The 57671-nt window shown below is 55.6% G+C and carries 46 protein-coding genes and 1 tRNA gene (2 of these 47 only partly in view); 27 read left to right on the top strand and 20 right to left on the bottom strand.

The features are described from left to right. Both AC5S16_RS17660 and AC5S16_RS17655 read right to left on the bottom strand, forming a co-directional pair. On the bottom strand, positions 1 to 693 hold the start of the coding sequence (locus AC5S16_RS17660) for a TonB-dependent receptor (protein ID WP_493931423.1). 2496 nt of this gene lie to the left of the window's left edge; the window shows 693 of its 3189 coding nt (coding positions 1-693); the start codon lies at positions 691 to 693; its stop codon lies off the left edge, out of view. A gap of 519 nt (positions 694 to 1212) precedes the next feature. Beyond that, positions 1213 to 2037, bottom strand: a complete 825-nt coding sequence (locus AC5S16_RS17655; protein WP_493931422.1) for a sugar phosphate isomerase/epimerase family protein — start codon at positions 2035 to 2037, stop codon at positions 1213 to 1215. Positions 2038 to 2262: 225 nt separating this feature from the next. On the opposite strand from AC5S16_RS17655, the gene AC5S16_RS17650 reads away from it, so the two are divergent. Continuing rightward, positions 2263 to 2553: a YXWGXW repeat-containing protein gene (locus AC5S16_RS17650; RefSeq protein WP_493931421.1), complete on the top strand. Its 291-nt coding sequence runs from the start codon at positions 2263 to 2265 to the stop codon at positions 2551 to 2553. Between the two features lie 50 nt (positions 2554 to 2603). Here the strand turns inward: AC5S16_RS17650 and AC5S16_RS17645 are convergent, their stop codons facing one another. Next, entirely contained in the window at positions 2604 to 3566 is a 963-nt protein-coding gene (locus tag AC5S16_RS17645; protein WP_493931420.1) for an NAD(P)H-dependent oxidoreductase, read from the bottom strand. 155 nt (positions 3567 to 3721) lie between these two features. Between AC5S16_RS17645 and AC5S16_RS17640 the strand changes: the two genes are divergently transcribed. From AC5S16_RS17640 to AC5S16_RS17615, 6 genes are all read left to right on the top strand, one after another. Next, positions 3722 to 4069, top strand: coding sequence for an ArsR/SmtB family transcription factor (locus AC5S16_RS17640; RefSeq protein ID WP_493931419.1), 348 nt, complete (start codon positions 3722 to 3724; stop codon positions 4067 to 4069). Positions 4070 to 4098: 29 nt separating this feature from the next. Then, entirely contained in the window at positions 4099 to 5184 is a 1086-nt protein-coding gene (gene mutY / locus AC5S16_RS17635) for an A/G-specific adenine glycosylase (protein ID WP_493931418.1), read from the top strand. A 55-nt stretch (positions 5185 to 5239) separates the two neighbouring features. Beyond that, positions 5240 to 6910 (top strand): M28 family peptidase, encoded by a 1671-nt coding sequence (locus AC5S16_RS17630; RefSeq protein ID WP_493931417.1) that lies wholly within the window; start codon positions 5240 to 5242, stop codon positions 6908 to 6910. After that, entirely contained in the window at positions 6907 to 7431 is a 525-nt protein-coding gene (locus AC5S16_RS17625) for a hypothetical protein (protein WP_493931416.1), read from the top strand. Before AC5S16_RS17630 ends, AC5S16_RS17625 begins: the two co-directional genes overlap by 4 nt. A gap of 485 nt (positions 7432 to 7916) precedes the next feature. Beyond that, positions 7917 to 8513: a PadR family transcriptional regulator gene (locus tag AC5S16_RS17620; protein WP_493931415.1), complete on the top strand. Its 597-nt coding sequence runs from the start codon at positions 7917 to 7919 to the stop codon at positions 8511 to 8513. Then, positions 8500 to 8652 (top strand): hypothetical protein, encoded by a 153-nt coding sequence (locus AC5S16_RS17615; RefSeq protein WP_493931414.1) that lies wholly within the window; start codon positions 8500 to 8502, stop codon positions 8650 to 8652. The genes AC5S16_RS17620 and AC5S16_RS17615 overlap by 14 nt, the downstream gene beginning before the upstream one ends. Before the next feature lie 161 nt (positions 8653 to 8813). Here AC5S16_RS17615 and AC5S16_RS17610 read toward each other — a convergent pair whose 3' ends face one another. Further along, entirely contained in the window at positions 8814 to 9965 is a 1152-nt protein-coding gene (locus AC5S16_RS17610) for a tetratricopeptide repeat protein (RefSeq protein WP_493931413.1), read from the bottom strand. Between the two features lie 38 nt (positions 9966 to 10003). Beyond that, entirely contained in the window at positions 10004 to 13627 is a 3624-nt protein-coding gene (locus AC5S16_RS17605; protein ID WP_493931412.1) for a carboxypeptidase-like regulatory domain-containing protein, read from the bottom strand. A gap of 292 nt (positions 13628 to 13919) precedes the next feature. Between AC5S16_RS17605 and AC5S16_RS17600 the strand changes: the two genes are divergently transcribed. Beyond that, a complete protein-coding gene (locus tag AC5S16_RS17600; RefSeq protein WP_493931411.1) occupies positions 13920 to 15302 on the top strand; it encodes an AGE family epimerase/isomerase in 1383 nt (460 codons plus the stop codon). Here AC5S16_RS17600 and AC5S16_RS17595 read toward each other — a convergent pair. Next, positions 15295 to 16671 carry a mandelate racemase/muconate lactonizing enzyme family protein gene (locus AC5S16_RS17595; RefSeq protein WP_493931410.1) on the bottom strand — a complete coding sequence of 459 codons (1377 nt, stop codon included), beginning with the start codon at positions 16669 to 16671 and terminating at the stop codon, positions 15295 to 15297. The two genes, AC5S16_RS17600 and AC5S16_RS17595, sit on opposite strands and share 8 nt — an antisense overlap. Before the next feature lie 91 nt (positions 16672 to 16762). Between AC5S16_RS17595 and AC5S16_RS17590 the strand changes: the two genes are divergently transcribed. Together AC5S16_RS17590 and AC5S16_RS17585 are read left to right on the top strand one after the other, a co-directional pair. Next, entirely contained in the window at positions 16763 to 18769 is a 2007-nt protein-coding gene (locus AC5S16_RS17590; protein ID WP_493931409.1) for a beta-L-arabinofuranosidase domain-containing protein, read from the top strand. A 319-nt stretch (positions 18770 to 19088) separates the two neighbouring features. Continuing rightward, positions 19089 to 19517, top strand: coding sequence for an OsmC family protein (locus AC5S16_RS17585; RefSeq protein ID WP_493931408.1), 429 nt, complete (start codon positions 19089 to 19091; stop codon positions 19515 to 19517). Positions 19518 to 19550: 33 nt separating this feature from the next. Here AC5S16_RS17585 and AC5S16_RS17580 read toward each other — a convergent pair whose 3' ends face one another. Next, the gene (locus AC5S16_RS17580; protein ID WP_493931407.1) at positions 19551 to 19799 is read right to left on the bottom strand and encodes a hypothetical protein; all 249 of its coding nucleotides are present in this window, start codon (positions 19797 to 19799) and stop codon (positions 19551 to 19553) included. 142 nt (positions 19800 to 19941) lie between these two features. On the opposite strand from AC5S16_RS17580, the gene AC5S16_RS17575 reads away from it, so the two are divergent. After that, positions 19942 to 20028 (top strand) — tRNA-Leu (locus AC5S16_RS17575). Positions 20029 to 20298: 270 nt separating this feature from the next. Here the strand turns inward: AC5S16_RS17575 and AC5S16_RS17570 are convergent. From AC5S16_RS17570 to AC5S16_RS17555, 4 genes are all read right to left on the bottom strand, one after another. Next, positions 20299 to 21897 (bottom strand): outer membrane protein assembly factor BamB family protein, encoded by a 1599-nt coding sequence (locus AC5S16_RS17570; protein WP_493931406.1) that lies wholly within the window; start codon positions 21895 to 21897, stop codon positions 20299 to 20301. A 497-nt stretch (positions 21898 to 22394) separates the two neighbouring features. Beyond that, on the bottom strand, positions 22395 to 25118 hold the full coding sequence (locus AC5S16_RS17565) for a bifunctional YncE family protein/alkaline phosphatase family protein (protein WP_493931405.1): 2724 nt from the start codon (positions 25116 to 25118) through the stop codon (positions 22395 to 22397). Between the two features lie 127 nt (positions 25119 to 25245). Next, the gene (locus AC5S16_RS17560) at positions 25246 to 27267 is read right to left on the bottom strand and encodes a right-handed parallel beta-helix repeat-containing protein (protein WP_493931404.1); all 2022 of its coding nucleotides are present in this window, start codon (positions 27265 to 27267) and stop codon (positions 25246 to 25248) included. Between the two features lie 60 nt (positions 27268 to 27327). Beyond that, a complete protein-coding gene (locus AC5S16_RS17555) occupies positions 27328 to 30804 on the bottom strand; it encodes a TonB-dependent receptor (protein WP_493931403.1) in 3477 nt (1158 codons plus the stop codon). Positions 30805 to 31432: 628 nt separating this feature from the next. Between AC5S16_RS17555 and AC5S16_RS17550 the strand changes: the two genes are divergently transcribed. The 10 genes from AC5S16_RS17550 to AC5S16_RS17505 all read left to right on the top strand — a co-directional run bounded on the left by AC5S16_RS17550 (position 31433) and on the right by AC5S16_RS17505 (position 45127). Beyond that, on the top strand, positions 31433 to 35161 hold the full coding sequence (locus AC5S16_RS17550) for a TonB-dependent receptor (protein ID WP_493931402.1): 3729 nt from the start codon (positions 31433 to 31435) through the stop codon (positions 35159 to 35161). 330 nt (positions 35162 to 35491) lie between these two features. After that, a complete protein-coding gene (locus AC5S16_RS17545) occupies positions 35492 to 35785 on the top strand; it encodes a hypothetical protein (RefSeq protein WP_493931401.1) in 294 nt (97 codons plus the stop codon). Positions 35786 to 35967: 182 nt separating this feature from the next. Beyond that, positions 35968 to 37098 (top strand): hydrogenase small subunit, encoded by a 1131-nt coding sequence (locus AC5S16_RS17540; RefSeq protein WP_493931400.1) that lies wholly within the window; start codon positions 35968 to 35970, stop codon positions 37096 to 37098. Next, positions 37099 to 38814 (top strand): nickel-dependent hydrogenase large subunit, encoded by a 1716-nt coding sequence (locus AC5S16_RS17535; RefSeq protein ID WP_493931399.1) that lies wholly within the window; start codon positions 37099 to 37101, stop codon positions 38812 to 38814. A 12-nt stretch (positions 38815 to 38826) separates the two neighbouring features. Beyond that, positions 38827 to 39570, top strand: a complete 744-nt coding sequence (cybH, locus tag AC5S16_RS17530) for a Ni/Fe-hydrogenase, b-type cytochrome subunit (protein WP_493931398.1) — start codon at positions 38827 to 38829, stop codon at positions 39568 to 39570. Next, a complete protein-coding gene (locus AC5S16_RS17525) occupies positions 39567 to 40067 on the top strand; it encodes a HyaD/HybD family hydrogenase maturation endopeptidase (RefSeq protein ID WP_493931397.1) in 501 nt (166 codons plus the stop codon). Before cybH ends, AC5S16_RS17525 begins: the two co-directional genes overlap by 4 nt. Positions 40068 to 40177: 110 nt before the next feature. Next, a complete protein-coding gene (locus AC5S16_RS17520; RefSeq protein WP_493931396.1) occupies positions 40178 to 41119 on the top strand; it encodes a DmsE family decaheme c-type cytochrome in 942 nt (313 codons plus the stop codon). Between the two features lie 13 nt (positions 41120 to 41132). Beyond that, complete coding sequence (locus AC5S16_RS17515) at positions 41133 to 43346, top strand: hypothetical protein (RefSeq protein WP_493931395.1); 2214 nt, start codon at positions 41133 to 41135, stop codon at positions 43344 to 43346. 20 nt (positions 43347 to 43366) lie between these two features. Next, a complete protein-coding gene (locus AC5S16_RS17510; RefSeq protein WP_493931394.1) occupies positions 43367 to 43690 on the top strand; it encodes a c-type cytochrome in 324 nt (107 codons plus the stop codon). Between the two features lie 3 nt (positions 43691 to 43693). Further along, the gene (locus tag AC5S16_RS17505; RefSeq protein WP_493931393.1) at positions 43694 to 45127 is read left to right on the top strand and encodes a NapC/NirT family cytochrome c; all 1434 of its coding nucleotides are present in this window, start codon (positions 43694 to 43696) and stop codon (positions 45125 to 45127) included. Here the strand turns inward: AC5S16_RS17505 and AC5S16_RS17500 are convergent. The 6 genes from AC5S16_RS17500 to AC5S16_RS17475 form a co-directional block, all read right to left on the bottom strand. Further along, positions 45121 to 46020, bottom strand: coding sequence for a BtaA family protein (locus AC5S16_RS17500; RefSeq protein ID WP_493931392.1), 900 nt, complete (start codon positions 46018 to 46020; stop codon positions 45121 to 45123). The two genes, AC5S16_RS17505 and AC5S16_RS17500, sit on opposite strands and share 7 nt — an antisense overlap. Then, complete coding sequence (locus tag AC5S16_RS17495; RefSeq protein WP_493931391.1) at positions 46017 to 46412, bottom strand: DoxX-like family protein; 396 nt, start codon at positions 46410 to 46412, stop codon at positions 46017 to 46019. Before AC5S16_RS17495 ends, AC5S16_RS17500 begins: the two co-directional genes overlap by 4 nt. Continuing rightward, positions 46409 to 46930, bottom strand: a complete 522-nt coding sequence (locus AC5S16_RS17490) for a hypothetical protein (RefSeq protein WP_493931390.1) — start codon at positions 46928 to 46930, stop codon at positions 46409 to 46411. Before AC5S16_RS17490 ends, AC5S16_RS17495 begins: the two co-directional genes overlap by 4 nt. 238 nt (positions 46931 to 47168) lie before the next feature. Further along, positions 47169 to 48068: an Fpg/Nei family DNA glycosylase gene (locus AC5S16_RS17485; RefSeq protein ID WP_493931389.1), complete on the bottom strand. Its 900-nt coding sequence runs from the start codon at positions 48066 to 48068 to the stop codon at positions 47169 to 47171. 49 nt (positions 48069 to 48117) lie between these two features. Then, on the bottom strand, positions 48118 to 49617 hold the full coding sequence (locus AC5S16_RS17480) for a multicopper oxidase family protein (RefSeq protein WP_493931388.1): 1500 nt from the start codon (positions 49615 to 49617) through the stop codon (positions 48118 to 48120). A 2-nt stretch (positions 49618 to 49619) separates the two neighbouring features. Further along, positions 49620 to 50948: a Gfo/Idh/MocA family protein gene (locus AC5S16_RS17475; protein ID WP_493931387.1), complete on the bottom strand. Its 1329-nt coding sequence runs from the start codon at positions 50946 to 50948 to the stop codon at positions 49620 to 49622. Positions 50949 to 51239: 291 nt separating this feature from the next. Between AC5S16_RS17475 and AC5S16_RS17470 the strand changes: the two genes are divergently transcribed. Genes AC5S16_RS17470 through AC5S16_RS17460 form a run of 3 tightly spaced genes read left to right on the top strand, consistent with a single transcriptional unit; the run spans position 51240 to position 51985 of the window. Continuing rightward, positions 51240 to 51563, top strand: coding sequence for a type II toxin-antitoxin system prevent-host-death family antitoxin (locus AC5S16_RS17470; protein WP_493931386.1), 324 nt, complete (start codon positions 51240 to 51242; stop codon positions 51561 to 51563). Then, positions 51560 to 51715, top strand: coding sequence for a hypothetical protein (locus tag AC5S16_RS17465; protein ID WP_493931385.1), 156 nt, complete (start codon positions 51560 to 51562; stop codon positions 51713 to 51715). Before AC5S16_RS17470 ends, AC5S16_RS17465 begins: the two co-directional genes overlap by 4 nt. Before the next feature lie 24 nt (positions 51716 to 51739). Then, on the top strand, positions 51740 to 51985 hold the full coding sequence (locus tag AC5S16_RS17460) for a PIN domain-containing protein (protein ID WP_493931483.1): 246 nt from the start codon (positions 51740 to 51742) through the stop codon (positions 51983 to 51985). A 4-nt stretch (positions 51986 to 51989) separates the two neighbouring features. Here AC5S16_RS17460 and AC5S16_RS17455 read toward each other — a convergent pair whose 3' ends face one another. Both AC5S16_RS17455 and AC5S16_RS17450 read right to left on the bottom strand, forming a co-directional pair. Then, a complete protein-coding gene (locus tag AC5S16_RS17455) occupies positions 51990 to 52784 on the bottom strand; it encodes a septal ring lytic transglycosylase RlpA family protein (RefSeq protein ID WP_493931384.1) in 795 nt (264 codons plus the stop codon). A gap of 4 nt (positions 52785 to 52788) precedes the next feature. Next, positions 52789 to 53016, bottom strand: a complete 228-nt coding sequence (locus AC5S16_RS17450; protein ID WP_493931383.1) for a hypothetical protein — start codon at positions 53014 to 53016, stop codon at positions 52789 to 52791. A gap of 162 nt (positions 53017 to 53178) precedes the next feature. Here AC5S16_RS17450 and AC5S16_RS17445 point away from each other — a divergent pair, with 162 nt between their 5' ends. Together AC5S16_RS17445 and AC5S16_RS17440 are read left to right on the top strand one after the other, a co-directional pair. Beyond that, on the top strand, positions 53179 to 53859 hold the full coding sequence (locus AC5S16_RS17445) for a hypothetical protein (protein ID WP_493931382.1): 681 nt from the start codon (positions 53179 to 53181) through the stop codon (positions 53857 to 53859). A gap of 77 nt (positions 53860 to 53936) precedes the next feature. After that, positions 53937 to 54788: a hypothetical protein gene (locus AC5S16_RS17440; RefSeq protein ID WP_493931381.1), complete on the top strand. Its 852-nt coding sequence runs from the start codon at positions 53937 to 53939 to the stop codon at positions 54786 to 54788. Between the two features lie 25 nt (positions 54789 to 54813). Here AC5S16_RS17440 and AC5S16_RS17435 read toward each other — a convergent pair whose 3' ends face one another. Beyond that, on the bottom strand, positions 54814 to 57246 hold the full coding sequence (locus AC5S16_RS17435) for an ABC transporter permease (RefSeq protein ID WP_493931380.1): 2433 nt from the start codon (positions 57244 to 57246) through the stop codon (positions 54814 to 54816). A 206-nt stretch (positions 57247 to 57452) separates the two neighbouring features. Here AC5S16_RS17435 and AC5S16_RS17430 point away from each other — a divergent pair, with 206 nt between their 5' ends. Then, positions 57453 to 57671, top strand: the 5' portion of a protein-coding gene (locus AC5S16_RS17430) for a PadR family transcriptional regulator (protein WP_493931379.1). It continues 129 nt past the right edge of the window; 219 of the gene's 348 nt are visible here — the first part of the coding sequence; it begins with the start codon at positions 57453 to 57455; its stop codon lies off the right edge, out of view.

Below are 57671 nucleotides of genomic sequence, written 5' to 3'. Positions count from 1 at the left end.
GCCGGACTTGAGCGAGAGGTTTACGGTACCGCCAGGGTTGCGACCTGCTTCGGGTGCAGCCTGAGTCTGCGCGGAAAACTCCGCAACGGCATCGATCGGCAGCACAATGCCGGCGATTCCAGAAACACCGCCCTGGTTCACCGCCGGGATGTTATGCCAGAGATCGTTGTTGTCGACACCGTCAATCTGCCAGTTCATCTGGTTGGCGCGGGTGCCATTAAGCGAGCCATAACCGCCGCCTACATATCCGGCAAAGCCCGGCGTCAGGCCGATCATCTGCGTAAAGTCGCGCCCGTTCAGCGGCAGGTCCTGCACCGTCTTCTCATTCAGAACAGTTGTCTGCGTTGTTGTTGTAGTATCGAGCGCCAATGCGGCGGCGGAAACCTCGACTGTAGTCGCCTGCGATGCCACCGTCAGCTTGACCGGCAGCGTATAGATAGCGCCGGCCGCCACTTCCACGTTTCCTACTTTTATTGTCTGGAAGCCGCTGGCTGTGGCTGTCACGGTATAGACGCCGAGCGGAAGGTCCTGAAAGGCGAACTCGCCGCTGCTCGAGGTAACTGTGGTGTGTTGGACCTGGGTTGCGTCGGCAGTGGCCACAACCTGAGCCCCGGAAATTACTGAGCCTGACTGATCGGTGACGACACCGTTAATGCCTCCGCGGAACGTCTGGGCAAAGGCAGCTGACAGCATTCCTACTAATAGAACTGTAACTGTGACAAATTTGAATAGACTACGGCTTCCAGGGGATGACATAGCGACCTCCAAAAGTGAGTTTGTGAAAACTGTTCTTGTTTTCTTGGCGGGCTTATGACTCAACGATGGAACGAAATTTTGAGATATCGTTCGAGGAGCTTTCCTTGGGGTACCGCGAAGGGTGAAACGTCTGGCGGATAACTTCCATGCCCAAACTTAGTTTGGGGTATTCCACGTTTCAACTGGAAATTAGGGGTATTTATGAAATTCGCGCGGCGCAATAAATGACTTTTATTGATCTGCCGATTTCATGAGAGAGGTTTGATGGTCGCGCTCGGTGAGAAAACATCTGTTTGCTTAGAGAAAGAGCTATGCAAAATAACCGCAAATAAACTAGCGCAACAGTAGCAAATAAAATCCGCTTATTTAGTGCCGCTGCTAACTAACTCGTAAATAGAATGCGACACGCCGCTGGAATTCGGGTGTCGCCATTTTTCGGAATTGAATTAGCGGGTGCTAAGAATCAAACTTCTCGAATGCAGCCTGCGCCCTTGCTGCCACGGCCTCCGGGGTTTCATCCAGGGCATAGTGAATCTCGAGAACACCGGCAGGCGTCTGCGGCGCCGACTTCAATCCCTTGAGAGTCTCGTCCCAATCGATCGTGCCATCCCCGGGCCAGAGATGTTCATCGCGGTTGCCATTGTTGTCGTGCAGATGTGAGGAACGAACGTGCGCGCGCAGTTCACCGAGAACAGAGGAGACCCCATCGCCAATATGGGCATGCCCCACATCAAGACAAACGCCAATGTCGTTGAAGTGCCCGACACTCAGGATCTCTAAAATATTGTGCGGCTGCGTGACTTCATTCTGAATGTTCTCAACCAGCAGTTTCACACCCAGCGGATTCGCAAAAGCGCGCAGATGCTCAAGCGCCGTTAGAGAATTTTCCAGTGAGCGCGGGCTCCATGTGTCTTCACGTTCGCCGAGATGAAGCACCAGATACCGTAATGGAATCTGCTCGGCTACTTCCAATGCGCGCTTGATCTCATCCATCGCATCAACGCGGCGTGATTTTTCCGGATGAATCACATTCACGCCCGGCGATCCGCCGCGGCCCATCTCAAGATCAGAAAACATGGGCGCGTGCATGGAGAACGCCTCAATGGAATTCGCGCGGAACCAGTCGGCTATTTCGCGGACATGTGCGCGGCTGGTGTAATCAAAATGCTGGCGCGCGGCAAAAAGCTCAACGCCCTGCGCTCCGGCGCGGGCAAAGAGATCAAGAAAGCCAGGGTGCAGGCGGCTGCGCAGAAAGACGTGCGTCGAAATGACTTTAAGCATGGATATTGTGCGGTGGTTCCTGTGTCTATCTTCTCATTTTGTTTGAGCTTCTTTGCAACAAACCTTTTCCACGCAACGATCGGGGCAATGGCCCGATAACAGAACCGTGCGCCGACAAACCTTTACATTTTTCCCGCAACTATCCTTCACAAATGGCATTTGATGGATGTGGGCAGAGCGCGATGGTGCTCTGAACTCAATTGAGAATCGTTGAGGATGAACCTTATGAAAAAATTCGCTTTGCTTGGAATTTTGCTTTGCTCTCTGGCCGCTGTGCCCTCTTTTGCACAGTACGTGCGTGTAGCGCCGCCTCCCGTAGTCGTAGAGCGCCCCGGGCCGCCTCCCAGACCGGGCTATGTCTGGGTTCCCGGATATCACCGCTGGTATGGTGGACGCTACGTCTGGACCCATGGCTATTATGCGGCTCCTCCGCGTCCTGGAGCTGCCTGGATTCCCGGGCGCTGGGTACCGCGCGGCGGTGGCTGGTACTACATCCGCGGGCACTGGCGTTACTAACGTGAGCCATGAATAAAAGACAAGGCCCGGGGTTTCTGCCCCGGGCCTTGTCATCCAAGCTCATAAATCTCGAAATTCAGGTTATAAGCCAGCGGCAGAGTCGCCAGCTTCTCTTTCACTTCATCTTCTGAACCCGCTCTCACCGTAAGAAACCCGCGCCACACTTTCGCATCAGCAGGCGAAAATACATCCTCAAGAACAAATCCGGTGCGACGAAACTCTGCGATGCGCGCCTTTTCCTGCGGAATCCGCGCGCGGTATGCATCGTCTGGAGCCTGCTTCCTGCTGACAACAACCTTGAAGCGCTTCTTCGTGTCCGGCCCAAACTGAGGAAATTCAGCCAGCGGTGGAAGCTCGACCGGCGCCTCCTCGAAAATGCCTTGCAGCCTTGATTTCAACTGCTCCAGATACTGCGCGCGCTCTTCATCTGAAACTCGTGACGCGCTCCAGGCAATAAAAGGTTCCAGCGAGCGAAAGCCATTGAACCAGAAAACACCATGCTGGATGGGAGCAAGAACTGCGCTTAGCTGCGGATTCACCCCGCGCGCGCCATATGCAGCAGGACCACCGCCGGTTGTCATCAGCACCATGGCGCGCGCTTTGCGCTTTGATCCGAGGCCGCCTTCATAGAGCTTCGGTCCTCCATAGACGCGCCCCATGGGAAAGACGCGGTCCACCCAGCCTTTCAACACGCCGGGCATGCCGAACCACCACAGCGGGAAGGAGAAGATCACCAGGTCCGCGGCTTCGAGCTTACGAATCTCGGCTTCCACATCCGGAGCAAAGGTGTTGTGCTCTGTGGCGTAGAGTTCTTCCTGTTGTTGTTTGAAATAATTCGGATCTTTCACGCTGGTGAAATTCGCGCGGCCAGAAACAGGATTGAAACCCTCGGCATATAAGTCAGATACCGTTACCGCGTGGCCCAGCTGAGCGAGTGTTTCGGCGGCGGTGCGCGCCTGAGCTGAACAAAAACTCTGCGGCTCAGGATGTGCATGGACGATCAGAATGTTCAAGGGAATTCTCCTGTTTAGTGCTGGTTGGATGACTCACAGTTTCGCCGCGATTCGGGGTTCCTTCCTTTTTATCGAACATAAAAAAATTTAAGCTGCTCCGAAAACAGGCCCCACAAGCCCGCATCTTTTGACAATCTATAAGAATCGGATTGAAGATGGCCCTGAAGACCACAAAGCAGCCGCTGCGGAATGAAATCAACCTGCCTTCGGTGCTCTACGCCCTGGGCGATCCCGTACGGCTGGAGATCATTCGCCAGCTTGACGGCAACGAACGCGCATGCGGCACTTTCCTGCTCGATATGCCTAAATCATCGCTCTCGCATCACTTCCGCGTGCTGCGCGAGGCGGGCATTGTAGGCACGCGGCCTAATGGTACATCCCTGATCAACTGGCTGCGCATCGACGATCTTGAAGCGCTCTTCCCCGGCCTGCTGCCGAGCGTGCTCAATGGGATCCGGAAGAACGGGAAAAAAACGCGGAAGCAATGCCCCGTCGCAAAGTAAACCGGGTCTGGCTGGAATAAAATCCAACCATGAGCGGCGAAGTGTTTTCTCCCCAACAAGTGCAACAGTTTCGCCGCCTGCTTCTCGCCTGGTATGACGAACATGCCCGCGATCTTCCCTGGCGCCGTACGCGCGATCCATATGCCATCTGGGTTTCAGAGATCATGCTGCAGCAGACGCGCGTCAATGCGGTGCTCGATCACTATGCGCGCTTCATGGCGCGCTTTCCCCGCATCCAGAACCTGGCCGAAGCTGAGGAGCCGGATGTCCTCGCCATCTGGAGCGGCCTGGGCTACTATCGCCGCGCCCGCATGATGCACAAAGCGGCAAAGGTCATCGCTGCTGAGTTTGCAGGAAAGATGCCTGAGACTGCAGATGACCTGCGCAAGCTGCCTGGCATTGGCGAATATACTTCGGCGGCGATTGCCAGCATTGCCTTCGGCGAGCCTGTCGCTGTGGTCGACGGCAATGTCGAACGCGTCGTCATGCGTCTGGCCGGACTGCAGAGTGAGTCAAATGACAAACTCATTCGCAGCATTGCGCAGGCGCTGCTCAACCACGAGCGCCCCGGCGACGCCAACCAGGCCATGATGGAGCTGGGCGCGACCATCTGCCTTCCTAAGAACCCGCTGTGCCTCCAATGCCCTGTGCAAAAGCTATGCCGCACACAGGGCGAGCATCCCACCACAACACGCAAAGAGATGATTCGTAAGCGTGTCAGTTACGCATTCGTGCAGCGCGAAAAGCGCGGAGGCCGGATCGAAGTGCTGCTCGAGCAGCGCTCGCACGAGGCATCGCTGATGGCCGGCATGTGGGAACTGCCGCACTTGAGTGAAACCGAAGCGGATCAAGACCGCCTGCTCCTCACCGTGCGCCACTCCATCACAATTACGAACTATTCCGTGGATATTCTTGTGTTCACAGCCGACGAAACTCGCCTTCTGCCAAAAAGCAAAACACGCAGGTGGATCAAAGCCGGCGAGCTCGAAAGTCTGCCGCTCACGGGGCTGGCGCGCAAGGTGCTGAAGCGCCTGCGTCTGCTCCCCGCAGGAACGTCCCGCTCGTTCCCTGCCAAACAGGCCGCTTTCCCTGCGATAGACCGGCTCTTTCTGTAGCAAAATGGTTGTTACAGATTTCCTGCTGCTAATCGGTATTTCATTTGGAGCATGAATGATTCAACTACCCCGCCTGGCCTCCGCTTCTGCTGTCCTGTTTTTCTCTGCCGTCTCAGCTCTTTGCCAGACGCAGGTTCCTGCCGTCCCCGGAGTGCCCGAGGCCGCGCGCCAGGCCGCGGCAACCATCGATCCTGAAAAGATACGCGCGCATGTGCGCTTTCTCGCAAGCGATCTGCTTGAAGGACGGGGCCCCGGCCAGCGTGGAGCACAACTGGCTGCCGACTACATCGCCACGCAGTTCGCTCTAGATGGACTGAAGCCTGCGGGCGACAACGGAACCTACTTCCAGAAGGTTCCGCTTTACGCGGTGCACACGGTCGAAGACCAGACTACGGCCCAACTCGTCCCTGCCAGCGGCCAGCCCCTCTCGCTCGCCTACAGCACGGACTGGGTCGGCAAAGACCAGACCGGCTCGGAGTCAGCAGACATCGATGCGCCTATTGTGTTTGTCGGATATGGCATCGATGCTCCTGAGTACCACTGGAACGACTACGCCGGCGTTGACGTGAAAGGAAAAGTCCTGCTCGTGATCGTGAACGAGCCTCCGTCTGAGGATGAAAATTTCTTCAAAGGCAAGGCCATGACCTACTACGGTCGCTGGACTTACAAATATGAAGAAGCATCGCGCAAAGGCGCAGCAGGAGTGCTCATCATCCATCGCACCGACCTTGCGAGCTATCCGTGGCAGGTCGTGCGCGATTCGCAGGCCATAGAAAAATCCTATCTGCAGAGCGATCCGACAGCCACGCTCAAAGCCGCCAGCTGGATCCAGCACGACGTCGCGCAGAAGTTGCTCGCAGCCGCAGGCCAGCAAAGCGATGTGGACAGCCTGATCGATGCGGCAGGCAAGCCGGGCTTCCATCCCGTCGAGCTGCCGGTTCACTTCAAGGCGCATATAGCGAGCAAGGTCCGTCGCTATGAATCAGCCAACGTCGTCGCCGAGGTTCCCGGAGCACAGGCCGGCGCGGCTGTTCTCTATTCGGCGCACTACGATCACCTGGGCATCGATGCCAACGCAAAAGGCGACAACATCTATAACGGAGCCGCGGACAACGCCACAGGCTGCGGCATCCTGCTGGAGATGGCTCGCGCCTTCGCGCAGGCCAGGCCACCGCATCATGTCTACTTTGCATCGGTCACCGCGGAAGAACAGGGTCTGCTCGGCTCGCAATGGCTCGGCATGCATCCGCCCGTTCCCGCGTCGCAGATTGCTCTCGACCTGAACTACGACATGCTGAACCCGATCGGCGTTCCCACCGCTGCAGAAGTCGGCGGCGCAGAGCGCACGACCTTCTACCCGGAGGTCGAGAAGACCGCCAAGGCTTTCAACCTCACCATTGAGCCGGACCAGTTTCCCGGCGCCGGCCATTACTACCGCTCTGATCACTTCAGCCTTGCGCGCGTCGGCATTCCCGCTTTCTCCATCGGGCAGGGCACGCTTTTTGAAGGCCAGACGCCGGAGTGGGGCAAACAGCAGATGGAAGACTTCACCGCGCATCGCTATCATCAGCCCTCCGACGAGTACAAGCCCGATATGGACTTCCGCGGCAACGCCAAAATGGCTCAGTTCGGGTTCATTCTTGGATGGGAGGCCATGTCGAACTCAAAGCCGATTGGCTGGCAGCCCGGCGACGAGTTCGAGGCTGCACGCAGGAAAAGCAATTGATGTCAGGCCAGGCGAAGCGTCGTCTATTTATAGTGCTGCTCGTGCCTCTTGCGCTTGCTGCGCAGACCGTGAACGATCCTAAACTGCATCATCGCGGCGACCCCAATACTCTGGACCGCCCGATTGTAGTCAAGCATGGCCGGAGCAACTCCATCATCCCGGAAGACGCCTCGGGCGAGTACATGCTGGGCAAATCGGGCGAGCTCATCGAGATCACCCTGCAGTTCGGCGACCTGAGCGGATACATCTCCCGCCAGGGGGACGGCTACAGCGACGAAGGCACCCCGCTGACCTTCTTCTTCGAGCAGACGTCGCTTCAAAATCAAGAACTAAGCTTCACCACCCGCCAGGTGCACGGTGTCTGGTACTCCTTCAAAGGAACCATCCTGCGCGGCGCGGGTAAGACGCGCGATGACGACGGCTATTACGTGCTCATGGGAGACCTGATCGAGCACGATGCCGCCAATAAGACCGAGAACCGCCGCACGGTTGCCCTGAAGTCCGGCAGGCAGTTGGGATAAGGCATGCCCACCTCTCCCCTCCCCTGGGGGGGCGTTAAGTCTTTGAAAATACATGGTTTCTGTTTTTAATGCGGCAAAGTATTGAAAACAGGCAGGTTCCATGCAAAGTCCTGATTCCAGGCAATAGAAAACCCGCCGGATGCAGGCGGGTTTTCTGTCTATTTCTTCTCATATTCAGGATATCAGAGAGAGAGGAAATGCCAGGTCATTGAGAGTTTAAACAAATATCATTTAAAATCAATAATTTACAGCAAAAAATTACTTTGGGAACCCTTGACAAGGATATTGAGCAGGCCAGGCCAAAGAAGGACAGAAAAATCCCCAGGTTACCCTTCGACTTCGCTCAGGGGAAACCTGGGGCACCCGCATTTTGCCGCCCTATCAAAAACGAATCAGCTCATGTCAATTCAAAAAAGATATATCTAAAATATCTTGCATCAAGAGCTAATTTAGATATATCTTAAGTTATATCGAAGGAGTATTTTATGTTTAGAGATTTTTCAAATCCAGAAGATGAACGTTGCGGGCACCGGAAACACTTCCGCGGCGGGCGTCATGGCTTCTTCGGCGAAATGGGCGAATTCTGGGGCCGCCACGGCCACAGGTTCGGCAGTGATTTCGGCGGAAGGCTCTTTGACCACGGCGAGCTGCGCTACGTGATCCTGCAGATGATTTCCGAAAAGCCGAGCTATGGCTACGAAATCATCAAGGCCATCGGCGAGCGGCTCTCGGGAATCTATTCACCCAGCGCCGGCGTCGTTTATCCAACCCTCACTTTGCTTGAAGAAGAAGGCTTTGCCACCGTTACATCCACTGAAGGCGGAAAGAAACTCTACGCCATCACCGAAACCGGAAAGCAGGAACTGAAGGCGAAGAAGCCGCTCGTCGACGCTATCTTCCATCGCATCGACCAGGTCGGCACTGCATTCGGACGCGGACGCTCGCCGCAGATCATGCGCGCCATGCACAATTTCAAGCTCGCTCTCAAACTGCGCTTCGCTCAGGGAGAGCTCACCAAGGAACAGGTAGCCAAAATTGCGGAGATCATCGATGCAGCCGCAAAACAGATTGAATCCATCTGAAAATGATGCTCTGCAGGACCGTGTGCGCGAGCTCGAAATGAAGAGCTCGAATCTTGAGGTGCTCGTAGTCGAACTGTTAGACAAGAACGAGCGCCTGCGCCGCGAGCTCGCAAAGCATGAAGAAAAACTACATACCTAATATAGTGAGGCAGAGATTCTTTGCATAATTTAGGCATGTACGTTCTTACCAAATTGAAGAAAAGCAGGTCCTTCCCCTTCCTCTTCGCTTCACTCTGAGTCAGGGTCAGGATGACAGCATTTATTTAGCGAATTAAAACACACCATACTTAGAAACCGCTCTTAATGGTCTGAAACAACATGCGCGTCTTTCAGCGCCTGCCGTTCTGCATCAATCGCAGTGGTATGGAGCTCCATGACGCGGTGCATAGCAGCATCGGCTTCCTGCGGATGCCCCTCAGACCGCAGCGCCCTGGCCAGCAGATAGAATGCTCCTGAATCATCGGGATTCATATCTGCGGCCCGGCGCAACAGCGTCACCGCCTGATCTGTGTGCTTGAGCTGAAGCTCAGCCTTCCCCATATAGAAATAGGCCGCCCATGAATCAGGCGTCATGCTCTGCGCTTTTTGAAGATACGCAAGCCCTTCCTGATAACGCTCCGTCTGCACCAGCAGCGCGCCCAGATAGTAGATGGCGCTCGCATCCTGCGGATCATCCACGATGGCCTGCTTCAGTTGTTTCTCTGCTTCTACATTTTCCTGGAGGGTGATGCAGACCTTACCCAGCTCGCGGTGGGCTTCGGGAAATGCAGGATTGGCCGCAAGCACTGACTGAAAGGCGGCCTTTGCTTCGGGCAGATTTCTTGCCTCGGCATATGCCTTTCCCATGAGAAAGCCGGCCTGCGCCGGAGTCGCTCCACTTGAAAAGAGTTTCGTGAAAACTTCCTGCGCTGCCTGTGACTGCCCCGCGCGCGAATAGGCGATTCCCAACAGATAGAGCGCGGCGGAGTCCGGCTCATCGGTATCGGTCAGCGGCTTCAGCAGACGAATGCCTTCGTCCGCGTGATCGCTGAAGGCAAGGCAGGTAGCTAAGAGCATCGTTGCCTGGTGATTCGATGGATCACGATCATGCAGCTGCCTGAAGTACGGCGCAGCATGCACATAATCTTCCTGCTTCATGTAGGCGAGGCCAAGATTGAGCTGCGCTTCCTTCAACTGCGGATCGAAGCGCAGAACCTGCTTGTAGGCATCGATTGCTTCGGTATAGCGGTGCGTTCTTGAATACAGCACGCCCAGATTTGCAAGCGCGCTCACATTATGCGGATCGAGCTCGAGTACTTTGCGAAGGCCGGCCTCTGCCTCCGAATACTGGCCCGAACTCAACGCCTGCATGGCAGACTCGAAGATCTGCCTCGCCTTGTCCGCATCAGCAGAGAGTGTCGTGTGTGCAGAAAGCAGCAAAGCGACGGCCAGGATTGAAAGCGAAAGCTTCATCGAGACTCATCCAGCATAAGCCTGGCCAGCAAGGAAAATCAGAAGTAGATCTTCCCTCCGATCTGCAACTGCCGGGGATCGCGCGCCGAAGTGATCTGTCCTGAAGCGCCTGCATTCGCGCCGGAGAAAGGCGTTCCCGGCGTCGGCGCCGACAAGCTGTTGTTCACCGTTCCCCACTGCGTGTGATTGAAGACGTTGTATGCCTCAAACCGCAGCTGGAAGCGCATGTTCTCCGTAAAGATGAAGTTCTTGAAGAGCGACATGTTCCAGTTATTGACGCCTGGTCCGTAAATCGTATTGCGGCGGAAATTACCGAAGCTGCCATTGGCCGGTGAAGCGAAGACCGCAGGGTTATACCACTGCGGAAATTGTCCCGCAGGAACGTCGTGACTATGAGACGTCTTGATGGTGCCGCCAAGATAGTCGGGACGGATGTGACCGAACCCGCCATTGCCAAGATTGCCGCTCGAACTCAGGTCGCAGGCATCGTTCGTAGGGCTGTTGTTCGCAAGGCACGGAGAGCCTCCCCAGAACTGCGTGACTCCGGAAAATTCCCAGCCTCCGGCAGTAAGCTGCACCAGCTTGTTCGAGCCTTTGAAGTCGGGAAAGTTGTAAACATACTGGAAGTTGAAAACATTCCGGCGGTCGAAGCCTGCCGGCGCATAGAAGCGATGGAGCTGTGTGTAATCAGGAAAAACATCCGCGTCAAAGTCGACGTCATCGAGATCGATCGCTTTGGCCCAGGTATAGTCAGCGTTGAACGTAAGCTTGTCGCTGAACCTGCGCGAGACTTTCACCTGCAGTCCGTTGTAAGAGCTGCTGCCGCCGAATTTGTTGTAGCGGATGGATGTGTATCCCCTGTAAGGCAGGATCGCCGCCGTCACATTGTTGACCGTCGAGAGAACATTTGTGCTCGTGGTGTAGCCCAGCGGCAGCTGCTCCAGCTCCTGGTTGTACATCTGATGGCGGCTCACATTGCCGACGTAGCTGATGTCAAAGACCATCTTGTTTGGCAGCTCCTGTTGAAGGCCCAGGTTGTAGCCATAGGTCGTAGGAATCTGGCCCTCGCGATCCGATGACAGGACACCGCTTGCGGGCGTCAGAGGCGCTCCGTTCACCAGCGACGGAGAGATGTCGCCGATATTGCCGCCGTAGATTGTCGGAGAGTAGACCAGAGGAGGATTGCTGAGGCCTCCGAAATTAAACACATTCTGCTCGTAGCGTTCATAAAAGACGCCTGCTCCGCCGCGCAGCGCTGTTTTGCCGTTGCCAAATACGTCATAGGCAAAACCGAGACGAGGACCGAAATTATTCCATCGGTACTTCAATCCGCCCTTTGGCAGACCGTTAGTTCCCTCTCGCACCATGCCGTTATACGGATCACCCGAGTTGGAAATAATGGAACCCTGTGTAGGCACCTGTCCCGGAATATTGGGCGCAGTGTTGATCGAGACCGCATTTGCCGGGTTGTAGAAGTTCGGCTCGAAGTAGTACTGGTGATAGGGCGAGACCGTGTATGTGGGACCGATGAACTCATAACGCACGCCATAGTCGAGCGTCAGCCTCGGCGTTGCCTTCCAGCTGTCCTGGATGTAGCCCTCATACTGGAAGAAGTGGAAGTGGCCGAACGCAAAGATGTTCGTCTGACTGACGGTTGTGTAGTTCCCCATAAGCGTATTGGCCAGGCCAGAGTTGCTGTTATTGGGATTTTCATTGCTTGCGCCGAAGCTGATCGCGGGATTCTCCTGCCATGTTCCTTCCTGACCATTCTCGTTCAGATCGGCAAAGAGCCCGAACTTGAGCACATGGTTTCCCCATATCTTGGTCACATCATCGGTCGCGACTACTGTATTGCCTGTTGAAGTCCATCCGGAAGGAAATTCCGAGACGTTGATGTAGCCGTCGCCTGTATTGATGTTCGGTGCAAGATTGTGCGTATTCGTAGACGGATAAATGTCGCTGAAATTGAAGCCGACCTGAGTCTTGTCGTATGTGTCCGTGGGCGTGCCCGGAACAATGTCGACGACCTGCGTCAGATGCAGCCAGCCGACCGTCGCTTCATTCGTCAGAGTAGGCGAGATTACGTTTACCAGGCTCCACGCATAGCTCTTGCCCGGCTTTTTGCGGTACTGCGGCAGCACGGGAAAGCTGTTGCCGGAGAAGATGCCGAAGCCCTGGCTTTCCTGCTGACGGTCGTCGACATAACGGAAGAAGGCGTTGGCCTTCGGTCCGAAGTTGTAGTCGACGCGTGCTACATACTGGTTCTTGTAGAAGGTGTATGTGTCCTGAAAGTTGATCTGCTGCTCGTCGCCGAATCCATTGTTGAAAGTCGGATGGTCGAACGTCCCGCGATAGCCCGGCGTGAAGTATTTGATCATGGCCGCGTACTGGCTGCTGAACTGCGAGGCTGGAATGATGTTGCCTTGGAAAGGCGTGCCTGTTTGAATCTCGCCAAACGAGTTGTACCTGATCGATCCCGGCACGAAGACCTGTCCATTCTGAACGAGGTTTCCGCTGGTGTCATGGATGGGCGTGCAGGTGGAAGTTCCGCTGAAGTCGCACATGTTGCCAGAACGATAGACAGGTGAGAGGTCCGCCTCTCCGTTAGGCGTGCCGATGCCGAGCATTTTCGGCTGCGGCATGGTGTAGTACGTGCCGCCATTGGGCCGGCTGGCGCGCGTCCCTTCATAGTTAAAGAAGAAGAAGGCCTTCTTGTTGCTTCTGGGCGAGATCTTCGGGATGGGAATATATCCGCCGATGTTGCCGCCGAACTGGTTGAACCTCAAGACCGCGCGAGGCGAACCGGAATGATTGCTGAACCAGTCATTCGCGTCGAAGACCGTGTTGCGGTCGAATTCATACAGCGTGCCGTGGAAGCGCTGGCCTCCGCTCTTGGTATTCACCAGAATCATCACGCCGGGACTGCGGCCATATTCGGCGTTGAAGTTGCCGGTGAGGGTCTTGAACTCTCCCACTGCATCGATGCTCAGGTTGGTGTATTCGCCGTCGTTGGCGCCCACGTCGGTGTTGATCACGCCATCGAGAAAGAAGTTATTCGCCGTGCCGCGCATTCCATTCACGTAGAAGTCATCGGTCTGGTTAAACACCAGCCGGAATTGCGACTGATTGTTTGTGACCACCCCAGGCAATGTCGTCATCAGCGATTCAAAATCTCGCCCGTTTAAAGGTTGTTCGACGACCTGGCGCTGGTCGATCACGGCGGAATTGTTGGAAGTCGCTACATCGATCAATGGCGTGGCTGTACTCACTGTCACCGTCTGCGAAGCCTGGCCTATGGTCAGCTGCAGCTGGCCCAGGCCGAGATTCTGCTCCTGGTCGAGCACGATGCCGCTGCGGTCCAGCTCCTTCATTCCCGGAGCAGTTACTTTGATCGTGTAAGTAGCGGGAGGAATATTCAGAGCGCGAAATGTACCGCCTGCATCCGTCGTCGCATTGCGCGTGAGGTCGCCTGTCGCCTGGTTTACGATCTGCACCTGAGCTCCAGGGATGGCGGCACCTGAAGGATCGATGACCGTGCCGGTAATCTGGCCTGTCTGCGCATGGAGTTGCGTCGGGGCGAGGAGCAGCAGTGGGAACAAAAGAAGAAGAATACGGGATTTCAGGATGCGGCGGCAGCCGCGTAATACAGAAGTGCCTCTCATAAACGTCTCTCCACAAAAGCTGTCAGTCCGTGCAGGTTTCAGGAGCGCCAGAAAAGGAACAAGCCTGCGCTTTTTACGTTCGAGTACACACTGATATCGTTACCCAAAATGGCACGAAGATAAGGAATTCAGCAGAGTGCTGTCAAGCCCTTATCCGTGAAAGAAAATTTTCATGTGAGCTGATGGATACTTACACCGGCTACTGATAAACCGTTTGATTGGCTCCCGTGCAGGGGTCTATAAGTATTCTTTGCCCGGAACTGAAATGATCTCAGCCTGCCCAGGAAGCAAAATGACTGCACTCCATCGCATCTTTGTCGCATCCGTGCTGCTCGCATTGACTGCTATTCCGCATGCACAGGAAACTCCTCCACCCTCTCCGAAAGCTGACATGATCGATTACCTGCCCGCCGGCAAGGCCGCCTACCAGCGCTTCGCAACTGAGACCGAGAATATGCTTCACCAGGATGTCCTCAACGTCTGGTATCCGCGCTCAATTGACAATGTCCACGGCGGTTTTCATGCCGATTTCGCCCGCGACTGGAGCCCGCTTCCCAGCCGTGGCAAGTTCTCCGTCTTTCAGGGACGTATGACCTGGGTCGCAGCGCAGATCGTGCTCCGCCGCCCGGAGCTGCGCAAACAGTACCTGCCCTATGTGCGCCACGGCGCCGACTATCTTGCGAATGTGATGTGGGACAAGCAGGATGGCGGCTTTTTCTGGGGGCTTGCAGATGATGGCTCCATCTCACCCACCTTCACCGACCACAAACATCTCTACGGCATCAGCTTCTGCATTTACGCTCTGGCCGCTGCATACCAGGTCACGCATGACGCTCGTGATCTTGAGTTAGCGCAGCGCGCTTTCCGCTGGGCTGACGAACATGCGCACGACACAAAAAACGGCGGCTACTTCGAGTGGCTTACGCGGGACGGCACGCCGCTTCAGGCTGAGCCTTATGCCGCCACTGTCGAAACGGTTGTGACGGGCGGCTTTCCCGTCGGCTACAAGTCAATGAACACGCACATCCATCTGCTTGAAGCTTTTACGGAACTGATTCGCGTATGGCCTGACGCAACGCTGCACTCCCGCATTGCCGAACTTCAGCATTTAGTACGTGACGTCATCACGGTGCAGCCCGGAGCTATGAATCTTTTCTTCACCAACGCATGGCAGGCCGTGCCGGAATACGATTCCTACGGCCACGATGTCGAAGCCACCTACCTCATCGATGAGGCTGGCAAAGCGCTCAACGAAACAGGTGCGGAACGAGAGCGTACGGAGAAGACAGGCCGCATGCTGATGGATCACGCGTTTGCTTATGGCTGGGATGATGCGCATGGAGGCCTTTACCATTCCGGCCCCTTCAACGGCAAACCGCATGACTTTCTCAAAGAGTGGTGGGTACAGATGGAAGCGTTGAACACGACGCTGCTGCTGCATGAGCGCTATGGGCGCACCACCGATGTTTACTGGAAGGCGTTTCAGCTGCAGTGGCACTGGATCCAGCAGTACCAGCTCGATAGAGAACTCCACGGCGAGTATGAGCTCATCAAGCCGGACGGCACGCCGGTCTCAACTGAAAAAGGCAGGATGTGGAAAGCCGCCTATCACGAGGCGCGGGCGCTCATGAATGTGAATGAGCGCCTCCAGCGTCTTGCTGCCTCTGCTAACTGAATTTCGCGTCGTCCCAGGACTGCTTCTCGTCCCACATGGGCGTCGGCTCAAAGTATCCGGTGCCCGGCTTCAGATGACGCTTCACTTCGTCATCGTTCAGCGTAATGCCCAGCCCCGGCGCATCCGGAACCTTGATGTAGCCCTTGTTGATGATGGGCTTCTCAATTCCCGTCACCAGGTCCTGCCAGAACGGCACATCGAGCGAGTGGTTCTCAAGCGCAAGAAAATTACGCGTCGCCGCCGCGCAGTGGACATTCGCCATGCAGCCGACAGGCGTGCCCGCAAAATGCATAGCCATGGGAACCCCATAGCGGAAAGCCATGTCGCCGATTTTGTGCGTGCGCAGGATTCCGCCCGAGGTCTCAAGATCGGGATGGATCTTATCTACTGCATGGTTCTGGCAAAGCGTCTCAAAATCGGTGAACTCGTAGATGTCTTCGCCAGTAAGTGTTGGCGTGGGGCTCGCTTCGGTAATCTGCTTCCACAGGTCGGTGTAATACCAGGGAATCAGGTCCTCCATCCATTCGAGATTGAACTTCTCATATGCCTTGCCCAGGCGGATCGCCGATTTCACGCCAACATGCCCAAGATGGTCCATGGACAGCGGCATGTCGTAGCCGATCGCCTCGCGAACCGCAGCCACATACTCGCTCAGGCGGTCGATGCCCTTATCTGTAACTTCGGTTGCTACAAATGGGTGCGGCTGGCTGTGCAGCTCCCATTGGCTGAGGCCCGAGGGCTGCATCACCGTGTTGGGAATGCCTTCGAGCGTATCGATGCCGAGGTCCATCTTCATCCAGGTGAGCCCCATGGCCTTGCGTTCCTTGGCGCGCCGTCCGTATTCCTGCGGGTCCTTGGACTCGGTTGTGTCGGCATAAATGCGGACCGCATCGCGCCACTTGCCTCCGAGCATCTGATACACGGGACAGTTGTAGACTTTGCCGGCAATGTCCCAGAGCGCCATCTCCACCGCGCTCACGCCGCCGCCTTGCCGCGAAACTCCGCCAAACTGCGCGATCTTTTCAAAGAGATAATCGACGTTCAGAGGATTTTCTCCGAGAATGCGGCTCTTCAGCACCATCGCGTACTGCGGGCCGGCAATGTCCCGCACTTCGCCCAGCCCATACACGCCCTGATTGGTGTCGATGCGAATAATTACGCAGGGACTCGGACCCGGCTTTACCACTACGCAGTACCGCATGTCCGTGATCTTCAGTGTCGATGGACTGGAGTTGAGATTCACGTTCTTGACCGGGCTCTCGGCTTCAGCCTTCTTGAACGACTGGCCTGCGAGCCCGCCGGCCAGCAGCATTGCAGAAGACTTCATCATGTCGCGGCGATTGAACTTCGATCCATTGCGACGGAACATTTCTATTCTCCTTTCAGGCAATCCTGCAGCACTTTCCGCATTCAACTACCATGTCGTCAGTATTTCTTTATCAGGAGCATTTTCGCTTTCTATGTCTCGACTTCATTCCAGCCGACGCCACTTTCTTAAACAACTAGGAATCGCCGGTCTTGCATCTTCCCTGCCTCGCACTCTGAACGCAACCATAGATAACTCGAAACCTGCCCTGCGTCCAGTGATAAAGAATCGCACGCCACTCGCGCAGAGCGCATTTTATCAATTGCCGCTCGGCGCGGTAGAGCCGCGGGGATGGCTGCGCGCGCAGATGGAGATTCAGGCCAATGGCCTGGGAGGGCATCTCGACGAGACCTGGGCGGACGTAGGCCCGAACAGTGGATGGCTCGGCGGCAAAGGCGAGTCATGGGAGCGAGGCCCTTACTTTCTCGATGGACTGGTGCCTCTCGCGTATCTTCTCGATGACGCGCGATTGAAGGCAAAAGCGCAGAAATATATCGACTGGATTCTGAGCAACCAGGCAGACAACGGCATGCTCGGGCCACGCTCCAACGACGACTGGTGGCCGCGCATCGTGATGCTCAAAGTGCTGACTCAGTACTATGACGCAACCGGCGATCCGCGCGTCATTCCGGCCATGCAGCGCTACTTCGCCTTCCAGCTTGCGGAACTGCCGAAAAGACCGCTGCGCGACTGGGGAAAATTTCGCTGGCAGGACGAAGCGCTGAGCGTCATCTGGCTCTACAACCGCACCGGCGATGCAAAGCTCCTCGACCTCGTGCGCCTGCTTCACACGCAAGGGCATGACTGGCTCGCGCAGTACGCCGATTTTCAGTTCAAGGAGCGCATCACGGCAGAGCGCCTCAAACTGGACGAGGGCCAGGGCCTCGCCGATCTAGCTCTCTCCACGCACGGCGTGAACAACGGGCAGGCCATCAAGACCGGCCCTGTGTGGTCGCTTGTCTCGGGCTCCGAGACAGACCGCAGAGCCGTGCTGCAGATGATCGCTGAACTCGACAAATATCACGGCCTGCCGAATGGCATGTTCTCCTGCGACGAGCACTTTGCCGGGCTTAATCCTTCGCAGGGTTCGGAGCTGTGTACGGTAGTCGAATCGATGTTCTCGCTTGAGCAATCGCTCGCGATTCTCGGTGATCCAATGCTCGGAGACCGGCTGGAGAAGCTGGCCTTCAACGCGCTTCCCGGAACATTTACCGACGACATGTGGGCGCATCAATACAATCAGGAACCCAATCAGGTGGAGTGCAGCCTGCACCGGAAGCCCTGGACGACCGATGGCCCCGAATCAAATCTTTTCGGACTCGAACCAAATTTCGGCTGCTGCGCTGCAAACTTCCATCAAGGATGGCCGAAGTTCACTGCCAGCCTGTTCATGCTGTCGCACGATGACGGCATCGCCGCAACTGCATATGCTCCCTGCGAAGCGCGCACGCTCGTTCGCAATGTTCCAGTGCATCTCGTCGAGGAAACAAACTATCCGTTTGAAGGCGCAGTGCGCATCACTGTGAATCCTGAGAGCCCGGCGACGTTTCCGCTTCTGCTGCGCATTCCCGCATGGGCTGCAGGAGCAACCATCAAAATCAACGGAGAACCGCAGCCTCCGGCCATTCCCGCCAGCTTTGCCCACATCGAGCGCAAATGGAAACAAGGAGACCGCGTTGAAGTTGAGTTTCCGCTTGAGCCGCGCACATCAAAATGGTTCCAGGATTCAGTCGCTATAGAGCGCGGGCCGCTGGTCTTCTCTTACGGAATCGGCGAAGACTGGGTCAAGCTGCGCGATCGCGGCATGACGGCGGACTGGCAGGTGTATCCCACCACGCAGTGGAATTATGCGCTTCGTCTCGATCAGGGCATCACAACAACCCAAACAGAGATGAAAGATCATCCCTTCAGCGCGAAAGGCACGCCGGTGAAGCTTCAGGCGAAGGCGCGGAAACTTCCGGCGTGGCAGGCTGAAGATGGAGTGGCGAATCCAGTCCCGCAAAGCCCGGTCACGAGCGACCAGCAGGAAGAGAGCATCATGCTGATTCCCTACGCAGCCGCGAAACTGCGAATCACCGCATTTCCCTGGCTGAAGACATAAGACGCGATCGCCTAATAATAATCGGCGCAGCTCAGATAATATCCGCAGCGGTTGCAGACAAGCTTGCACCGGTGCCCGGTCAATTGCGAGGAGCAGTTAGGGCAATACACCGAGTGGTGCAGCGCCTGCGCATCCTCGGGCGGTGCCTGCTGGGGTTCCGATTGCGATGGAGCCTGCGGATACACACGGCAAGATTAACGGAATTTTGACCGGCGCGGTAGTGGCTCATTCGACTCGCCCCGCGCACCATTGGTATCCTCAAAGTCGCATCGTAAATAAAGAAGCTGAATCCTCAACCAACGCTAACAAAGGAGTAGTTATGGAGCGTACAGCAAGCGCAGTTTGGAAAGGCAGCCTGAAAGAGGGCAAGGGCAGCATCTCATCACAGAGCGGAGTTTTGAAGGAAACACAGTACTCCTTCAGCACGCGTTTCGAGAATGGCATTGGCACCAATCCGGAAGAGTTGATTGCCGCGGCCCACGCGGGATGCTTCACCATGGCCCTGAGCGCGCAGCTTGGCCAGGCAAACCTCACTCCGGAATCGCTTGAGACTACCGCCAAGGTGAAACTCGAGAAGACCGATGCCGGATTCACCATTACGGCGATCCATCTCACCACGAATGCCAAGGTTCCCGGAGCAACCCAGGAAGCTTTCGACACCGCCACGCAGAATGCCAAAGCCGGATGCCCGGTATCGCGCCTCTTCAAAGGGAATGCAGAGATCACGCTCGACGCCAAGCTGGTCTGAAACTCGGAAGAAACAAAGATGATGAAAACGCCGCTATTTCGCGGCGTTTTCGCTTTGTGTACGGATATACTCGCGCAGCTCCCGGTTCAGGTCCGCTGCCTGCTTCACTCCCTGATCAAGCATCTGTTGCCATTGCCGCGCAGTGTCGTTGAGCTCCATCGTGCTCAGCAGGTAGTTTGTCTGCAGGATAATTTCAATCGCATTGCTCAAGTCATGCAGAAGCTGGCGAAGGCGCTGCGCGTGTTCGTCTGGAATTGGCGGCAGATTCTTTGTCTCCGTCATTTAAATGCGTCCTTAAAGGGATGATACCGGGCCGCGCCAGATGGTTGTATCCGGCTTACGAACGCAGTTTGACACAACCCCCGTGACTCCGTACTCTAGAAGTTACTGCTCCTCCAGCCGCTCGCGCTGGAGTTCTACCTTTGCCGAAGTGGCGGAATTGGCAGACGCGCATGGTTCAGGTCCATGTACCCGCAAGGGTGTGGGGGTTCGAGTCCCTTCTTCGGCACCAAAGTGATCCCAAGCCTCTTGCTATCAGAAGAACGGTAAAGCAAGCCGCTCGCTGCTGTTATTGATGGCAACGTATGACTGGAATCATTGCCAAGGGCAAATAAGAAATGAACACATTCAGTAGCATCGTGCTTCAGCATGCCACAACATCCCTGCCACCATGCAATGGCAGCAGGGATGTTGTGAAGTTAGGAGCCTTTTCGGATGATTGGGCTGTGAGTTAGGCGATACAGAAAAATTGGCCTTTGCCCTGGCTCACGAAGTCCTTATGTTAGTGGTTCGAGTTGCTGTTTCGATCCTTTGTCAGGGAGAAGGCATATACCTTATTATTGCCAATCCCCGGCGATATGTTTTTATAACCCGATCCCCAGTAAAGAGTGCCATCCACGATGGACGGCCCATCGATCACAGAGCCCCCGCTCGCGAAGTTCCAGAGGATATTTCCGGTTCTCGCATCCAGAGCATACATCTGCCCCGAATAAGAGCCTGCGTACATAACATCATTTGCGACACTGACCGAACCAGTGTCTATGGTTCCGGAGGTAGGATCCGCAGTCTGCCAAAGAATCTTGCCCGTGGCGACATCAAGAGCGCTCCAGGATCCCCAGGTGATCTGCTGTTTAGAAGGCTTAAGCGTATAAGGAAGCTGATCTTTGTCTGCGATAGCCACATAGATGCGCTTGCCATCAGTTGCAGTGCCCCACTCAATTCCTCCCAGTGAGCTTCCCGGGCCAACCGGTGTGCACCAAATAATATCGCCGTTATCAGGATTCAGCCCCCAATAGATACCACTCTTCTGGCCAAACCCGACGATATTGCCAACCAGATTGGGACCCGATCCACCCAGGTCGAAATCCGGGCTGCTGGGTACAGGGCAGTTAGGATCTGGTGTTCCTGAAGCAGTAATACAAGCTACGGTCCAGGTATCGATCCCCTGCAATCTCCTCGCCCATTTAATTTTTCCGGTCTTTAAATGTAATGCAAGCGCGGAATCAAAATAATCATCGGGCGCCACGCAGCGTGGTGAGTGAGTGCTGTTCTGACAGTCTTCCACACTTTGTGGCGCTGTATAGTTATTGCCTGTGCCAATGTAAAGCAAACCACGCTTCGGATCGATTGCAGGAGATTGCCACACTGCATTCCCGCTATATCCATCCGTGCGCCCGCCGTTATCAGGAACGACGAAGGTCTTCCAAAGAATCGAGCCGGTTTTTACATCGAGCGCTACAACGCTACCGCGAAAGCTGCAACATACATAGGACGGATTGGCTGCCAGGCCCTCCTCATTCGAAGAGACTCCAATGTAAACAATGCCATCGAAGACAACCGGAGAACCCGTAATAATGGCTGCCGGATGACTATCCACGCTGGTAATCCACCGGAGCGCTCCCGTAGACCGATCGACAGCAATTACGTTTGCACCGGCATGGGCCTGCTTGGAATTGAGAATGTCGCCAATAATTAATTCATCTTTATCCACTGCTGGGCTGACGCGAGAGATCGCTCCCTCGACGCCATCGTAGTCGGAGATTTTGCGTGACCAGATGAGATGGCCGTTGTTCTTATTTACTGCAAACAGATTCCCACCCCAGTCCGGGAAGTAAACTGCATCTCCCTCTACGGTGGGAGTGGCGGAAACATCGCCGCCAGTCGTGAAGGTCCATTGGGGACTGAGGTGACGAACGTTGGCGGGACTGATGGCGTGTTCTTCAGGTTGGCTTCGGGTGTCGTTCAGATCCTGTCCGGCTCTTTGCCACTGCCCGGACTGATGTTCATCTGCATTGTACTGCGCATGTAGCGCCGGAACGGAAAAGAGCGCTACAAAGAAGACAGCGGTCCACACAGACCAGCGATGATTCTCTGTTGACATCGAAATGATCTCCTTGAATTCACTTGCGGTTCTATTGGTGCACTCCCTTCGGCTTACACAAGCGGAGCGAGCAACGACGTAGACTCCAAGGGTTATTCGACTTGCTAAATGCGGTGCTTATAGAAAAAGCTGCTGTTGTGAAACTGCATTACCGCAATGGTCAGGCGGTTGAAGATGAGTTCCTTTTTCCGCAGGCATGGTGAAACGAGTGTGTGCAGAGAGTGGGGATGGGTTGGCCGAAGCGGGCCGGTGAGATAGTGATGGCTGGAAAGGATGGATGACAATGCCGATGAGCATCGAAACGTGGCATAGCTCCTCCATGATCGAGTCGGATTTCTGTTTGCGGTGATTAACCGACTTGGACCGCGACCAGAATATGAAGAGAGCCGAATCAGCTTGTCATCGGAATGTCATTGGAGTGTCATTACATTTTCAGAAGCAGGTCTCTCAGCCTTGAGGAATCGAACGGAAGACTGCAATCAGTATGCTCCCCGGCTTCATCTATGTTCATTCGCCGCTTCTTTTTCATTGTCATCAAGATCATTTGAATAAGGTGCAAATACGGCCTGTTTTGCCTTTGGATAAGGTACATTCCATCCCCGGGCATCGCGCCACAGGATCCTGTTCAGTTTTTCTGTTGGAGCGGCATCTGGAATACTGAAGTTCATTTGCAGCGATGCTTCTGCGTCTTTTCGTGCCTGTCCTGAAAGTGACTGCAGCGGAGGATTGACCTCGTAGAGGGATTGTTTAGGCACCTGTGCCGTATAAGGTGTAAGGTCGGGCCTGGACTGGAAGCTGTTTCTCATATCGTTCGCGATCAGATCGAAGAGAGACATATTCTTTAATCCAAGAATCAGTTCGATCGTTTTGAGCATGCTTGGCTGCGAGTAGAAGGTCGAATCGATGGACCCGCGTTTGATGTAAGGGCTGATTGCCAATGCAACTGTACGATGCCCATCGACGTGATCTACCCCATCCTGCGCGTCATCTTCTACGACCAGAAGCAGCGTCGATCCCCAGAATTTCGAGTGTGACACCTCATCAACAATCATTCCCAATGCGTAATCGTTATCGGCTGTGCAGGCCCTGGGAGTTGAGAATCCCGGTCTTGTCCCGGCTGTATGGTCCGCAGGCAACTGCACCATCACCAGATCTGGCATATCGTTTTGAGTTTCCCATTGCTTCAGGTATCTCGCGAAAATCCGCGCGCGGATGACATCAGGCACACTCAACGACCAGAGCGGGTAGTCCTTTACCAGGTACGGATTCAAAGAATCCATCGGCGCCTTGTTGGGGATGCCTGGACTGAACTCCGCATCGTTCTTAAAGCGCTCCAGGAAATCTTTCCGCTCTTTCGTCTGGATCGGAAATTCTCTCGCATCATCCCCCGTATATTCGCCGAAATCAATAAACGATTTCCCTGCGGCGATGGCCGCATTCCATATAAAACCTCCGCGCGCTCCATCCATGGGATCGCCATCTTCGGCATAACTGCGTCCGCCATATCCGGGCAGGTAGTTGTAGTCTGTCTCGTTGGCCTGAGTGACCCACTGGTGACCGTCGCCGCTATTGCCGCCTGTAGCGAAGAAATTGTCGAGAAGCACAAAGTCTTTCGCCAGCTTTCGATGATTCGGAATGACGTCATCCGCATATTGCTCTAAAGATGGATCGCCATTGCCCTTTCCAAGAGAGCCAAAAAACTGATCGTAGCTGCGGTTTTCCTTGATGACATAGATAATGTGCTTGATCGGCGATGGATCTCCGGCGCGCAGCGGCACCGGCATTTCCTGGTTCGCTGCTGAAGTTTGTCCGGCCGGCTCCGTAGCGCCCTTGAGTTGCAGACGGCTATTCTCTGCAACAGCAACGGAATATCTCTGAAGCTCCGATGCGTCTGGAACAGGAATGACATGAATTGTTCCTCGATTGCTGTGAACATACCTGCAGCTTTGCGAAGGCGTGAGGCATCGGCGCGATGGCGCGCGTTTCCATCCCGACCCTACTCCAAGAAGTGTGCCTACAGCGAGGTATTTTCCATCGGGACTAAGCTGAATTGAGTCAGGATACCAACCGGTCGGGATCAGGCCCTCCATCCTCATATGGCGCCCCTTCAACCCAAATACGGCGACTGCATTGATTCCGGCGCAGGCTACATATAGATGCTCTCCATCTTTAGATAGCGCAAGCGCTTCAGGTGTGACACCAGCCACATCATGCACAAAAGGCTCAACGGAGACGGTATCCACGACAGCATTCTTCTGCGTGTCAATGACAGAGACTGTGTCAGAGTTGCTATTGGTGACATATAGAAGGTGTCGCGTATCATCCAGTGCGAGCGATGTCGGGTGAAGCCCAACCTCAATCTCAGCCGTCACCGCTCCTGTCTTCAGATCAATCCGGGAAACTGTCCCTGAAGCCGCAATGCCGCGCGCATCGACAACCATCATGTCCGCATCAGGTTTTGGGCCCATCTTTCCTGTCAGATCCCCTGAGCGTGGAAACCTTCCTCCCCAGTTGCTTACATATGCTGTAGCGTTCTTTGCATCGAGCACCACACCGAACGGAGCGATCCCCGTCCTCACCTTCGAGAGGACAGTGCCTGAGTTGAGATCGAGAATCGCCGCCTGGTCATTGAAGGTCAACGCGACAACTCCATAGCGAGTGCCTGGCGCATTGGCAGGCGATACTGCGACTTCTGCAATTTCATTCTGCCCGAGAGCAATCGCCGATGGCTGAACGCCTCCATTCCATCGAGGAATCAGCGCTACATTCTTGTCCGGACGGATCACTGTCATGAACGCTGACTGAGAGGACGGATCATAGGTTAATCCCTGTAGTCCGGGCGTGCTGGTTTCCAGCTTCTCAAGTACTTTGTTCGATTGCCAGTCGAGCTTATAAAGGACTCCTCCGGTCGCTGCATACAATTCCTGAGAGGAAGCTCCGAAAGCAATTCCATACACGCGGCTCTCAAAAACACTCTGAACGCCAGCCGGACTTATAGCCTGCCTTGTAGTGATCGTCCCGGGATCGGGTACTTGCCGTACCGGAGTCTCCAGATCAGAGGCCGGCGCCTGTTGCTGGCCGCCACCTGCATGCCAGTTTGTGTCCTTGCCTGCTTGAGCCTGTGATTCTCTGCCTGCAAACAACAGCGCCAGAACAGCCGCGCCTGCGAAAACCCGCCAAATAGCAGCATGCAAATGCTTACACACAAAAATGTTTTGCATAAGACCTCAACAACTTGAAGATAGCTGCTGAGAAGATTCTTTTGGTTATACAGATATTACTGCCCGAAATTCAGTGGTAAGCAGCAGCACTGAAAGCCTGCATAGACCGAAAACGAAGAGCATGGGTTCAGCCACAGGAAGACTGGTCCGGAGAACCGTTCAACCGTTCTGTCAGGCCGGATATCGCGAGTGGAGACCGCTGGCCATCCATCGTGGCCAGGTACGCGCCTGCATCGTTGGCCTCGAGCAGGCTCTCCTTCAGGCTGACCTCAGCGCAATTCAAAAACTCTGCGCCATGGCCGCAGTTACGAGAGAGATCACAACCGGCAACAAAGACACGCGATGAGTTCTGGACACTGACGCCACATCCCCCGAGAGAAAAGACCAGCCGGCAATCGCTGACCGTGCAATCCGCCACGTGATTCAACAGCAGATTGTGGTTCAATCCATGACCAGGCGCATTGTTGCCCCCACTGTCTGTAACATCGCAGCCGGAGATAGTGAGCTTTGTAGCGCCAGAAATGGCAATGCCGTTGCTGACACAATTACGAACGGTGATGTGATCGAGAACGATGTTGCGAATGTCTCCTTCAGCATCGCCATTGAGCAAAATGCCGCCCCGCGAGGCAGCCATCTGAGTACTCCGGTCGCGTCTCGGCTGGTTTGGATCCTGGGGCCAATCTGTTGAGGGAGCTCCCTCGATAAGGAAATTGCGCAAAGTAATGTTTTCGAGCCTGGGCTGGCCTTGCATCAAGGCATATTCGCCTGCTCCTGGCGCAAGGTGAACCATGGACTGTCGCCCATATCCAACAATCGTCAGATGACTGCGAAGCTTCAGCGGAGCACTGAGTGTATGGATGCCGGGCGCAAGAACAATCGTTCCACCCGCTGTCATAGAATCGATAACCGTCTGAAGCGCTTCACCGGGTTCGACACGGCGCCATGACGACTGCGCCTGCGGGTCTTTATCATGCGCTCCAGCATCAGCAGCCTGTGGCGAGGGCTTTGGAGCAGGCGCCAGGCTGCCGGCGTCAGCACCTCCGCGAAAGAGCCAGACGGCAGAGAGCGCCTGGTTTCCGCTACGCGCTTTTTCGGCAGCCTGGGCCGTGTATGGCATCTCCATCTTTTTGTCGAATCGATAATGTTGATAGGTGGCTTCGTAGAAATCAGCGAAATGGCCTCGTGCCCGCGGCGAGATCACGCCGAAATAAGGTACATCCTGCCCGAGCATGTACTTGCTCGTGTACTCGAATCCCAGAGCGAGACGATTATCTCCTGCGCCAAAGAGGTCGATCTCCTGATTCCATGCAACGAGAGCGGCATAGGAAAAGTATCCCAGTCCTAATTGCACATGGCCCTGATCCCGACAGCTTTCCTCGCATTGTCCGCTAGGCCATACATACTTCAGTATTCCGGAGTTCGTTGGCCCATAGAGGAAGTGCTGGACAGTCCGATTGAAAAGCGAGAGGTCGTCGAGATGGATGGCCATGGCCAGCGTCGTAAACATAATGGCGCCGTCCCAGTTGCCATTTGCCTCCGGAAAGAAAGGCGACAGCAAAGGGATGAGCACGCGAGTAAGCATGCGTCGAAACTGCGTGCGGCTCTCCTGCTTCCAATTCGGGTAAGTCGCGCGAAGAATTTCGGCGGCCTCGCAAAAGTATCCTCCGGCCCAGCCGGCGAGCAGTTTCGCATCGTTACCGCTGAAATCCCAGAGCGTGGCTGACCAGGCATCGAGGATTTGAATAGCCTTTTCGGCATGTTTAGGATCACCGGTAACAATCCATTGCAGAGCATGACTGTGAGCAGCCTGACCACTGGCACTGAATTCGTCAGCACCGGAGCGGCTCATGCCATTGGCGCTACGGAAAACATGCGCTGCCGGCTTCGGATCAAAGTCAAGTGAAGAGGCAGGCAGGTCCATCAGACGCTTCCACGCAGAGGCAACCGGCTCCTGACCCGACTGGATCATCTGCTTCATTGTCTGCATCTGGGCATGCGTTTGAAGAATACCTGGGTGCGTAAAGGGCGAAGTCTTTGCAGTAATGTGTTTGGCCGGTTTACCAGTTTGCGCAAGGAGCGGGCCGGGGCCGGCTGCAATAGCTGCTGCCGTGGTCAACCCCGATACCTGCAAAAACGTGCGTCGATCCATACTTTCTCCATTTCAATGGGGAGCCTTCATCGCAAGCTACGATAACTGTTTCCATCACAGCTAGAACAGCAACTTGACGGCTACCTGTATCTGGCGGGGTGAATTTATCTGGGATGAAATCACGCCGAAGGTGCCGTCGGTGACCCCAGTATCCGGATTAGCAAACTGTGGAGTATTGAAGGCATTGAAGGCTTCTCCTCGAAGCTCAGCCTTGAGGTTTTCCCAAACGGGAAACTGCTTAAAGATGGAGAAATCTAAATTGCGCAGGCCAGGCCCGCGAAGATATCCATGAGTACGGCTCATATTGCCAAATGTATAGGTTGCCGGCTGCGAGAAATTCTCCCTGACGAAATAAGCATTGAGCTTGTCTTCGATGCGTCCGCTTTTACGCGGGTCCTTCCCATTCCAATTGGGGCGTTCCCCAGGGTTCAGAATATTGGCAACGTTGCTGGCTGAGAAGGCAAGCGGTGTCCCAGTGTGCGCACTGAAAATACCATTGATCTGATATCCCCCGAGCAGAGCATCAACAAAGGAATTCCAGTGAGCGCCGAATCGCTGGCCTCGCCCGAATGGGAGACTGTACACACCGCTGACAACGAGATTGCGTGACACATCGAACGTAGATAGAGCGTAGGAGTCCTGAAAGAGTGGAATGCTCGCATCCTGATAAGTTCCGTTAGTCCCGAAGTTGCTGTTGTTACCGAAGGAAGTGTCATCCATGGATTTCGCTCCGGTGTAAGAAAGCAGCAGCGTCGCATTATTGCTGAAGCGTTTTTCCAGCCGCACCTGCATAGAGTCATAATGCGAAATTGCACCGGCCACCAGGTAGCCCGAGAGCGAGGTGAATTGTGGATAGGGCGATAGCAGGTAACGCTGTTGCACAGTCTTGCCGGAGAGAGCTCCGGACACCTGCACATGACCGTAAAACGGGTTCGACACCTGATTCAGTAACTGTCCGCCAAGCGCCAGATAGGAATCCGGCAGTTGGTTATAGGTGGGATAACTCGGGAGCTGTACTCCATGATTGCCGACATAGGAGACGCCAACCATCCAATTAGATGGCAATTGATATTCAACACCAAAGTTGAAGTTCTCTGTATAGGGAGAAGGCTGGTGCCGTATGGTAGTGGAGACACTACCGCCTGTACTGGTCAGTAATCCCAGGGAGCTCCCTGTTACCGGAACAAACGAACTGTCGGGAAAGGGATCGGATAAATAGTTGTTAGGCGTAGCTCCATCAACCGTACCCAGGTAGCTGCTGTCCGTTCGGAAGCCGGTATTTGCAAGGGTGGATGCGGCCTGATTCGGGTTGTTGGTGAAGAAGATACCAAAAGCGCCACGAATTACAAGCGGGCGGCTGACATGATATGCAAAGCCGAAACGCGGCGCAAAGTTGTCATAGACGGTATCGTTGACAGTACGTGGATTGCCATTGACTCCCGGATATTCGAGACCGCCTTTGAGTCCAGCTATACCTGTAACCTCAGCCAGCGGTGAGGGAACATTGAGGTCAAGATAAGTAGCGCGATCGTGCCGTTCTGTTCTTGGCAGAAACAAGTCGTAACGCAGTCCCAGGTTGAGAGTAAGTTTATCGGTCAGACTCCAGTCGTCCTGGATATAGAGCCCTGCGTAATGACTGGTGGTGTCGACAATCTTGAAATAATGCGTGACTGTGCCGGAGCCAAGACCCAAGAGGTAGGAGGCAAAGCCGTCACCCGCAGTACTGGATGCTGTCAGTGCATTCGGGCCCTGAGTAAAGTTGGCGCCAAAGCTGAAAGCGCCAGTCGCACGACCAAGCTGATTGTCGTTATTGGCGAGGATGCGAAACTCGCCGCCGAAATTCAAAGTGTGATGGGTGAGCACCTTGGTGTTATTGATCAGGAAAGTATCGGCAAGATAGCCCGCAGAGCCCTTGCTGAGCTGAGTACCGGCGCCGATGCCGAGATAACCTGCGGGCGCGATGCCCGGAAAAGTGAGAGCTCCGGATGAAGTAGCAAGTGCGGTCTGGGCAAGGTAGCCGGGAAAGCCCAGCTTTGTCGGATCGAAACCATCGCCTGGAGTTGTCGTATTGAAATAGACATGGCTGACACCCGCACGGAGCTCGAAGATATACGTGGGGTCCTTGGCGAAGGTGTAGTCGAGGCCAGCCCCAATAGCGGGCTGCCCATTGCTGTTGGCGTTCTGAGCAATTTCAATACTACGAGGCAACAGAGGCGCGTAACCAGTGGTGGGGTTCCGGTGGGAGAAGCGAAAATTTATTCGCTGCCGCTGTGAGAGAACCTCGTCGACCTTGATGTCATACTGATTGATCGTGTACGGAGCGGAAGCATTAGCGAAGTAATTGTTATGCCCATTTGTTCCCGGAATGTTGGGGAGCGGAAAATATGGAAGTATATTGGCGGCGACCTTATCAAAGCGCGAAGGATCGATGAAATTATTGGGGAATGCCGTGCGAGTATAACTGGTGCCGGACGGAGTCACGGTGGCCTGAGTGCTCAAGGGATCGTAAATGGTAATGGGCTGGCCTGTGCTTGTAACATCCTGCGAAAAATCTCCTCCGCGTTCGGCAATTGTAGGCACAGTCGTCAGCAGTTGGGTTGCAGTATCCTGCCGCAGGCCCTCATAGTCGACAAAAAAGAATGTCTTATCGCGACCATTGTAGAGCTTGGGAATGTAGACCGGTCCTCCAAGACTGAACCCGAATTGATTACGCTTGAAGCTCGGCAGCTTGGCGCCAGAGCGGTTCGAAAAGAAGTCGTTGGCATCCAGATAGGAGTTACGCAGGAAGTCATAAACACTGCCGTGTATGTCGTTCGTTCCTGACTTATAGATGATGTTGATGATACCGCCGCCCGTATTGCCAAACTGCGCGGAAAAGTTGGCGGTCTGTACCTTGAACTCCTGCGTGGCATCGACCGATGGAAAGATAGTTAGCGCGTTGAAGTCATCTGTGGGAGGCGCTGAGGGTATGCCGTCCAACAAGACATCTGCCGTTCCGGAGTGGCTGCCATTCACGTTGAACTGAAGTCCAGTGAAAGTGGAATTGACAGTTCCACTGACACCTGGAACGAGCAAAATGAGCGCAAGCGGATTGCGCTGGTTCAAGGGCAGATTTTCAATACTCTTATTGCCGATCACCTGACCAACATCTGACGTCTGAGTTTCAAGAAGAGGTTCTGCTGAACTTACCTCGACGGTCTCATTGGTTGCACCAACTTGCAGAATAAGATCGTCCAGATGGGCAGTCTGATCCACACTCAGAACAAGTCCGGAACGAACAAGCTGCCGAAAACCAGCGGCGGTTACGGCAACACTATATGGGCCGGGCGGCAGATTATTAACAACAAAGGCGCCGTCATCGGTAGTTTGTGCATGAGTGATTACATTCGTTCCAGTATTTGTAACAGTGATTGATGCATTGGCAATCACCGTGCCGTTGCTATCTTTGACCACGCCTTCCAATGAGGCTGTGATGCGCTGGGCTTCAGCAACTGTCAGAGCGGCAAAGAACAGAAGCGTCAGAATGGCCCATGACATCTTCCTGCACCGGTCCTGTAACCGGACTTGTGTATATGCTACGCAGTTCTGCAATTTATTCTCCTAGGCAGAATGGCACCTGCTGGAAATTCACGATTGTCATCATGAAATCCCACAACCTGACTGACAACGTGATCGTGAACAAACCCGATCATCTGGGATATTTAATGGAATCGTTACCATGAATCGAACAAAATATTCGATCACTCAGAAATGCGCTGTCAAGGTACAAAAGCTGGGACTGTACCGCTTACCGGGAAAGCTTTAATTCAGCTGAGCAAGCCTGTCCCTGGTTAAGGAACTACCGAAAGCGTTCCAAATCCCAATATAGAAACGTTTCCACTCGTCGATGAGAGTTCCCCCAGGATAGGAAGCTGTCTCTCCAGGCGGGACATTGGCGGCTAGCGCTTCCCAGCCAGTTGAAGCAGTAGTCCAGGCGTCACTGGAATTCTGATTTGGTGTAAAAAGGAAGACACCTTTCCCGAGGCATCTTTTGGCAAGGGAAACACCTGGGACATATAGAAACGGGCCCGCAGAGCCGGTTCTACCTTTCATGAGTTATTGAGGAGACCAGATGCGATTCATTCGCAGCGTATTCGTTTTCGCTATTTCCATTGGATGTTGTTCGATGTCTATCTGGGGACAGGCAACCACCTCCCTGCGCGGCCATGTGACGGATGCAAGCGGAGCAGTCGTACCCGGAGCTCAGATCAGCTTAAATCTTGCAGCAACTGGCGTGGCCCGGCGGGGAACGACCGACGCAAGCGGCGAATATCAATTTCTGCAGTTAGCCCCGGGGCAATATACGCTGACGGTGAATGCTGAAGGATTCGCTCCGGTTGAGAAGCAGGGTATGAATCTGCTGGTCGGTCAGCCTGCGACGGAAGATGTGGTGCTGACGGTGGCTTCTGTAACGCAGAAGGTTGAAGTGAGCACGAACGTGCAGCCTGACCTGAATACTACGGACGCTACGCTGGGCAATGCCTTTGCGGAAAAACAGATTCAATCGCTGCCAATTGAGGGTCGCAACGTGCCGGACCTGCTGAGCCTGCAGCCTGGCGTAACGTATCTGGGCCGCACCGATGAATATAACGGAACGAATGCAGCCGGAAATAGCGGTACAGATTCGCGCAGCGGCGCTGTGAATGGCGGACGAAGCGACCAGTCGAACATCACGCTCGATGGCGTCGACGTCAATGACATCAACAACGGCTATGCGTTTACGAGCGTGCTGCGCGTCACCCAGGATTCGGTCGGCGAATTTCGCGTGACCACCAGCAATCCAGATGCAGCAGAGGGACGCTCCTCGGGAGCGCAGGTTGGCCTCATCACAAGAAGCGGAACCAACCAGATTCACGGCGCGGTCTACGAGTACAACCGCAGCAATCTTTTTGAAGCAAATGATTTCTTCAACAAGCAGCAACAGCTGGCAGCAGGAGAGCCGAATACTCCTCCGAAATTAATCCGCAATGTCTTTGGAGCCGCTGTAGGCGGCCCAATCAGGCGTGACCAGCTCTTCTATTTTCTGAACTATGAAGGGCGCCGTGATACTGAAGGGCAGAGCGTGAATGCAGGAACCGTGCCGCTGCCCAGCTTCCGCGCGGGCAACATTCAATATCAAACGGCAGACGGCTCTGTCTTCAATCTCACGCCACAGCAGATTCAGGCTATGGACCCGCAGGGCATTGGCGCGAACCAGAACATTCTGCAGATTTATTCGAAGTATCCGCAGGCGAATGATCCGACCCAGGGCGATACCTATAACACCGCCGGCTATCGCTTTCCTTATACGCTGCAGCGCAGCTACAACACCTACATTGCTCGTCTGGACTGGAACATTACACACAACGGCAACCACACGGTCTTCTGGCGCGGGAACCTGCAGAACGATGATGAGCCGACTGCGCCAGTGTTTCCAGGGCAGCCCCCATCCAGCTCTACGCTGACGAACAGCAAGGGCATGGCGGCAGGCTATACCGCAGTCATTACTCCGAACCTGGTGAATACGCTGCGCTATGGATTCACGAGGCAGGGCGTGGATGACGCAGGCGTATCCAAGCAGCCGCATGTTTATCTGGCCGCTGTCGCCGATCCGCAATCGTTCTCGCGCAGCACTTCGTACATCATTCCGGTGCACAACATTGTCGACGATCTCTCCTGGACGAAGCACGATCACAGCTTTGCGTTCGGCGTGAATATCCGCCTGATCGACGACCAGAGAACGAGCGATGCGAACTCGTATCCGGATGGCCAGATGAATCAAGGGTGGCTCTCGAATGGTTCGACAGTAGCGGGCAATAACGGACCCTTCGATCCCGAAGCTTATGGCTATCCGGCGGTAAGCCAGGTTTTCACGAACCAATACAATGATGCACTGCTGGGGCTGGTTGGCATCGTGACGGAAGGCGATGCTATTTACAACTACACCAAGCAAGGCACGGCGCTTCCTTTAGGAACAGTGCTGAAGCGTGATTACCGCTGGAACGAGTACGAATTTTACGCACAGGATTCCTGGAAGGCGCTGAAGAATCTTACGCTCACCTATGGTCTGCGCTGGTCGCTGTTGCAGCCTCCTGCCGAGACAAGCGGCACGCAGGTGGGAACCTGCATGATCAGCGCGGGTATATGCAAGCCGTATGCGCTGACCGACTACTATAAAGACAGCGCACAGCAGGCGATTCAAGGCGGCTCCGCGAATGCAATCGGCGAAGTGGCGTTTGACTTGAACGGCCGCTACAATCACCGGCCCGATTTCTGGAACATGGAGAAGAATGACATCGGTCCGCGGGTAGCGCTGGCTTATTCGCCTACGCCAGACAGCGGGTTCTGGAACAGTATTTTCGGTAACGGCAAGAGCAGCATTCGCGCGGGCTACTCGCTGGTCTACGACCACTTTGGCGCAGCAACGGTGAATGCCTTCGATACAACCGGCTCATTCGGCTTATCGACGAATCTGTCGAACGCGCCGGGAACTGTAAACATTGCAAGCGCTCCGCGATTCACTGATCTTTATACGATTCCGGCTGGCCTGCTTCCAGCGGCCCCTGCCGGCGGATTTCCCGCAGTACCGAGTCAGACGCAGTTTGCCATCAGCTGGGGGCTGGACAGCAAGATCAAAACGCCGTATTCACACTTGATTGACTTTTCGATCCAGCGTGAGCTGCGCAACGGGTCTTCACTTGAGATTTCTTATGTAGGACGTCTCGCGCATCGCCTGCTGGCACAGGAAGATGTGGCCATGCCGATTAACCTAGTCGCGGCGGGCACGTCTTACTTCGGCCCCGCGGCACAGATGGCGAAGCTGGGCCGAGCGAAGGTTCCAGTGAGCGCAGTACAGCCGGTGCCTTACTGGGAGACACTTTTCCCGCAGCTCGATGGAGTAGATATTGGATTGGGATATGGTCCGGCAACCGCGACGCAGAATGTGTACCAGCTGTTCGAGCAGAATCGATATAACGAAACGTATGCCCTGTTTGAACTGGACGCGCCGGATTCTTTGAGCGGCGCCGGAGTAAATCCGAATGGAACGTATCCATCGTTTCGCTTTTATCACGACCAATATTCGGCGCTGTATGCGTGGCGTTCGATCGGATACTCGAACTACCATGCGCTGCAGGTCGTATACCGCCAGCAATTTGGAGCAGGGTTGCAGGCGGACTTCAACTACACGTTGTCGAAGTCGATGGATATCACGTCACAGGCCGAGCGGCTCAACAGTTCCGGCAGCACTAACTATGCGCAGATCATGAATACCTGGGAGCCGAACCAGCTTTATGGCGTTTCTGACTACGATGCGCGGCACCAGATCAATTCCAACTACATCTGGGAACTACCCTTCGGCCGCGGGCAGCATTTTGGGGCGAACGCAAGCAGGCTGGCCAACCTGTTCATTGGCGGATGGCAGACGACGGGCATTATTCGCTGGACGAGCGGCTTCCCCTTCCTGGTGAATAACGGCGCCTACTATCCGACAAACTGGGACATTCAGGGCTTCGCAACGCAGGTGGCACCGATTCCTTCGCGGGCTGCCAAACGCGGGCGCCTGACGCAACGCTTTGCCGACCCGGCTGCGGTCTTTGCTTCCTTTGACTTCACCCTGCCGGGCGGGTCGGGAACGCGCAATCCCTTGCGAGGCGATGGATATTATGACTGGGACACGGGTCTGAACAAGTCATTCGCCATCACCGAGCGCGCAAAACTGCAGCTTCGCTGGGAGATGTTCAACGTAACGAACAGCGTTCGCTTTGATTCGCATTCCATCAGCGCGACTATGGATAACGCTCCTAATTTTGGACAAGCTACCGTGCTGCTCACGAACAAACGCCTGGCCCAGTTTGCAGCGCGGCTCGAGTTTTAAACGAAACGACAAACTGGCGGTACACGCATGCATCATCTGCACAGGGTATGCATCTGAACCTGCGCAAGCTTGCACTGACGGGTCAGGGATTTGTGATTCATGGTTGATGAAGATTCGAGGAAATTTCACTTCCCATTTACCGTTTGGTGAGCTTTTCTCGCGAGCATAATGCCTGTCCCCTGGATTCCTTTAGTGAGCGAGGCTTATGCCGTTTACCCTGAATGGATTTGGCACACACTTGTATGGAGCCCGTGACTTTCGACCCGATGGCTCTTATGTAACGACGGATTGGATTGTTCTCGCCTATATCCTATCGTCCCCCTGCGCAGCATGAGGATCAGCCATTCGGGCAACTCGATGTATCTTGGCGTTTACAACCGCTCGCACTATTACGTTCTGGAGAAGACAAAACCCAACCTCACGCAGGTACTCTGTGTCTATGGATGGTTTGCAGCGATCGCACTCTCGATCGCTGCATCCAGCGTATTCAAGCAACCGGTTCTGCTCCTGGACATTCCGCTGATGTTTATAGTGCCGTTCTATTTAAGAAACAGGGCCCGCAAGCAGATGAGCGTGGCGAACGAACGCATGGCTGCCGGAATGTCTGACAAAACGATCGGCTGAGTTCGTTTCCACAAAACTAAACAGCATCGCCCATCATGCGGCAGTGGTCCCGCTTCCATTGATTGACTTCATGTAGTTGGGAATACATCCTCGCCCATTTCCGCTCCGAAGATTGTGACGCCCGTCACATACAGACACTCCTCATAACAATTAGTGATTACGCAGGGGATAGGAGCGCACGAATGGTCCTCCCAACTGGGGAATCGGTAGTAGAGGCATGTCAACGGCGGGGCATCTCGCGGCGGCAGTTCCTGGAATTCTGTGGGGCGATGGCAGCCACGCTGGCATTGCCGTCAAGCTACGCGGAAGCCATCGCTGATGCGCTGGGTGATAAGAGGAAGCCGGTCCTGGTGTGGCTGGAGTTTCAGGACTGCGCGGGCAACACGGAATCGATGCTTCGTTCCACGCATCCATCCGTGGAAGACGTAGTTCTCGAAACGCTTTCGTGGGAATATCACGAAACCATCATGGCCGGATACGGCAAGGCTGCCGAGGGCGCTCTGAACCGCGTCGTCCGCGAGGAAAAAGGCAAGTACCTGGTTGTGGTCGAAGGCGCGATTCCCACAGCGGACGATGGCGTGTACTGCACCATTGGCGGACGAACAGCGCTCGATATTGCCCGCGAGGTCTGCACTAACGCTGCTGCCACCATTGCTGTCGGAGCATGCGCGTGGGATGGAGGCCTGGTCAAGTCCAACCCCAATCCCACAGGAGCAGTTGGCTTGCAGGAAGCCGTGCCTGGAATCAGGGTGGTCAACCTGGGAGGCTGTCCGCACAACTCGGCAAACACAGCGGCAGTGCTGGTGCATTATCTGACTTTCGGCGAGATGCCTGCGCTCGATCCCTACAACCGTCCGCTGTTTGCTTACGGACAAATCATCCATGACCAGTGCGAGCGCCGCGCCCACTACGACGCTGGACGCTATGTGCAGGCATGGGGTGATGAAGGCCATCGCAAAGGCTGGTGCCTTTACAAGATGGGCTGCAAGGGCCCCGAAGCAACCTACAACTGCCCGACTGTCCGCTGGAATGATTCCACCAGCTGGCCGGTCAAGGCCGGTCATGGCTGCATTGCCTGCGCTTCGCCTCGTTTCTGGGACACGAAGTCGCCGTTCTATGAACGTCTTCCTCATCCGGCTGGATTCGGCGTGGACGTTACCGTCGGCGAAATCGGCTGGACCATCGTGGGAGCTGTTGCCGCAGCCACCGCTGCGCACGGAGTCGGCCACCTGATTCGCAACCGCATTCATCCGCCGGACGAAGAAACCCCGGAGGCAAAGAAGGAAGAGGCTGTTTCTACGGAGGAAAAATAAGTGGCGCGCGTTGTGATTGATCCGGTGACCCGCATCGAAGGCCATCTCCGCATTGAAGCGGAGGTGAATGGCCGCGAAGTCACAGATGCATGGAGCTCGGGAACCATGTTCCGCGGCATCGAGCTGATTCTGCGCGGCCGCGACCCGCGCGAAGCATGGATATGGGCGCAGCGCATCTGCGGCGTCTGCACGACCGTACATGCTCTCGCTTCTGTGCGCGCGGTTGAGAATGCCCTGGGGATCGAAGTGCCGGACAATGCCCGCCTGGTGCGCAACCTGATCGCAGGATCACAAAATGTGCAGGATCACATCATTCACTTCTACCACCTGCATGCGCTGGACTGGGTTGATGTGACACTGGCGCTCAAGGCTGATCCGGCTAAGACTTCGCAGATCGCGCAGTCTATTTCCGACTGGCCGAAATCGAGCGCCACCTACTTCAAGGGCGTGCAGGACCGCGTGAAGGCGCTCGTTGCCAGCCATCAGCTCAGCCTGTTCAGCAGCGGCGACTGGGGACATCCCGCATACAGGCTGCCGCCGGAAGTAAACCTCCTTGCCGTAGCGCACTACATTGAAGCGCTCGATCTGCAGCGCGAATTCATTCGCATTCACGCTGTGCTGGGAGGCAAGAACCCGCATCCGCAGACCTATCTTGTCGGCGGCATGGCTACGTCAATCGATGCCAATGAGCCGGAAGCCGTTATCAACCCTGAGCGCATCACGCTGCTCAACCAGCTGGTTGCCATGGCCCAGACCTTTGTCAGTCAGGTATACCTACCCGATGTGCTGGCCGTCGCCGGGTTCTATCGCGACTGGTTCCAGTACGGAGAAGGGCTGGGGAATTTCCTGGCTTACGGAGATTATCCCAGCGGCAGCATCAAGGACACAGCAGGCTTTCTTCTTCCGCGCGGCATCCTTCTCAACCGCGATCTTTCTGCCGTGCACCCTCTCGATCCGAAAAATGTAACTGAATATGTGACACATTCCTGGTATGAGTATTCAGGCGGCGATCAGGCTGGCAAGCATCCCTCGCAGGGTGAGACGAAACCAAAATATTCCGGCCCGAAACCTCCTTACGAGTACCTGAAAACAGACGAGAAATACTCCTGGCTGAAGTCGCCGCGCTATGACGACAAGCCTATGGAAGTCGGTCCGCTGGCGAGAACGCTGGTGGCCTATGCCTCGGGCAATGAGCAGATCAAGAAGCTGGTAGATGGAACGCTTACAAAACTGAATCTACCGCCCGCGGCGCTCTTCTCCACCATGGGCCGCATTGCCGCTCGCGCGCTGGAAGCGCAATTTATGGTGGACCAGCTTTCCGCATGGGTGCGACAGCTGGACGACAACATGGCCCATGGAGATGTCCGCATCCACAACAATGAGAAGTGGGACCCGGACAGCTGGCCAAAGTCCTGCCAGGGATTTGGCCTGGAGGAAGCGCCGCGTGGTTCTCTCGGCCACTGGATCGAAATCGAAAACAAGAAGATCGCAAATTACCAGGCTGTGGTTCCTTCAACCTGGAATGCAGGTCCGCGCGATGCTCATGGACAAAGAGGAGCCTATGAAGCAGCGCTGCTGAAAACGCCGATCGCAGACCCGCAGCGGCCTCTCGAAGTTCTGCGTACTGTGCATTCCTTTGACCCTTGTCTGGCGTGTGCTGTTCATGTAGTGGACGCGACTGGCCGCTCGTACAGCCGCAGAACATTGGCTGTCTGAGAAGAGAATGCTATGGCGACGATCACGAAGACTCCTGAGGTGAAGAAGTCCGCGACAGGCAGCGTTGAGATCGTGCCCATCTATGTGTGGCAGTGGCCGGTACGCATTGCCCACTGGATGATGGTGCTGTCGCTAACGGTCCTCACGATTACCGGCTTCTATATGCACGATCCATTCCTCGTCGCCACAGGTTCCAGAGCCTGGGTGATGGGCACAGCGCGTTTTGTGCATGAGCTGTTTGGATTCGTCCTGATCGCGGTCGTGCTCCTGCGGCTCTACTGGTTCTTCGCCGGGAACAAATGGTCGCACTGGCGCGCATGGATTCCGCTCAAGCGGGAGCAATGGCGCAGCATGTACAGCATGGTTCTCTACTACACTTACCGGCGCCGCGAGCCATTTCCTGAGATTGGGCATAACTCACTCGCGACCACCTCTTATCTCGGCATTGGATTTCTCCTGGTTGTAGAGTGCATCACTGGCCTTGTTCTCTACAGCGTCGTGAGCGGCGGCCACTTTGTGACATTGCTGGTGGGCTGGATACCGCGCCTCATAGATATTCAATACATCCGCGCCATTCACTACTTCGTGATGTTCATCTTTATGGCGTTCGTGATCCACCACATCTACAGCGCCGTGCTCGTTTCGATGGAGCAAAAGAACGGCCTGATGGAGAGCATCTTCACCGGCTGGAAATTTGTTTCAAGAGAACTGGTCGATCAGGAATCATCCGAGACCGGCAAAGAGAAGACGCGATGATGAAAATCGCTGTCCTTGGTCTCGGCAACCAAATGCTGACCGATGATGGCATCGGCATATCCGCCATGCACCTGCTGGTTGCCGACAAGCGCCTTAGTCCCGACATTCGGATGATCGAAGGCGGCACGCTTGGTCTTGACCTGCTGCATTCCCTCAACGGAGTGACCCACCTGCTCGCGCTCGATGCTGTGGATACAGGCGCGTCTCCAGGCACGTTATCCAGATTTGCAGACTCTGAGCTAGCTGCTCTTCCCATCGCAAAGAGTGTGCACTTGCTCGGTTTTGCTGACCTTCTGGGCACAATGAAATTGCTGGGTGATGCGCCGGAACAGGTTGTGTTGCTGGGCGTCCAGCCCGAATCGATCGATTGGGGAGTCACTCTATCGCCCAGCGTACATGCAGCATTGGACGGCATTGTAGAGGCCGCCGTGGCTCAGGTGGTGGACTGGAAGAACCAGGCAGAGACAGAGCGGAATACAGAATTTCAGGGTCTGTGACGCCCGTCACAAACAAAATACAGGTGCCTCCTTTACTCTCCATTGCAACTGGGTTTGTCTTCCCAGCGCAGTAGCAGTTTCCCCAAGAAAGAAGCTCCTCGAGGACGACGATGAGACGATGGCTTGTCTGCGCGACGCTGCTGCTGATGATGACGGGCTTCCTATGGAAGGCCGGGCGAGTCGATGCAGGCGCCGGAATCCAGCAGGCGGCAACTTCGCCCGCTCCTGCCGCAACACCGCACCCAGGCTTTGCCGGCTCCGATGCCTGCGCGACCTGCCATCAGGAGCTTACAGATAAGTTTTCTGCCAATCCTCATACCAGGATGGCGCTGATGCACGGCGGCAAGGGAGTCACCTGCGAGAATTGCCATGGGCCGGGCCAGGCACACATCGACTCAGGCGGAGACGTCACCAAGATCTTCCGCTTCGCCAAGGCAACCTCAAAAGAAATCGATGACAAGTGCCTGGGCTGCCACGCCGCAGCACATCCCGATTTCGAGCGCTCTCCTCATGGCGAAGCCAAAGTAAGCTGCACGAGCTGCCACAGCGTGCATAAGTTTGAGAGCGAAGCAAGTCTTCTCAAGGTTTCGCAGCCGAAGCTCTGCTACACCTGCCACACTGATGTAAAGCCTGCCTTCGCTCAGCCTTTCCATCACAAAGTGGACGAAGGCCTGATGAGCTGCAGCGATTGTCATGATCCGCATGGCACTTTCCAGGACAAGCAGCTGAAGTCCACTGCCGATCAGAATGCCATCTGCACCAAGTGCCACTCAGAAACAGCAGGCCCCTTCGTATATGAGCATCCTGTGGTTAAAACCGAAGGCTGCACCTCGTGCCATTCACCCCATGGCTCGCCGAATGCGCGCCTGCTGAACGTCAGCAATATAAACACGCTCTGCCTGCAGTGCCATTCAGAGACGAACATGGGCGCCTTCCCGCATGCAGTGTCGCCAACTGGACCGGTTCACAATCAGGCGGCACAGTATGTGGCCTGCACCAACTGCCATACGCAAATTCATGGCTCAAACGCAAGCAATATCTACTTCAAGTGAGGACAGGTGAGCCATGATATCCATTTGTTCTCGGCACATTATCGAAGGCTTCAGCTTTTCCGCTCTGTTATTGATGAGCGGCATCGCGCTCGCGCAGGACACGAATCCTCCGAAGGAAACCATCAAGTATGGCTATGCGATTCACCAGACCATCGATCTGGGTGGGCATATCGCGGATTACTCGGGCAGCGGCGCAATGTATGACACGCTGGTCAATCTCCAGTCGGGCCCGCGCATTCTGAGCCAGACGCTGGAAATGCATGCCGTCCAGGGCTCGAAGCACACATTCTTCGACACGCTCTCGACTGCAAGCAGCGGCTACGGAGGCGACCCCAACAACTTCACTACCCTCCGCATGTCCAAAGGAAAGCTCTATGACTTTATGGGGCTCTTCCGGCGCGACCGGCAGTACTTTGATTACGATCTGTTCTCCAATCCATTGATCCCCGCTGGCGTAACTTCGAATGGCTACACTTTCCCGCAGGTCTTGAGCTCGCCGCATCTCTTCAACACGGTCAGGCGGATGACCGATGTGAACCTGACCCTGCTGCCGCTTTCGAAGGTCAGTTTTCGCGCCGGATATTCACAAAACATCAGTCAAGGACCAACCTACAGCTCTGTCCATTTCGGCACCGAAGCTCTGCTGCTGCAAAACTGGCGCAACAGCACGGATAACTGGATGGGAGCAGTCGACTGGAAGCCCTTCTCAAAAACCACGCTGACTTACGAAGAACACGTGACACACTACAAGGGAAATACGAACTGGCAGCTCACTGGGCTCAACCTGCAGCTTGCAAATGGCGCTCCTGTCACCATCGGCTTTGACAATGTCACAGCGCCCAGTTGCACCGGCGGCCCTGCCATTGCCAGCAACGCAACCACGCCGCCAACTGCAAATCCTACGTGCAACGGCTATCTTCAGTACTACCGGTACGCGCCAACCCGCACACTCTTCCCTACCGAGATGTTCCGCTTTCAGAGTTCCGATATCAAAAATATCCAGATCAATGGCCGCGTTCACTACACCGGCGCCAGCATGAACCTGCCGGATTACCTCGAATACTTCAACGGCAGCGAAAGCAGAACGCGCCTGCGCGCATCGACAACCACCGGATTTTCCAAGGGACAGCGCATCAATGTCTCCGCTGATCTCGGCATCGTATGGAAAGTCTCGGACAAAATCAGCCTGTCTGAACAATACGACTTCTGGAACTTCCGCCAGCCAGCAGACAACACTCTGTCCGAAGTAGACCAGGCCGGCACCTCCATGCTGAACGCTCCGGGAGCACCGTCGGAACCTGATATCACCTCAACGCACAACAATCTCAGCATGAAGACAGAAACCAATATGCTGACAGCCGCATGGGAAGTCTCACCAAAGGCCAGCATCTCTCTCGGCTATCGCTACCGCTCCCGCGATATCGACCGCAGCATGCCTCTGGCAACTGATGCTTTGGAGGATGGAACTGCCTACAAGCTCAGCATCCATGAGAACGGCGGAATTCTGGGAGTGGCTTTACGGCCCACGCCTCAATGGCGGATCAACGGAAGCGTGGAAGCTTCGTATGCCAACAGGACCTATACCCAGGTCAGCCCGCGAGCGCTGCAGCACTATCAGCTTCGCGCCAGTTACAAACCCAAGGATTGGGCGACGATCTCAGGCACCTTCAACGACCTTGAGCGGCGGAATAATGTTCTGCTCGTGAATCATCTGGACCATAGCCGAAGCGCCACCATCAGCGCCTCGCTCATGCCTAACGAACACTACGGGCTGGAGCTTAGCTATGGATATCTCGATGTCTTTTCCCGGACGTCTCTCCTCTGCTACACCGCTACACCGGCTCCTTCCGGAGCAGCGCCCGTTCCCACCGGAACAGGATGCGGCTCCAATACCTTGCTCGGCAACGGCTACTACGACGCTCCAACACAATATGGATCGATCGGCATCACGCTGGCTCCGGTAAAGAAATTTCACTCGAGCCTTGGCTATCGCATGAGTGCCGTCGATGGAACAACGGAATTCCTCAACCCACGACAGGCTCCCGGCTCGCTCCAGTCCCAGTTCCAGTCTCCCTATGCAAACGTCGCCTGGACTCTTGCTCGCGGATGGATCTGGAAGGCGGACTGGAACTACTACAGCTACGGAGAAGGCTCACCCATCGGACCAACCTTGCCACGCAGTTTCCGTGGTAATGTCTATACGCTCGGTATGCACTATGAATTCTGACTCACAAAGGAGATTCGATAATGAAGACGATTTTCAGAACGGCCGCAATTCCGCTCATTGCAGCTTCTGCTTCTTTTCCCGCGCTCGCGCAAAACGAGGCTGCAGACCTCTATAAGACGAAATGCGCCATGTGCCATGCCGCCGATGGATCGGGCAGCACACCGGCAGGAAAATCGATGAAGGCCCTGCCCTTCAACTCACCCGACATCGTCAAGGCATCGGACGCCGATCTTATCGCCGCCACAAAGAATGGCAAAGGCAAAATGCCCGCGTATTCCGGAAAGCTGACAGATGCGCAAATCAAGGATCTCGTCGTCTACATCCGCACTTTGCAGAAGAAATAAGCTATGACGCCACTGGGACGATTCAGGGAAAACTGGCTCCAGCCGCTTGTCTTCCTCGGGAACAATCCGCTGAGCCTGCTTGGCGGCGCTCTTACGACAGCGTCGGCTCTTGTCCTGATTGGATTCTGGGTAATCGATGTCTTCGGCCACGGTGGCCCATCGAATCCTTATGTCGGCATCATCATTGATCTCTGTCTGCCTGCTCTGTTCATCCTTGGACTGGTCCTTATCCCTATTGGCATCTGGCTCAGGCGGCGCCGTCTCCGTGTTGCCGGCCAGTTGCCTTCTGTTTATCCAAAGATTGATTTAAGCGATCCTGTCTTTCGTCATGCTGTCGACTTCGTGCTCATCGCGACCTTCATCAACTTCGTCATCGTAGGCACTGCGAGTTATCGCGGCGTCGCCTACATGGACACATCAAGCTTCTGCGGTCAGGCCTGTCACGTCATGGCTCCGGAATGGACTGCTTACCCTGTGTCATCTCACGCGCACGTCGCCTGCACCGAATGCCACATCGCTTCCGGAATTCCAGGCTTCATCCACGCCAAGGTCAATGGCACAAAACAGCTCTTTCAAGTTGTGTTTGATTCATACCCGCGTCCCATCATGGCGGAAAACAAAATTCCCGCAGCGCGTACCACTTGCCTGAACTGCCATAATCCGGAGAAGTACATCGGAGATCGTCTGCTGGTAAAAACCTCCTATGGCGACGATGAAAAGAACTCGGTCACGCATTCGCTCGTTCTGCTGCATATTGGCGGGCGCGATCAGTTCGGTCATCTGAGCGGGATTCATGGAGCGCACATGGGCCGCATCGAATACATCGCTACCGATACCGGCAACCAGACCATCCCCTGGGTTGGCAAAGTCAATGACAATGGCTCAACGACTGAGTATCTCTCAGCAGATGCCAAGGCGCCCGTTGCGGGTGAGAAGCGTCAGATGGATTGCCTCGATTGCCACAACCGCGCAGCTCACTCCTTCGACACGCCTGAAGATGCTCTCAACAAGGCAATGGGGAAAGGATCTCCTGATGCCTCGCTGCCTTTTGTGCATAAGCAGGGACTTGCCCTCATCAAGGCCAGCTATGCTTCGCAGTCAGAGGCCACATCACAGATCACCGCCGGCCTCGAAAAGTTCTACAGCTCGCAGTATCCGGACGTCTGGACACAGCAGCGCGCCAGGATCGACCAGGCCGCGCAGACCCTCGCCGGCATTTACAGCAAAAATGTCTTTCCCTTCATGAAGGTTACATGGGGAACGCATCCGAACAACATCGGCCACAATGCTTATCCTGGATGCTTCCGCTGCCACGACGGCAGCCACAATACAAAGGATGGCAAGAGCAGCATCAACAACGACTGTTCTGTCTGTCATAACCTGCTGGCAACTGACGAGGCCAACCCCAAACAGCTGGCTGATCTTGGTCTTCAATAAAACTCCCGCGCGTTGAGAACCTCCACGACTCCCCACAGCATCGCGCGGTCCTGCTCAGCGCGGTTGGTTTCGTTCGCAATAGAAGGCTCGGCGAAGCTCCGAAGAGCAACGACCGCATCATCGCCCGCTGCACGGCGTACCGCCCGCTTCAGTCGTTCACTGTATACCGCCGTCGCCCCATCCAGAATGTTCGACAGCGTAAATCCCGCAAACGATGCAGGCGGGCACGCTTCGAGTACCGATGCCGCGTCCCCTGCAACAAACTGGATATTTGCCCCCACTGCTTTCGGAGCGCTGATCTTTTCCCCAAGCAGCAGCGCATGGATATAGGGGTTGGAAGCGTTCGCGTGCCGCGCAAAACCCTGCTCCAGCCGCTTTCGCATCACCGTTCCAAACTGCGACGGTAAGCCCAGGAGAAACTGCGGCGAGTACACTGCGCGCAGCATGGCGCGGGACATCAGTACATCAAACCCAGATCGGAAACGCCATGTATCAAGATGCCGGCGCCAGAACGCCGGCTGTTTGCTTACATCTGAAAGCTCTAGAAATGCCTGCACCGTCTTTTCTCGCCAGCCGACCAGCGGCATGAAGGAACGCGCATAGCGCATCACACGCTCAGCATCGCCTGTTTCTACACGCCCACCATTCGCCCGGCGCTCGGCATATGCAAGCTGTACTGGATTGATATCGCAGGCAACAACTTCATGCTCGTTCGACAAAAGCATCGCCGTGTCTCCCGCAGAGGCAATCGAAAAGATTCTCCCCTTTCCCCGAAAGATCTCGCGCTCCACTTCCGCGTCTTCATACATTTGTCCAAACAGAAGTCTGCGCGGACCTCGTAATGAATCCAGGCGGCCCGCGTTCCATGCTGTGTCAGCATTCTCAGCATTCACGGTTGAGCTCCGGGAGCAGCGCCCGAAACCCATACCAGCACGAGAAAGGCAATATTCTTGATGACCATGCCTGCAGGATCGTGAATCCTCTGCCGTGCCCACATGAGCCCGTTTGCATTCAAAATAACCAGAAGCACGACCTGCGTTATCGCGCATGCGCCCGGCGCAACTCCCGACAGAGCCCAGAGTCCCAGTCCGGTTTCCACTATGCCGAGCAGTCTTAAAAATGCCCATCCAAATCGCGGCCCGAGCAACGGCACTGCTGCTACTACTTCTGCCTGGGATGGCAGCCGGCCGAGCACCTTGCACCACAACCCTTCATAGATCCATACGGCTGCGATCGCGCTTCGTATCACCACCAGCGGAGGGAACATGATCGCAATGCTGTTCACACCTTGTCTCCTCCACAGACACATTCCATCACAGGCATACCAGTTGTTTCCGCATCAACCGCAATCGCCTTGCGCATGCCATTGAGAATATGGCTATGGAGCTGGTGTAGCGCCAATCTTTCCATCGGACGCCACAGCCAGCGCGGATACAGGTAGGCCAGATAGTGAGTGGTCAACACAATCTCAGAGCCAGCGCCAAAGCGTCGGACCTGATAAGAACCGTTCCGTGCGACAACACAATCTTCGATCCCCAGATGCTGCTCCGTCACCTTAAACCGGATCATGTTCGGCATCTCAAAAGCAGTAATCCGTTTCACCAGGTTTCCATGCTTGTATCGGCACAGAATCCTCGCGCCCACTTTCGACTTGTCGCCATCCGTTCCTAGAGGACAAAGGAATAAGGAAAGAAGTAGAGGTGGCTTGCCCGGCACTTCTTCATAGAACTGAATTTGTCGCCAGACCACTTCCGGAGCAGCTTCACAATAAACCCGCGTTGCTACCGATTCATTTTCCGGCATGCCTCCGAAGACCAGGCTTGCAAACCTGCACCATCCTCGTATCATGCCTCGTGCCTGCGCGACAGACACAGGGGCCTCAGCACATGAGCCATTTGCCATGACACACACTCCATCTGAACCGAACCAGAAGCTCACTGTACTGGAGAGTGTTGCAATCTCCGTGTGATGTGGATCACACGCTGTGTTGTCGGATACAGGTGGGCATATGGTCAAGCGCAAGCGGAAAGCGATGACCAATTCACTTACGCTTGAGCGCTTCAAGCTCATCAAGTGTGCGCGGCCAGTCTGCGCCTAACAACCGCGACAGGCTGCGGTCAGCAAGAACTTTTCCGCCTGTCTGGCAATGCGCGCAATAGTTTGTTTCGTTGTCTGCATAGCGGATGCGCTGCACTTTTTCACCGCATCTCGGGCATGGCTCTCCATATCGCCCATGCACGGCCATGTCTTTTCGGAATGCAGTCACCTTCTCAGGGAATTCGGCATTCGCCTCTGCCTGCAGCCGGTCAATCCAGAGCTGTAAAGTATCGCGTGTTGCGGCAAATAGCCGCTCCCATTCATCAGGTTTCAACTTGTGCGTCAGCGTAATCGGAGAAAGCTGCGCCGCGTGCAGGATCTCGTCGGAATATGCGTTGCCGATGCCGCTCAAGATGCGAGGATCGGTAAGCGCGCGCTTCAGCGTCCGGTTCTCAGCAGTGAGTGCCGCGCGAAAAGCATCGAGATCGATCGAGAATACATCCACTCCGCCAGGGTCAACCGAATGCAAACCCTCTTCGCCGCTCAGAATGTGCAGTGAAGCGCGGCGCTTCGTTCCCGCCTCTGTCAGCACCAGCGACCCATTGGGAAAATCAAATGCCGCAAGATTGTTGCGCCCTGCCAGCTTTGCCTTCGGAGGCTTCCAGTGCAGCCGCCCGGCAATCATCAGGTGAAGCACGACCCAGAGATCGTTGTCGACGCCAATCGCAATGCGCTTGCCGACGCGCCGCAGCTCGCGCACCACGTGGCCTTCCACATCTGTGATGGAGGGCTTCACCGTCCGCAGCAGAAACGCGCTCCCTATCCGAACCTGCTCCAGCGGCTGGCCCACGATGCGCGGCTCCAACGCGCTGATGTATGCGGCAATGTCAGGCAGTTCCGGCACGGTATCAGCTTGCAGGCATCATCTGCGATTTTGCAAGCTCTGTTTATTTCTATGCGTAATCAAATAACGTCATGAAGCCGAAATCCATGTGCAGCTGCTGATGGCAATGGAAGAGCGTCATACCGGGATTGTTGGCGACGAAATCAATCTCCGCTTCCATGTAGCCGCCGAGCATCAGTACATCCTTCATCAGCCCGGACATCGGCTTGCTTCCATAGCTGGTCAGCTCAAAGGTGTGCCTGTGCAGATGAACAGGGTGAATGTCGTCGCTCGCGTTGCGCATCTTGATGCGGTATCTCTTACCCTGCGTAAGATGATGTGAAGGCGAAGCCATCATCTGCGTGTTGGGATAAGCCGCTCCGTTGATCGTCCAACGATTGAACCCCGCGTCAGCAGCATTGTTCTTTTCAAACAGCATCTCGAATGTTTCGTCGGAAGTCGGCGCAGCAGCGCCGGCTTTGGCGAAAGCCGAATAATCCCAGCGAAACTTCGGAGGCTTCACCCACTGCGGTTTGCCGCTGCGGTCAGCGTATTCCACAACGATGCCCATTCCGTGGCCGCGGTCATCATCTGCAAGATCGCCCAGTACCCACACTCCGGGATGATTCATCTCGACAATTGCCGAAATGCGCTCCGCAGTGCCGATCCAAAGAACAGGAACAGACGTGGGGTTCGGCACAGGATTGCCGTCCATCGCGACGACCTGGAATGTATGCCCGGGCAGCGCGAGGCTGCGAATCTCCGTTGCACTGCCGTTGAGCACATGGAACAGAACGCGTTCACCCTGTTTCACCTTGATCGGCTCGCCATGCCCGAGCATGCGCCCGTTGATAGTGAACGAACCATAACCCACTTCAAAACCGTGCGGCATTCCCTTCGCGAGCGAGACCTTCATCGCCGACTCGCCGCGCTCTTTCAGTTCTGGAACTTCTGTCGATGGCGAAAGAAAATCCTGCGCCATATCGCCGCCACGGCTGAAGGTCGGCTCAAATTCCTTCAGCACAAGAAATACTTCAAGGTCATAATTCCCCGGCTCGTGCGAGGGCTCGATGTAAACCGCCCCAACCTGCCCGCTGTACTGGCCCGCATTCAGATCTGCTCCGGCACGCGAGTGCGTGTGGTAAAAACGAAACCCTGCCGGACGCGGCATAAAAGTAATGCGGCGCTCACCATGCGGAGGAATAAACGGCGATCCTTCTTCCGCAGCACCGTCCACATCACTCGGAATCATCTGCCCGTGCCAGTGCAGCTGTTCCGGCGTGTCCGTGTCGTTATGCACGGCCACCGTGACCTGCTTGCCTTCCTTGAAGCGCAGCAGCGGTCCCGGAAACTGCCCGTTGTAAGTTGTGATCGAGATAACCTTGTCCGGCGAGATTTCTACCGGCGTGACCGCGATACGCAGCGTGTAGTCCGCAGGTCCACGTTGCTGAGCTTCAGGAGCAGAAGGCGGCGCTCCCACTCGCGAGCACCCCACTGGAAGAAGCGACGCCGCAGCCGCGGCGCCGGTCGCCTTGAGGAATGCCCTGCGCGAAAGCAGATCGCCCGCCATAATTACACGCGCGGCTCCCAGCCCTTTTCATAGGTGCGGGTGCGCAGCTTCGTAGCTTCCGCATCATTCAGAAACGCGCTCGTCGATGAGTTGAGCTTGAGCTCGCGCTGCACCTCCCAAGCAATATTCGACATGAGCAGGATGGCAACTGACACGCTGCCTTCTTCAATCGGAGAGTGAAGCTTCGCGCCTGTACGAATGCCTTCAATAAAGTTCCTGAAATGCGCCTGCGTCATCGAGTCGCTGCCGACAAGGTCCGAGCTAGAAGTCTTCCCCGTCTTCGGCACCTTATATTCATTGACCAGTTTTCCTTTCAGGTCGTGGACTTCATATCCATCGCGGTCCACAACCACCGTGCCTTCCGTGCCGTGAATCGCCGATCCTCGGTCGCGGTTGTAGAGAGGCATTCCATTGCACGACATGTTCTCCCACGAGAGCAGCTTGTCCTGATATTCAAAGCTCGTGACCAGCGTGTCGTAAAATTGCCAGTCGTCCTTGTCCTGGTAGCGTCCGCCCGAAGACGTGATGCGTTCAGGCCACTTCGCATCGAGCGCCCAGCGGCAGACATCCACTTCGTGCGTGCCGTTGTTCAGCGCTTCGCCAGTGCCGTAAATCTTGAACCAGTGCCAGTTGTATGGATGAATATTGTCCGTATACGGGCGGCGCGGCGCAGGCCCCTGCCACAGGTCCCAGTCGAGCGTCGAAGGAACAGGAATCGGCTTGCCATTTCCAATCGTCTTGCGTGTATTGCTGTACCAGGCCTTCGCGAAGTAAGCGCGGCCAATCAGTTGTCCGGAATGAATTTTCTCGATGATCTCGATCGTGTGCGGCGACGAGCGCTGCTGGTTGCCCATCTGCACCTTCTTGTTGTACTTCTTCTGCGCCTCGACAATCAGCTCGGTTTCATGCACATTATGGCTGCACGGCTTCTCGACGTAAACGTGCTTGTCCGCCTGCATGCCCAGAATTGCCATGGGCGTGTGCCAGTGGTCAGGAGCGGCAATGGTGATGGCGTCCACGTCCTTCGACTCCAGCGCCTTGCGGAAATCCTGATCACTCTTCGGAGTCGAGCCCATCATCTTTTCCGTCGCAGCCGAGAATTTCGAAAGAATCGTAGTGTCCACATCCGCCACATGCGTGATCTGCGCAGACTCGTGGTTGGCCGTCAGTCCGTCAAGATGAGCATAAGCCCGGCTATGCACGCCGATCACGGCAAAGTTCACGCGTTCATTCGAGCCGATGATCCGCGCATAACTCTTTGCGGTGTTGGCAATGGCTAATCCGGTAGTGGTGACTGCAAGTCCTTTGGCAAATTCGCGACGTGTGAGCATGATTCTCCTGTTGAAGAGCCATTTTAAATATAATTCGGGTGGTCAGTCCTCTTTTCCCGCCTTACGGTACAATTCATTGCCCGATCATCTCCAGCGAAGACCGCTGAGCTCCGCAGCATATGCTGCTGCGCCGTTGCATTTCCAGAAGAAAGAACGGTCAACACAAACAGAATGCAGAAACGAAGCATGGCAGAAAGTCTCCAGGCAAGACATGTACACCCTGCAAGCATGGGTTTTAGTTGACGATAAATATACTGACCAGTCAGACTGGTTAGTAGGATTTCTCAAACAATGCCAAAAACTCTCAAAAAATCGGCGCAGCCTATAGCGCGGGCCAGGAAAACCAGCCTGAAAGTAGCTGGGCTTCCGTGGCAGATTCAGACTGCTAAGGCCAGATTCAGCGAGGTATTTCGTCTTGCCCGAACCGAAGGGCCGCAACGCATCACGCGGCAGGGCAAGGAAAGTGTGGTCATGATTTCGGGTGAACAATACGAACAGCTCGTAAGATCGCGTCAGCCGAAAAGCCTGGTACAATTCTTTCGCGAATCGCCGCTCGTTGGAGTTGATCTCGATCTAGAGCGCAGCAAAGATGAAGGACGCGATATCAAACTATGAGCGGCTTCCTTCTTGATACGAACTGTATCTCGGAAGCCGTCAGTGTCAAACCGGAATCCCGTGTTCTCAAGTGGCTCGAAGCTGCCGATGAGGATGTTCTTTATCTCAGTGTTCTCACCCTCGGAGAGATTCGAAAGGGACTGGCGGGCTAGCCCCAAAGCAGACGACGCACTCAACTGGAAACGTGGCTGGAGATTGATCTGAAATCGCGCTTCGCGGGACGGATCCTGCCCATTGATGCTGCTGTAGCAGATCGATGGGGCGTACTGGCTGCGGATGCAAAACGAAAAGGAAAAACGCTGCCAACCACTGATGCATTATTGGCGGCAACTGCGCTCCATCACAACCTGACGCTCGTATCGCGCAACGTCAGCGATTTTCACTACACGCCAGTGACTGTACTCGATCCATGGGAGACATAGGCACTCAATCCAGCCGCACCAGGTAAGCCCCGCCCTCCTCAGGTTTTACCTCCTTCGCAATTTCCACGGCGCGCTGCTTGTCATCATTCATCGGACGGATGCGCACCCAGTGCCCGGTCGGCCCGGTAAATTCAATCACGTTCGCCGTCCGGTATTTGTGCTCAAGATGTTCTTCGAGCTTCAACGCTTCCTTCTCTTTGCTGAATGCTCCGATCTGCACACACCAGCGGCCGCCGTCTTCAATAGGCTTGGGCGCAGCAAACACTTCAACACGAACGCGCGCAGTGCCCGGTCTCCACACGCCCACTGCTTTCGCCGAAGCAACCGAGAGATCAATCACGCGGTCTTGCACAAATGGACCGCGGTCGGTAACACGCATCACCGCCGACTGCCTCGTCTCGAGATTGGTAACACGGATCAGCGATCCCATCGGCAGCGTGCGGTGCGCAGCCGACATTGCATTCTGATCGAAGATCTGTCCGTTCGCACCGCGCCGGTTGTGATACGGCGGCCCATACCAGCTGGCTGTTCCGGTTTCCGAATAGATCGCCTGGTGCGACGCGACAAACTCGGCATCCACTGTATCCGCCGAAACAACAGGCTCCGTTGCAGGCGGAGCAGGGCTCGTTGCAGGAGCAGGCGCGGTCGTAACCGTTCCCTGCTGCTGCGGCGGCGGAGCGCTCATCACCGGCGGAGGCGGCGGAGTATATTTCGCATTCTGTTTATGACTGCAGCCGGCCACGATAAGCAGAGCCGCAGAGCCCGTGATGAAGAAATACTTGCGCTCGAATCCAATCAATTGGCTATCTCCCTTCCAGGTGGTCAGCCAGCTTGCGCAGCTGCTCGGCTGCGGTGCGCAACGCTTCCGATGAATTCTGCCGCACCTTGGGTGCTACCTCGTCGTTCAGGTATGCAATCACCTTGCGCAGTTCTTCTTCGACGCGTGGAACAATGTTGCCAACATGCTCATCCACCTTGCGTCCAAAATCTTCAAACCGTCCACTGTCCGATTTCGTCTCATCAGCGGTCATGGCGCACACTCCTGCACTATTTAGTGTGCTTTCCGCGATTTCGATGGTCAATGATTTCAACGCATGGGGTGCCGAGGCCGTTACCTTTTTCAACAATACATTCCCGTCAGCGGCGGCAATCGTCCACAAAACCCCTTAAGCTAGTCACAGGGGAAATCGAAAATGCTTAGAATTCTTTTTGTCCTGCTGTTCGCGTTTCCCGCCGTTTCTGCTTTCACGCAACAATCACTGCTGCCCGCTGCTCCCAGCAGCAACTCCACGGCAACGGAGCAAGGGAAATGGGCCGGAGTTATCGAGCCTGGAGAAAGAACTCAGCTCACGGCAAAAGACAAGCTGATGTTTCCCATTCATGAAGAACTAACTCCCTCAAGCTGGTTCCCCACCTTTGCCGGCGCGGGACTGGGGCAACTGGTCAATAGCCACCCTGATTACGGCACGGATTCCGGCGCCTTCGGCCAGCGTCTAGGCGCCGCGGCCATCCGCGACTTGAGCATGCGCACATTTTCTGATGGCGTTCTCCCTGCTCTCTTTCACCAGGATCCGCGATATCTCCGCATGCACGACGGCCCCAAAGCGCAACGCGGGCTCTATGCCGTATCGCGCGTCCTCGTAGCGCGCAGCGATTCCGGCGCCAGCGAATTTAATTCCTCCGTGCTGCTGGGACACGGTATGGCCTCGGCCCTCACCATGGCCTACTATCCTGATAAAAGTGCGAAGGCATCTGTGGTCTTTGAAACGTTGGGGCTCTCTCTTTTAGGAGAAGCCGGCAGCAACCTCTGGTCAGAATTCTGGCCCGATGTGCGTGAGAGAGTCTTTCATCGCCATCACAATTCGCAACACTGAACTCCTGCCCTGCCCAAAAATCTCCGTTCGTGCGTCAAAGAAGTATGCGGTATTCCTGGCAGAGCGCGTCCGGCAGAGTGCAGACACTTCTTCTCCTGGCAGTCTGGATAAGCGTGCCGCTCCATGCGCAGGACGATCTCCCCAATGCGCCTTCTGCCAGCCTGGCTTCCACCGATGCTCCAGGACAAAGCTTTCCTCCCGCAGCACCTGAGCCACCGAAAGTATCCTACGCCACGCCGCCGCCGTTCCCATCGGCGCCGCCGGCATGTTCTTCCACGCAGTCGAAGGCAACCACTTCTCCCGGCATGAGCTGTGGTCCAACCTACGACCCGTTCCGGCGCTTTCTCAATTCCACCGAGCCTCACCCGATGACGCCGAAACAGAAGGCCATTCTTGCGGGAAGAGATGTCATCGATCCCTTCAACCTGCTCACCATCGGCGGGCTCTCGGCCATCTCCATTGCCACCGATTCTCATTCATCCTATGGTCCAGGCATTAACGGATGGGCCAAGCTCAGCGGCGTCTCGCTCACGCAGGACATGACCAACGAATTCTTCGGCACATTCCTCATCCCCTCCATCATGCACCAGGACCCGCACTATCACCGCATGCCCAACGCATCGTATCCGCGCCGCATCGCGCACTGCATTTATCAGGTGGTGTGGACACAGGGTGACGACGGCAAAGGAATGTTCAACTACGCCAACGTCATTGGCGGAGCGATCGAGGAAGGCATCAGCGACGCCTATGTTCCCTATCGCGAAACCGGATGGAGCGCCGCCTCGCAGCGTTACGGCATCGCCTTGGCGACTGACCCGATCGGCAACTTCATCACTGAATTTGTTCCCGACCTGGCCCGCCACGTAAACATCCGCGTCGTCTTCGTGCAGCGCATCATCAACCAGGTAGCAAGAGAAGAAGGCCAGTAAGGCTCCGTAACTGGCACGCAGCTCTTCATTCATCACGCAGCAGAATCACGGGATCGACCGCAAGGGCGCGCCGCGCAGGAATCCAGGCTGCAACCAGGCCCATAACCAGCATCGTCACAATGACCCCGCCGAGCACAATCGGGTCCCTCGGCGTGGCTTGATACACGATGGAAGAGAGCACGCGCGTCGCAAGTACACCGAGTATCATGCCCGCCACCGAGCCAATCGCCAGCAGCCGGAAAGCCCGTCCCAGCGCAGCGCCCAGCACCTTGCCCTGGCTCGCACCCAGCGCGACTCGGATTCCCAGCTCGCGCATGCGTTTGCTCACCGCATATGAAGCCATGCCGAAAATTCCCGTGACAGCAAGCATCGCTCCTAACAGCCCCAGCACACCTAAAGCCACAGTAGCCACACGGGCAGCGAACAAGGCAGAGTCCAGCTCATTGTTCCAGGTCTTGATCTCGAGCGGCAGTGCAGGATCGAGGCTGTGCATTGACTGCTGCAGCGCAGCAGCGATCTCTTGTGCGTCACGCTGCGACCGGACAATGATCCACGTATTGTGGTTGGGGTGCTGAAGGAAGGAGAAAAACATCGCCGGCTTGGGATCCTCCGTCAGCGTTTCGTACTTTCCATCTTCGACTACTCCTACGACTTCCACCCGCGTCCCGCCCCAGATCTTGAAATGACCACCGACCGCCTTATCGATCGATCCGAGAACCTTGCGAGCAAATTCACGATTGACAACAGCGACCAGCGCAGCCTTGTTCTCATCGTGCAACGTCAGGCTTCGCCCGGCAAAGATTGTCGTCCCTGCGGCTCGGAAGTAATCTGGCGAAACATTGAACTGTTGCGCGTCAGCTACAGCATTCGTAGGCCGGAAATCCGTAGTGCTGTCGATAAAAACGTCCGAGTCGTTGCCGCTGAGACTCAGCTGTAGCCGATCGGCATAACCCACGGCAGTAACACCGGGTATGGCTGCGGCAGCATCAAGCATACGCCGTTGCATCTGTGTGATCCGATCTCCGTCATATCCGGCCATATGCAGGTCGGTCTTGACCAGCACTGCTCCCTGAGGCTGAAAACCATAATCACTTTCCAGCGACCGCGCCAGGCCGCGCACCGCAACCAGCGATGCCGTAACCAGAACAGCGCAGATGGCGATCTGCAGAGCCAGCAATACATCCCGCAGAGTAATGTGGCGGAAGCTGCCAACGCCCGAAGAGCCGGAGCGGATAATCTGCCAGGGATCGGCTTTCAGCACCTGGCGAACTGGAACCAGCCCAAAGAGAAACCCGCTGATCACGGCAAGCAGCAGCGCCAGAGCATATGTCCGGGCATCGGGATTGACCGGCACATTGATTGGAAAGTCCGGGATGGGCCGCCATGTGCTCAGCACGCGCAGAATCGCAACCGCGCCCGCCATGCCGCAGACTCCTCCAGCCAGAGAGATCAGACCGGCTTCTGTAAAGAGCTGCCGAAGGATCAGTTGCCGCCGCGATCCAAGTGCCAGGCGCACGGCAATCTCACGCGAGCGGTCAGCCGCGCGCGCGGCAAAGAGACTGCCGAGGTTGGCGCATGCCGCCAGCAGGATGAGTCCCGCCAGTAGCATCAATCCGGCCATAAAGGCGCGCGCAGGTTGCCCGAGCGTGTCTCCTACAAGCCCAGGCCGCGCCAGCTTGAGCTTCATGCCATCATCTTCTTTGGGATACGACTTCGCCAGCGAAGCAGCAATAGTGTTCAGGTCTGAGGTCGCCGCGGCCGGCGTCACTCCGGGCTTCAAATGGCCGAAAACCCACATGGAATGGCTGCCGCGCTGCTCCAGCGGATCCCATCCTCCCATCTGCGGCATATCTACGAGAGGTGCCCACAGGTCAGGCGCGAAGAAGAGCTCGGTGCCGCGGAAGTCCGGCGGCGCAACGCCCACAACTGTGTAGGGATGCTTGTTAATCTGCACTATGCGCCCCACCGCCGCGGGATCGCTGTTGAAGTGACCATGCCAGTAGGCATAGCTCAGAACGATATAGGGAACGCTGTTCTTGCCATGCTCGTCAGAAGCATGGATGAAGCGGCCGAGATAAGGCTGAATGCCGAGCGAATCAAAGTAATTGCCACTTACCATGTACGGCCAGACAACAGAGGGGTTGCCGCTCCCGGTATCAAGTCCGACGCCGCCCATGATGTAACACGACATCAGGGAATCGAAGCTGTGGTTTCGTTCTCGCAGATCGAGATAATCGGGATATGACTGGGAAGGAGTAGTCCCCGATCCATAATTCCGTTCCAGCATGAAAAGGCTCTCGGCGTGCGGCACATTGAGCGGCCGCAGCACCAGCGCGTTCAGCACGCTGAAGACGATAGCATTGGCGCCGATCGCCAGCGCCAGCGTGAGCACCGCTGTCAAGGCAAATCCCGGAGCTTTGCGCAACTGGCGCAGCGCCAGTCGTAAATCGGCGTTCATGCTTCCCCTTTTTGCAGGAAAGAGTGGACCTGTTCTTCCCTCACGCATTCAGACTTGTCTCAGATATACGCTTGCCCGGGAGCTGCGGTTCCATCTGAAATTGCCCCGGCTCTCGAACTGATGTGAGCATACCTGTTGCTTTCCCAATGAAGATATGACACACTCCTGTTGGTAACCCAAATGAACTCATCCCGGCAGAATCGGATATGAAACAGAAGAAAGACGTCCAGCAGGGAACGCTGGCATTGATGGTCCTTAAAACTCTTGATGTGCTGGGGCCACAGCATGGATATGGCATCGCCCGGCGCATTGAGCAGATCAGCGGCGACCTGCTCTTTGTGAATCAGGGGACTCTTTACCCTGTCCTGCTCAGGCTGGAACAGGAAGGAGCAGTCGCGTCTGAATGGGGCCCTTCAGAGAACAAT

It is taken from the genome of Acidobacterium sp. FHG110202_01, from assembly GCF_059115305.1.
Note: the sequence above shows the minus strand (reverse complement) of the source record. Positions and strands in the feature narration are given on the sequence as shown.

Bases quoted from the DNA above. Each gene is read 5' to 3' on its own strand.
- AC5S16_RS17630 (WP_493931417.1), top strand. From the start codon at position 5,240: ATGATTCAACTACCCCGCCTGGCCTCCGCTTCTGCTGTCCTGTTTTTC.
- AC5S16_RS17550 (WP_493931402.1), top strand. From the start codon at position 31,433: ATGTCTATCTGGGGACAGGCAACCACCTCCCTGCGCGGCCATGTGACG.
- AC5S16_RS17510 (WP_493931394.1), top strand. From the start codon at position 43,367: ATGAAGACGATTTTCAGAACGGCCGCAATTCCGCTCATTGCAGCTTCT.
- AC5S16_RS17610 (WP_493931413.1), bottom strand. From the start codon at position 9,965: ATGAAGCTTTCGCTTTCAATCCTGGCCGTCGCTTTGCTGCTTTCTGCA.
- AC5S16_RS17590 (WP_493931409.1), top strand. From the start codon at position 16,763: ATGTCTCGACTTCATTCCAGCCGACGCCACTTTCTTAAACAACTAGGA.
- AC5S16_RS17600 (WP_493931411.1), top strand. From the start codon at position 13,920: ATGACTGCACTCCATCGCATCTTTGTCGCATCCGTGCTGCTCGCATTG.
- AC5S16_RS17655 (WP_493931422.1), bottom strand. From the start codon at position 2,037: ATGCTTAAAGTCATTTCGACGCACGTCTTTCTGCGCAGCCGCCTGCAC.
- AC5S16_RS17435 (WP_493931380.1), bottom strand. From the start codon at position 57,246: ATGAACGCCGATTTACGACTGGCGCTGCGCCAGTTGCGCAAAGCTCCG.
- AC5S16_RS17490 (WP_493931390.1), bottom strand. From the start codon at position 46,930: ATGCCGGAAAATGAATCGGTAGCAACGCGGGTTTATTGTGAAGCTGCT.
- mutY (WP_493931418.1), top strand. From the start codon at position 4,099: ATGAGCGGCGAAGTGTTTTCTCCCCAACAAGTGCAACAGTTTCGCCGC.
- AC5S16_RS17565 (WP_493931405.1), bottom strand. From the start codon at position 25,118: ATGCAAAACATTTTTGTGTGTAAGCATTTGCATGCTGCTATTTGGCGG.
- AC5S16_RS17525 (WP_493931397.1), top strand. From the start codon at position 39,567: ATGATGAAAATCGCTGTCCTTGGTCTCGGCAACCAAATGCTGACCGAT.
- AC5S16_RS17640 (WP_493931419.1), top strand. From the start codon at position 3,722: ATGGCCCTGAAGACCACAAAGCAGCCGCTGCGGAATGAAATCAACCTG.
- AC5S16_RS17570 (WP_493931406.1), bottom strand. From the start codon at position 21,897: ATGTCAACAGAGAATCATCGCTGGTCTGTGTGGACCGCTGTCTTCTTT.
- AC5S16_RS17650 (WP_493931421.1), top strand. From the start codon at position 2,263: ATGAAAAAATTCGCTTTGCTTGGAATTTTGCTTTGCTCTCTGGCCGCT.
- AC5S16_RS17465 (WP_493931385.1), top strand. From the start codon at position 51,560: ATGAGCGGCTTCCTTCTTGATACGAACTGTATCTCGGAAGCCGTCAGT.
- AC5S16_RS17555 (WP_493931403.1), bottom strand. From the start codon at position 30,804: ATGTCATGGGCCATTCTGACGCTTCTGTTCTTTGCCGCTCTGACAGTT.
- AC5S16_RS17560 (WP_493931404.1), bottom strand. From the start codon at position 27,267: ATGGATCGACGCACGTTTTTGCAGGTATCGGGGTTGACCACGGCAGCA.
- AC5S16_RS17595 (WP_493931410.1), bottom strand. From the start codon at position 16,671: ATGTTCCGTCGCAATGGATCGAAGTTCAATCGCCGCGACATGATGAAG.
- AC5S16_RS17515 (WP_493931395.1), top strand. From the start codon at position 41,133: ATGATATCCATTTGTTCTCGGCACATTATCGAAGGCTTCAGCTTTTCC.
- AC5S16_RS17470 (WP_493931386.1), top strand. From the start codon at position 51,240: ATGCCAAAAACTCTCAAAAAATCGGCGCAGCCTATAGCGCGGGCCAGG.
- AC5S16_RS17450 (WP_493931383.1), bottom strand. From the start codon at position 53,016: ATGACCGCTGATGAGACGAAATCGGACAGTGGACGGTTTGAAGATTTT.
- AC5S16_RS17580 (WP_493931407.1), bottom strand. From the start codon at position 19,799: ATGACGGAGACAAAGAATCTGCCGCCAATTCCAGACGAACACGCGCAG.
- AC5S16_RS17480 (WP_493931388.1), bottom strand. From the start codon at position 49,617: ATGGCGGGCGATCTGCTTTCGCGCAGGGCATTCCTCAAGGCGACCGGC.
- AC5S16_RS17545 (WP_493931401.1), top strand. From the start codon at position 35,492: ATGAGGATCAGCCATTCGGGCAACTCGATGTATCTTGGCGTTTACAAC.
- AC5S16_RS17475 (WP_493931387.1), bottom strand. From the start codon at position 50,948: ATGCTCACACGTCGCGAATTTGCCAAAGGACTTGCAGTCACCACTACC.
- AC5S16_RS17585 (WP_493931408.1), top strand. From the start codon at position 19,089: ATGGAGCGTACAGCAAGCGCAGTTTGGAAAGGCAGCCTGAAAGAGGGC.
- AC5S16_RS17505 (WP_493931393.1), top strand. From the start codon at position 43,694: ATGACGCCACTGGGACGATTCAGGGAAAACTGGCTCCAGCCGCTTGTC.
- AC5S16_RS17605 (WP_493931412.1), bottom strand. From the start codon at position 13,627: ATGAGAGGCACTTCTGTATTACGCGGCTGCCGCCGCATCCTGAAATCC.
- AC5S16_RS17520 (WP_493931396.1), top strand. From the start codon at position 40,178: ATGAGACGATGGCTTGTCTGCGCGACGCTGCTGCTGATGATGACGGGC.
- AC5S16_RS17620 (WP_493931415.1), top strand. From the start codon at position 7,917: ATGTTTAGAGATTTTTCAAATCCAGAAGATGAACGTTGCGGGCACCGG.
- AC5S16_RS17445 (WP_493931382.1), top strand. From the start codon at position 53,179: ATGCTTAGAATTCTTTTTGTCCTGCTGTTCGCGTTTCCCGCCGTTTCT.
- AC5S16_RS17540 (WP_493931400.1), top strand. From the start codon at position 35,968: ATGGTCCTCCCAACTGGGGAATCGGTAGTAGAGGCATGTCAACGGCGG.
- cybH (WP_493931398.1), top strand. From the start codon at position 38,827: ATGGCGACGATCACGAAGACTCCTGAGGTGAAGAAGTCCGCGACAGGC.